The organism is Clostridium sp. MSJ-8 (assembly GCF_018918325.1).
Lineage (GTDB): Bacteria > Bacillota > Clostridia > Clostridiales > Clostridiaceae > Clostridium.
The window spans coordinates 1-57,671 of sequence record NZ_JAHLQH010000047.1; the positions used below are offsets into that span (position 1 = coordinate 1).

The 57,671-nt window shown below is 29.7% G+C and carries 46 protein-coding genes and 1 pseudogene (1 of these 47 running past the window's edge); 45 read left to right on the forward strand and 2 right to left on the reverse strand.

The features are described 5' to 3' along the window. The first annotated feature begins 281 nt into the window (after positions 1–281). The 3 genes from KQI77_RS10395 (at position 282) to rho (ending at position 3,367) form a co-directional block, all read left to right on the forward strand. Positions 282–1,274, forward strand: coding sequence for a tRNA 4-thiouridine(8) synthase ThiI (locus KQI77_RS10395; RefSeq protein WP_216390364.1), 993 nt, complete (start codon positions 282–284; stop codon positions 1,272–1,274). Positions 1,275–1,285: 11 nt separating this feature from the next. Then, positions 1,286–1,702, forward strand: coding sequence for a DUF1934 domain-containing protein (locus KQI77_RS10400; RefSeq protein ID WP_216390365.1), 417 nt, complete (start codon positions 1,286–1,288; stop codon positions 1,700–1,702). A 279-nt stretch (positions 1,703–1,981) separates the two neighbouring features. Continuing rightward, positions 1,982–3,367: a transcription termination factor Rho gene (gene rho / locus KQI77_RS10405; RefSeq protein ID WP_216390366.1), complete on the forward strand. Its 1,386-nt coding sequence runs from the start codon at positions 1,982–1,984 to the stop codon at positions 3,365–3,367. 139 nt (positions 3,368–3,506) lie between these two features. On the opposite strand, the gene rpmE is transcribed toward rho, so the two are convergent. Then, positions 3,507–3,716, reverse strand: a complete 210-nt coding sequence (gene rpmE / locus KQI77_RS10410) for a 50S ribosomal protein L31 (RefSeq protein ID WP_216390367.1) — start codon at positions 3,714–3,716, stop codon at positions 3,507–3,509. 163 nt (positions 3,717–3,879) lie between these two features. Between rpmE and KQI77_RS10415 the strand changes: the two are divergent. The 41 genes and pseudogenes from KQI77_RS10415 to KQI77_RS10615 all read left to right on the forward strand — a co-directional run. Then, positions 3,880–4,146, forward strand: a pseudogene (locus tag KQI77_RS10415) (thymidine kinase); the annotation flags it as partial. 49 nt (positions 4,147–4,195) lie between these two features. Then, the gene (gene prmC / locus KQI77_RS10420) at positions 4,196–5,950 is read left to right on the forward strand and encodes a peptide chain release factor N(5)-glutamine methyltransferase (protein WP_216390368.1); all 1,755 of its coding nucleotides are present in this window, start codon (positions 4,196–4,198) and stop codon (positions 5,948–5,950) included. Positions 5,951–6,011: 61 nt separating this feature from the next. Further along, a complete protein-coding gene (gene prfA, locus KQI77_RS10425; RefSeq protein ID WP_216390369.1) occupies positions 6,012–7,094 on the forward strand; it encodes a peptide chain release factor 1 in 1,083 nt (360 codons plus the stop codon). Between the two features lie 60 nt (positions 7,095–7,154). Beyond that, entirely contained in the window at positions 7,155–7,742 is a 588-nt protein-coding gene (locus tag KQI77_RS10430) for a hypothetical protein (protein WP_216390370.1), read from the forward strand. 18 nt (positions 7,743–7,760) lie between these two features. Then, on the forward strand, positions 7,761–8,804 hold the full coding sequence (locus tag KQI77_RS10435; RefSeq protein WP_216390371.1) for an L-threonylcarbamoyladenylate synthase: 1,044 nt from the start codon (positions 7,761–7,763) through the stop codon (positions 8,802–8,804). A 13-nt stretch (positions 8,805–8,817) separates the two neighbouring features. After that, positions 8,818–9,267 carry a ribose 5-phosphate isomerase B gene (gene rpiB / locus KQI77_RS10440; protein ID WP_216390372.1) on the forward strand — a complete coding sequence of 150 codons (450 nt, stop codon included), beginning with the start codon at positions 8,818–8,820 and terminating at the stop codon, positions 9,265–9,267. A 21-nt stretch (positions 9,268–9,288) separates the two neighbouring features. Beyond that, positions 9,289–9,918, forward strand: a complete 630-nt coding sequence (upp, locus tag KQI77_RS10445) for a uracil phosphoribosyltransferase (protein ID WP_216390373.1) — start codon at positions 9,289–9,291, stop codon at positions 9,916–9,918. Between the two features lie 238 nt (positions 9,919–10,156). Next, positions 10,157–11,338, forward strand: coding sequence for an acetyl-CoA C-acetyltransferase (locus KQI77_RS10450; RefSeq protein WP_216390374.1), 1,182 nt, complete (start codon positions 10,157–10,159; stop codon positions 11,336–11,338). Positions 11,339–11,641: 303 nt separating this feature from the next. Beyond that, entirely contained in the window at positions 11,642–12,811 is a 1,170-nt protein-coding gene (locus tag KQI77_RS10455; RefSeq protein ID WP_216390375.1) for a CapA family protein, read from the forward strand. Positions 12,812–13,224: 413 nt separating this feature from the next. Next, a complete protein-coding gene (locus tag KQI77_RS10460) occupies positions 13,225–13,566 on the forward strand; it encodes a hypothetical protein (protein WP_216390376.1) in 342 nt (113 codons plus the stop codon). A 2-nt stretch (positions 13,567–13,568) separates the two neighbouring features. Next, complete coding sequence (locus KQI77_RS10465; RefSeq protein WP_216390377.1) at positions 13,569–14,252, forward strand: F0F1 ATP synthase subunit A; 684 nt, start codon at positions 13,569–13,571, stop codon at positions 14,250–14,252. A 28-nt stretch (positions 14,253–14,280) separates the two neighbouring features. Beyond that, on the forward strand, positions 14,281–14,499 hold the full coding sequence (gene atpE / locus KQI77_RS10470; protein ID WP_216390378.1) for an ATP synthase F0 subunit C: 219 nt from the start codon (positions 14,281–14,283) through the stop codon (positions 14,497–14,499). A 43-nt stretch (positions 14,500–14,542) separates the two neighbouring features. Further along, positions 14,543–15,022, forward strand: a complete 480-nt coding sequence (locus KQI77_RS10475; RefSeq protein ID WP_216390379.1) for a F0F1 ATP synthase subunit B — start codon at positions 14,543–14,545, stop codon at positions 15,020–15,022. Positions 15,023–15,024: 2 nt separating this feature from the next. After that, on the forward strand, positions 15,025–15,564 hold the full coding sequence (locus KQI77_RS10480) for a F0F1 ATP synthase subunit delta (RefSeq protein ID WP_216390380.1): 540 nt from the start codon (positions 15,025–15,027) through the stop codon (positions 15,562–15,564). Between the two features lie 10 nt (positions 15,565–15,574). Further along, positions 15,575–17,089 (forward strand): F0F1 ATP synthase subunit alpha, encoded by a 1,515-nt coding sequence (gene atpA, locus KQI77_RS10485; protein ID WP_216390381.1) that lies wholly within the window; start codon positions 15,575–15,577, stop codon positions 17,087–17,089. Positions 17,090–17,112: 23 nt separating this feature from the next. After that, positions 17,113–17,964 carry an ATP synthase F1 subunit gamma gene (atpG, locus tag KQI77_RS10490; RefSeq protein ID WP_216390382.1) on the forward strand — a complete coding sequence of 284 codons (852 nt, stop codon included), beginning with the start codon at positions 17,113–17,115 and terminating at the stop codon, positions 17,962–17,964. A 15-nt stretch (positions 17,965–17,979) separates the two neighbouring features. Next, positions 17,980–19,371 (forward strand): F0F1 ATP synthase subunit beta, encoded by a 1,392-nt coding sequence (gene atpD / locus KQI77_RS10495; protein WP_216390383.1) that lies wholly within the window; start codon positions 17,980–17,982, stop codon positions 19,369–19,371. A 12-nt stretch (positions 19,372–19,383) separates the two neighbouring features. Continuing rightward, positions 19,384–19,782 carry an ATP synthase delta/epsilon chain alpha-helix domain-containing protein gene (locus tag KQI77_RS10500; RefSeq protein ID WP_216390384.1) on the forward strand — a complete coding sequence of 133 codons (399 nt, stop codon included), beginning with the start codon at positions 19,384–19,386 and terminating at the stop codon, positions 19,780–19,782. Between the two features lie 103 nt (positions 19,783–19,885). After that, on the forward strand, positions 19,886–20,494 hold the full coding sequence (locus tag KQI77_RS10505) for a hypothetical protein (RefSeq protein ID WP_216390385.1): 609 nt from the start codon (positions 19,886–19,888) through the stop codon (positions 20,492–20,494). A 21-nt stretch (positions 20,495–20,515) separates the two neighbouring features. Then, the gene (gene murA, locus KQI77_RS10510; RefSeq protein ID WP_216390386.1) at positions 20,516–21,772 is read left to right on the forward strand and encodes a UDP-N-acetylglucosamine 1-carboxyvinyltransferase; all 1,257 of its coding nucleotides are present in this window, start codon (positions 20,516–20,518) and stop codon (positions 21,770–21,772) included. A gap of 705 nt (positions 21,773–22,477) precedes the next feature. Then, positions 22,478–26,143, forward strand: a complete 3,666-nt coding sequence (locus KQI77_RS10515; protein ID WP_216390387.1) for an alpha-amylase family glycosyl hydrolase — start codon at positions 22,478–22,480, stop codon at positions 26,141–26,143. Between the two features lie 105 nt (positions 26,144–26,248). Beyond that, positions 26,249–29,755 (forward strand): alpha-amylase family glycosyl hydrolase, encoded by a 3,507-nt coding sequence (locus KQI77_RS10520; protein ID WP_216390388.1) that lies wholly within the window; start codon positions 26,249–26,251, stop codon positions 29,753–29,755. A gap of 96 nt (positions 29,756–29,851) precedes the next feature. Further along, entirely contained in the window at positions 29,852–33,424 is a 3,573-nt protein-coding gene (gene pulA / locus KQI77_RS10525) for a type I pullulanase (RefSeq protein WP_216390389.1), read from the forward strand. A gap of 188 nt (positions 33,425–33,612) precedes the next feature. Next, positions 33,613–35,775: a triple tyrosine motif-containing protein gene (locus KQI77_RS10530; RefSeq protein WP_216390390.1), complete on the forward strand. Its 2,163-nt coding sequence runs from the start codon at positions 33,613–33,615 to the stop codon at positions 35,773–35,775. A gap of 221 nt (positions 35,776–35,996) precedes the next feature. Then, positions 35,997–39,281: a triple tyrosine motif-containing protein gene (locus KQI77_RS10535; RefSeq protein ID WP_216390391.1), complete on the forward strand. Its 3,285-nt coding sequence runs from the start codon at positions 35,997–35,999 to the stop codon at positions 39,279–39,281. 245 nt (positions 39,282–39,526) lie between these two features. Then, positions 39,527–40,129: a zinc dependent phospholipase C family protein gene (locus KQI77_RS10540; RefSeq protein WP_216390392.1), complete on the forward strand. Its 603-nt coding sequence runs from the start codon at positions 39,527–39,529 to the stop codon at positions 40,127–40,129. Between the two features lie 20 nt (positions 40,130–40,149). Further along, positions 40,150–41,304: a cell wall metabolism sensor histidine kinase WalK gene (locus tag KQI77_RS10545; RefSeq protein ID WP_253289433.1), complete on the forward strand. Its 1,155-nt coding sequence runs from the start codon at positions 40,150–40,152 to the stop codon at positions 41,302–41,304. A 15-nt stretch (positions 41,305–41,319) separates the two neighbouring features. After that, positions 41,320–42,030, forward strand: a complete 711-nt coding sequence (locus KQI77_RS10550; RefSeq protein WP_216390393.1) for a response regulator transcription factor — start codon at positions 41,320–41,322, stop codon at positions 42,028–42,030. A 98-nt stretch (positions 42,031–42,128) separates the two neighbouring features. Next, positions 42,129–43,028 carry a DUF368 domain-containing protein gene (locus KQI77_RS10555; RefSeq protein WP_216390394.1) on the forward strand — a complete coding sequence of 300 codons (900 nt, stop codon included), beginning with the start codon at positions 42,129–42,131 and terminating at the stop codon, positions 43,026–43,028. A gap of 14 nt (positions 43,029–43,042) precedes the next feature. Continuing rightward, the gene (locus tag KQI77_RS10560; RefSeq protein ID WP_216390395.1) at positions 43,043–43,594 is read left to right on the forward strand and encodes a phosphatase PAP2 family protein; all 552 of its coding nucleotides are present in this window, start codon (positions 43,043–43,045) and stop codon (positions 43,592–43,594) included. 30 nt (positions 43,595–43,624) lie between these two features. After that, positions 43,625–45,172, forward strand: coding sequence for a 4-alpha-glucanotransferase (malQ, locus tag KQI77_RS10565; protein ID WP_367397304.1), 1,548 nt, complete (start codon positions 43,625–43,627; stop codon positions 45,170–45,172). A gap of 232 nt (positions 45,173–45,404) precedes the next feature. Beyond that, a complete protein-coding gene (gene pyrB, locus KQI77_RS10570; RefSeq protein ID WP_216390397.1) occupies positions 45,405–46,325 on the forward strand; it encodes an aspartate carbamoyltransferase in 921 nt (306 codons plus the stop codon). A 1-nt stretch (position 46,326) separates the two neighbouring features. Further along, entirely contained in the window at positions 46,327–46,764 is a 438-nt protein-coding gene (locus KQI77_RS10575) for an aspartate carbamoyltransferase regulatory subunit (RefSeq protein ID WP_216390398.1), read from the forward strand. A 20-nt stretch (positions 46,765–46,784) separates the two neighbouring features. Continuing rightward, positions 46,785–48,053, forward strand: a complete 1,269-nt coding sequence (locus KQI77_RS10580; RefSeq protein WP_216390399.1) for a dihydroorotase — start codon at positions 46,785–46,787, stop codon at positions 48,051–48,053. Between the two features lie 648 nt (positions 48,054–48,701). Beyond that, positions 48,702–49,751, forward strand: coding sequence for a lipopolysaccharide assembly protein LapB (locus KQI77_RS10585; protein WP_216390400.1), 1,050 nt, complete (start codon positions 48,702–48,704; stop codon positions 49,749–49,751). Positions 49,752–49,753: 2 nt separating this feature from the next. Beyond that, complete coding sequence (locus tag KQI77_RS10590) at positions 49,754–50,290, forward strand: metalloprotease family protein (protein ID WP_216390401.1); 537 nt, start codon at positions 49,754–49,756, stop codon at positions 50,288–50,290. A gap of 241 nt (positions 50,291–50,531) precedes the next feature. Then, a complete protein-coding gene (pyrF, locus tag KQI77_RS10595; protein ID WP_216390402.1) occupies positions 50,532–51,401 on the forward strand; it encodes an orotidine-5'-phosphate decarboxylase in 870 nt (289 codons plus the stop codon). 7 nt (positions 51,402–51,408) lie between these two features. After that, positions 51,409–52,152, forward strand: a complete 744-nt coding sequence (locus tag KQI77_RS10600) for a dihydroorotate dehydrogenase electron transfer subunit (protein ID WP_216390423.1) — start codon at positions 51,409–51,411, stop codon at positions 52,150–52,152. Positions 52,153–52,168: 16 nt separating this feature from the next. After that, positions 52,169–53,065, forward strand: a complete 897-nt coding sequence (locus tag KQI77_RS10605; protein WP_216390403.1) for a dihydroorotate dehydrogenase — start codon at positions 52,169–52,171, stop codon at positions 53,063–53,065. Between the two features lie 70 nt (positions 53,066–53,135). Next, on the forward strand, positions 53,136–53,810 hold the full coding sequence (gene pyrE / locus KQI77_RS10610) for an orotate phosphoribosyltransferase (protein WP_216390404.1): 675 nt from the start codon (positions 53,136–53,138) through the stop codon (positions 53,808–53,810). A gap of 891 nt (positions 53,811–54,701) precedes the next feature. After that, the gene (locus KQI77_RS10615; protein ID WP_216390405.1) at positions 54,702–56,201 is read left to right on the forward strand and encodes a methyl-accepting chemotaxis protein; all 1,500 of its coding nucleotides are present in this window, start codon (positions 54,702–54,704) and stop codon (positions 56,199–56,201) included. A 563-nt stretch (positions 56,202–56,764) separates the two neighbouring features. On the opposite strand, the gene KQI77_RS10620 is transcribed toward KQI77_RS10615, so the two are convergent. Then, positions 56,765–57,370, reverse strand: a complete 606-nt coding sequence (locus KQI77_RS10620) for a 3'-5' exonuclease (RefSeq protein ID WP_216390406.1) — start codon at positions 57,368–57,370, stop codon at positions 56,765–56,767. 120 nt (positions 57,371–57,490) lie between these two features. Here KQI77_RS10620 and KQI77_RS10625 point away from each other — a divergent pair, with 120 nt between their 5' ends. Beyond that, positions 57,491–57,671, forward strand: the 5' end (the start) of a protein-coding gene (locus tag KQI77_RS10625) for an L-lactate dehydrogenase (RefSeq protein ID WP_216390407.1). The gene runs 773 nt beyond the window's last position; only the first 181 of its 954 coding nucleotides appear in the window; it begins with the start codon at positions 57,491–57,493; its stop codon lies beyond the right edge, outside the window.

Consider the following 57,671-nt stretch of genomic DNA (forward strand, 5'->3'; position numbering starts at 1 on the left):
CCTTATATTATACCACGCCACGCAATATCACGCAATATTAAATTTTGAAAATTGACAAAAAAATAAGCCTATATCAAGGCTTGCGGGCATTTTTGTTTTAAGAAAGTGTCAAACTTCCGTGAAGAGGAAACAAAGAAAAAATTAGATGAACAGCTAAGTGATGAGGAAATAGAATATGATTTTAAAATAATTGAAATAATAAAAGAACTATTTTCCTCTTGATAAATGTGAATAAAAATCATAATATATAGATATTATTTATAATATGGAGGAGTTTGATTATGACTAGAGCATTAGCAATGATGTCAGGTGGTTTAGATAGTGTTTTAGCTGCTAAGATAATAAAGGAACAGGGAATAGAAGTAATAGGATTATGTTTTAGATCTTATTTCTTTAATGAAAAGAATGCAGTTAGAATGGCAGAACAGATTGGTGTAAGATTAGAAGTTGTAGATTTCTCAAAAGAACATTTTGAAATGGTTAAAAATCCAAAACATGGTAGAGGAAAGAATATGAATCCATGTGTAGATTGTCATGCTATGATGATGAATTATGCAGGGCATTTATTAGAAAAATTCGATGCTGATTTTATTATTACTGGAGAAGTACTTAACCAAAGACCTATGTCTCAAAATAAGAGTGCATTAAACTTAGTTAAAAAAGAATCAGGATATTCAGATAAGATATTAAGACCTTTATGTGCTCTTAATTTACAACCTACAGAAATGGAACTTAATGGACTTGTAGATAGAAATAAGTTACTTAACATATCTGGTAGAAGTAGAAAAGTTCAAATGGAATTAGCTGAAAAATATAACATAAAAGATTATCCATCACCAGCAGGTGGATGTAGATTAACAGAACCTAATTATTCTGTTAGATTAAAAGAAGCATTAGATGTTAATGAAAATATAGATGAAGAAGAATTACAATTATTAAGATATGGAAGACATTTTAGAACTGATAATGGTACAAGAGTAATAGTATCTAGAACAGGAGAAGAAGGAGAAGCTATTAAAGGCCTTTTAACATCGAATGATACAGTATTTTTACCAAAAAGCCATATAGGTGCAATGGGTATAGTTCATGGAGAATTTAACAAAGATGATATTAAGTTAATATGTGAGATAGTTGCAAGATATAGCAAGGGAAAAGATTCAGATGAAGTAGTTGTTAAATATGGACAAAATGGAACTAACTTTAACAAAACTGAAGCAATTAAACCAGCAAATGATGAAGTGATAAACAAGTATTTAATTCAAGAAAAGAAATAGGGGATTAATTTATGAAAAAAGAGGCAGTTATTACTATTGTAAGTAATGCAAGTATATCAGACGGAGATAAGATTGAAGTAATTTCACCAGGTGAATTTGAAATAAAAAAAGATCTTTATAGAATTAAGTATGAGGAAACAGAATTATCTGGTATGGAAGGAACAACTACTATACTAACAATAAAAAATGATGAAGTGGTACTAGAAAGAATAGGAACTACAGAAACAAAAATGATTTTTACAGAAAAAGATCCAACTGTATCACTATATAATACCCCATATGGTATGTTAGAATTAACAATTGTAACAGAGAAGGTAGATATAAATGTAGATGAAAATGGTGGTAAACTAATTATATGCTATGATATGGCTGTTGCAGGACAAAAAGCATTACCTACTGAATTAGTAATGGATATTAAAGTGAAATAATAAAAATTATATTTGTACTTTAGGAGTATAGAGAATATAGAAATTTATAATAAGCTTCAATATGAGAATTTAAGATTCATATGAAGCTTATTATTATGAAAAAGATTTCGAGCATTTGTTAAATTATTAATTATAGTTATAGATGAATAGAAATAACAGTTGTTTTAGTTATGAAAAATATATATAATAAATATATTCAATTCTAAAAATCAATTCTACAATCTATGTTTTCCCATAACAGGTTGCAAAATTATTATAAAAATTTGGAGGTGCCTTTTGGTGACAAGAGAAGAATATAGTAATATGACTTTAGCTAAATTAAAAGAAATAGCTACAGGATTAGGAATAAAGAATTTGTATAAATACAAAAAAAGTGAATTAATAGATGAAATAATGGCAAATAGTCAAAAGAGTTTTAATAAGGATGGAGTATTATTACAAGAAAAGATAGCACCTAAAGAGAATTCTAGAAGAAATAGAAATCATGACATAAAGACAGAAGAAAAAAAAGCTCAATTGAAGGAAATGATAGATGAAACAGATACTTCAGTAAAAGGAATATTAGAGATATTAGAAAATAATAGTTTTGGATTCTTGAGATGTAAGAATTATCTTACAAGTAGTGAGGATGTATATGTTTCGCCTTCACAGATAAGAAGATTTAATCTTAAAACTGGAGATGAGATAGTAGGAAAAGTAAGAGAAGCTAAGGAAGGAGAAAAATTTAAAGCACTTATATATGTTAGTCAAGTAAATGGAGAATCTCCAGAAAAAGCAAAAGGACGAAAAGCTTTTGAAAGTCTCATCCCAATATACCCAGAAGAAAGAATAAGATTGGAAACAGATAGAAGCAATGACTTATCATCAAGACTTATGGATATAATATGTCCTATAGGAAAAGGTCAAAGAGGAATAATTGTTGCACCTCCTAAAGCGGGGAAAACAACTTTGCTTAAAAAAATTGCTCAAAGTATATCTAAGAATCATCCTGAAATGGTCCTTATTGTATTGTTGATAGATGAACGTCCAGAAGAAGTAACAGATATGCAGAGAAGTATTGAAGGAGAAGTTATATATTCTACATTTGATGAAGAACCTCAAAATCATGCAAAGGTATCTGAAATTGTTTTAGAAAGAGCAAAAAGAATAGTAGAACAAGGCAAGGATGTTGTAATATTATTAGATAGTTTAACAAGATTATCAAGAGCATATAATTTAACAGTTACTCCATCAGGTAGAACATTATCAGGTGGACTTGATCCAAGTGCACTTATTATGCCTAAAAAATTCTTTGGAGCAGCTAGAAATATTGAAAATGGTGGTAGTTTAACTATACTTGCTACTGCACTTGTAGATACAGGTTCTAGAATGGATGATATGATATTTGAAGAATTTAAGGGTACAGGAAATATGGAAGTTCATTTAGATAGAAAACTTCAAGAAAGACGAATATTCCCTGCTATAGATATATATAAATCAGGTACAAGAAAAGAAGATTTACTATTAGAACCTGATGAGAGAGAAGTTGCGTATATGATAAGAAAGAATATGTATAAGGATGGTAACATAGAGGCTATAACTGAAAATTTAATTAATACATTATCAAAAACAAAATCTAATAAAGAATTTATAGGTGTATTCCAAAAGAAACAAACTAATAGATAAGTATAAAAAAATTAAGGTAGCTAAATGTTGTAAACTTACTAAAGTTTAAACAGTACAACATTTTAAACGCTAACTTAATTTTTTTTATATTAAATTGAATAAAAAATGAGAAAGGTTAAAAACCTTTCTCATAAGTTGACTACTTTTGGTTAAGATTGAATCTCTTATTGAACTTATCAACTCTTCCGCCGATATCAACGATTTTTTGCTTACCAGTGAAGAATGGGTGGCATTTAGAGCATATTTCTACTTTAAGTTCATCTTTAACTGAACCAGTTGTAAAAGTATTTCCACATGCACACTTAACTACAGCTTCGTGGTTGTATTCTGGATGTATGCCTTGTCTCATTTATTTCACCTCTTTCGATTTTTGCAAATTGTTGACTTAAACAACTCGTTTAGTATATCACATTATGATATTAAAGTCAATAAAATGGCAATATAAAAAGTACTTTTTGATTATTAGTTATAATGCTATAATCGTAGTATAAAATAAGGAGAAAATAGAGTGAATGAGTAAGTTATATTTTTAGGTATGGAGCTATGAATTCAGGGAAGACAACACATCTTATAGAAGTTGCTTATAATTATGAAGAACGAGGGATGCATGTATTGATTTTAAAACCTAACGTAGACAAAAAAGGTGGAGAATATATAATTTTTAGATTGGGTGTTGAAAGAAAAGCTGATATTATAGTGGATTCTAGTTTTAATATTTATCAAAATATAAAAAAGTATCAAAAAATAACAAAATAAGTTGTATACTTGTAGATGAAGTATAAGGTTATTTAAATCATAAATATAAAAAATAAGGAAAGTAGGGAAAGTATGTCAAGAGGAGATGTAGGCGGTCAGGCTGTTATTGAAGGAGTTATGATGAGAGGCTCTGAAGGTGTTGCAACAGCGGTAAGAAAAGATGATGGAGAAATAGTTGTAAGATTTGAAGACACTGAACCATTTAGCAAAAGATATCCAAAGCTTAATATTCCTTTATTAAGAGGAGTATTTGCTTTTATTGATTCAATGAAGATAGGTATAAATGCTCTTAATTATTCAGCATCACTATTTGAAGATGAAGAAGAAGAACCAACCAAGCTAGAAAAGTGGTTAAATGAAAAGTTTAATGGAAAGACTAATGATATTTTAATTACTATAACAATGCTAATATCATTTGCATTATCAATAGGTATATTTGTAGGTATTCCAACTATAATTGCAAATTTATTTAAACATATAACTGAATCGACAATAATACTTAATTTAATAGAAGCAATTCTTAGAATACTTATACTTATATTATATATGTGGCTTATAGCTTTTATGAAGGATATATATAGGGTCTTTCAATATCATGGAGCTGAACATAAAACTATATTTTGCTATGAGAACGAAGAAGAATTAACAGTTGAGAATGTAAGAAAACAATCTAGATTACATCCTAGATGTGGAACAAATTTTTTGTTTTTAATAATGTTTATAAGTATTATTGTTATGGCATTTACAGGATGGGGAGCATTTTGGCAGAGGTTATTATTAAGAGTAGTATTAATTCCAGTTATATCAGGAATTAGTTATGAAATAATTAAATGGCTTGGAAGAAGTGATAATAAGCTAGCAAAGATAATTGCAGCTCCAGGATTGAAGTTACAATATTTAACTACAAGAGAACCAGATGACAGTCAGATAGAAGTAGCTATAGAATCACTTATGGCAGCAGAAGGAATAGAAAAAAAGATGACTATACAAGAACTTATTAATTTAGGTGTTGAAACATTAGATGGTATAGATACTGCTAGATTAGATAGTCAATTGCTATTGTGTAAGGTAATAAATAAAGATAAATTATATCTATTAACTAACAAAGATGAAAAAATAGATACAGAGTACAAACATGAATATCAAGAATTGCTAGAAAAGAGAAAAAATAAAATGCCTATAAAATATATATTAGGTGAATGTGATTTTATGGGACTTGATTTTAATGTTAAGGAAGGTGTACTTATTCCTAGAAGTGATACAGAAGTTTTAGTAGAAGAAGTTCTTAAGCTTATACCAGATGAATCAGACATGAAGGTGTGTGATTTATGTACTGGAACTGGTGCAATAGGTATATCATTAGCACATTACAGGCATAATATAACAGTAGATCTTATAGATTATTATGACATTCCAGAAGAAGTAGCCAAGTCTAATATTGCGAAGAATAATCTTCAAGATAGAGTAGAATTTATTAAGAGTGACTTGTTAGAAGAAGTGATAAACTTAAACAAGAAATATAATATATTGGTATCTAATCCACCTTATATTAAGAGTGAAGAAATAGATACACTTATGGAAGATGTTAAGGATTATGAACCTAAGGTAGCATTAGATGGTGGTGAAGATGGATTAGATTTTTATAAGAAGATAATTAATCAGAGTAAGAATATATTAATTGAATCAGGATATCTAGCATTTGAGATAGGCTATGATCAAGGTGAAGGAGTAAGTGAACTTATGAAATCTAATGGATATACTGAGGTAAAGGTATATAAGGATTTAGCGTCATTAGATAGAGTTGTTATAGGAAAGCTCATTCCTTGATAAAAGTTAACAGATTATGCTATAATATTTAAATATGAAAATATAGGAGTGATAAATAGACATGTTGTTAGAAAAGTTAGCTTTTACTGAAAATAAATATGACGAACTTTCTGTAAAGATTAGTGATCCAGCTGTTATGGCGAATCAAAATGAATGGAGAAAGTTATGTAAGGAACATGCTGATTTAGAAGTTATAGTTAATGCATATAAAGAATACAAAAAAGTTATACAAGATTTAGAAGATAATAAAGAAATGTTACAAGAAGAATCTGATAGAGATATGAGAGAAATGTTACAGGAAGATATATCTTCTTTAACTAAGAGACAAGAAGAACTAGAAAAGCATATTCAGATTTTATTGTTACCAAAAGATCCTAATGATGATAAGAATGTATTTGTTGAAATAAGAGGTGGTGCTGGTGGAGAAGAAGCAGCATTATTTGCTTACAACTTATTTAGAATGTATACAAGATATGCAGAAAAAAATAGATGGTCTGTAGAAATAATGAGTTTAAATGAAACTGATATTGGAGGTTTCAAAGAAGTTGTATTTATGATAAAAGGTCATGGAGCATATTCTAAGTTAAAATATGAAAGTGGAGTACATAGAGTACAGAGAGTTCCGGATACAGAATCAAGTGGTAGAATTCATACTTCTACAGCAACTGTAGCTGTTTTACCAGAAGTAGATGATGTTGAAATAGAGATAAATGAAAAAGACTTAAAGATAGATGTATTTAGAGCATCAGGAAACGGTGGTCAATGTGTAAATACTACAGATTCAGCAGTTAGAATGACTCACCTTCCAACAGGAATAGTTGTTTCATGTCAAGATGAAAAATCACAACTTAAGAATAAAGAAAAAGCATTAAAGGTATTAAGAGCAAGATTATATGAAAAGGCTGAAGCTGAAAGAAATGCAGGAATAGCAGAAGATAGAAGAAGCCAAGTAGGTACTGGTGACAGAAGTGAAAGAATAAGAACTTATAATTATCCACAAGGAAGAGTAACAGATCATAGAATTGGACTTACTCTATATAAGTTGGAATCATTCTTAGATGGAGATATTGATGAAGTTATAAATGCATTGATAACAGCAGAACAAGCAGAAAAGATGAAACAAATGGGAAATTTAGAAGTATAATCTCTAATAAAGTCCTGCATTGATTATAATGTAGGGCTTTATACAATGTATGGGGGTATTATGAATATTTTTAAAGCACTAAAAAAAGAAGGAAAATTCTTAAAAAGATTCTATATCAGTATGGGAACACTTTTTGTTCTTTTACCTTTATCTGTGTATATGACTAATATGTATACTGCATTTTATGTGATCTTTTTGTTTATAATAGAATTAATGATTGTTCTTGCAGTAATTAGTAAAAGAAATGCAACTAAAATACGATATTCCTGTAATAATAATAGATTGAAAATAACAAGTGGGTTATTTTCAAAGGAAAATTTGATTTTTTGTGATAAAGTAGTGTTAGTACATACAGAAAAGATGGAAGATGATATAGAAATATATATATTTACAACTGTAAATTTTAAAAACAAAAGATTAAAGTTAGTAGGTAAAAGTTTACTTAAGAGAATTCCAAGTGTGGAGGAAGATTATCTGAAGGTTAGGAGAGATAATCCAGGTAGGATTATATATTTTCAACAAGTGAAGAGGGGTGGACTTAAGAAATACATGTTATTAGATACAATATACAAAAATTGTGTTAAGGCTGTCTATACTGATCAGTGTATTGAAAATATAAAGATAGCAAGAGGTCAGACTTTAGTTTAAAAGGATGTGACATTTACATTGAATACAAAGGTTAGAATTATAAAGAATCTACAAGAAGATAATAAATATATTAATGAGGCTGCTAATATTATTAAAAAAGGCGGTATAGTAGCATTTCCAACAGAAACAGTATATGGATTAGGTGCTAATGCATTAAATGAAGAAGCAGTAAAAAAAATTTTTGAAGCAAAAGGGAGACCACAAGACAATCCGCTTATAGTGCATGTGGCAGATAAAGACATTAGTAACATAGTAATGGAAGTAACACCATTAGCACAAAAAGTAATAGATAGATTTTGGCCAGGACCAATAACAATAATACTAAATAAAAAAGATATAATTCCTAATGTAACAAGTGCTGGACTAAAGAGTATAGGAATAAGGATGCCAAGTGATAAAATTGCTAGAGAATTAATAAAAATGTCAGCTGTACCTATTGCAGCTCCATCAGCTAATATAAGTGGTAGACCTAGCCCAACAGATGTTGAAAGGTGCGTGGAAGATTTAGATGGAAGAGTTGATTATATATTAGGAGGACCTAAGAGTATTGTTGGAGTTGAATCAACTATATTAGACTGTACAGTAGAGCCTGCTGTTATTCTAAGGCCAGGTGGAATAACTTTAGAGATGCTTAAGGAAATTGATCCAAGAATTGAAATTGATAAAGCAATATTACAGAAACCAAGTAAAGATTTAAAACCAAAAGCACCAGGAATGAAGTATAGACATTATGCACCAAAGGCACCAGTAAAAATAATAAATGGTGATAATAAAAAAACTATTGAAAAAATTAATGAAATGATACACAATTATATATGCCAAGGAAAAAAGGTAGGTATTCTTGCTAGTAGCAGTAATTTTTCTTTGTATAAAGAAGGGGAAGTAATTGATATAGGAAGTTCATTAGAAGAGATTGCACAGAATTTATTTGAATCGCTTAGAACTTTAGATGATAGAGGTGTAGATATAATATTATCAGAAGCGTTTGAAGAAGTGGGTGTGGGAATAGCTGTAATGAACAGACTGAAGAAGGCTGCTGGATATAATATAATAAATGTATAGGAGGAAATTAATTATGAAAATAGCAATTGGCTGTGATCATGGTGGTTTTCAACTTAAAAATGAAATAATAACATTTTTAAAAGAAAACGGATATGAAGTTAAAGATTTTGGAACATACTCAGAGGAATCATGTGATTATGCAGATTACTCGCTTAAAGTAGCAGAAGCTGTAGCTGCTAAGGAATATACTTATGGAATATTAATCTGTGGTACAGGAATAGGAATAAGTATAGCAGCAAATAAAGTGCCAGGAATAAGAGCTGCTTTATGTTCAGATACATTTAGTGCTCATGCAACTAGAGAACATAATGATGCTAATATATTAGCAATGGGTCAAAGAGTAGTTGGACCAGGACTTGCGTTAGATATAGTAAAGACATTTTTAACTTCAGAATTCCAAGGGGATAGACATATAAGAAGAATTAACAAAATTACTGCAATAGAAGAAAAATACAGTAAGTAGAAGACTCGGAGGAATAAAGTAATGAGTAAAGTAATGGAAATTAATCATCCACTAGTACTACATAAGTTAGCTTATATAAGAAATGAAGCTACAGGTTCAAAAGAATTTAGAGAACTAGTAAGTGAAGTAGCTATGCTTATGGCATATGAAGCAACTAGAAATTTTGAAATGGAAGAAGTAGATGTAAAGACACCAATATGCACTACTAAGTGTAAGATGATTGCTGGTAAGAAGGTAGCAGTAGTTCCTATTCTTAGAGCAGGTTTAGGTATGGTTGAAGGTATAATGAATCTAATACCAGCTGCTAAAATAGGACATATTGGAATGTATAGAGATGAGGAAACATTAAAGCCAGTAGAGTATTTCTGTAAACTTCCAAAAGATATATCTGAAAGAGAAGTTATTGTTGTTGATCCGATGCTTGCAACAGGTGGTTCTGCTATTGATGCAATAGAAGCACTAAAAAAGAGAGGTGCAACTAAGCTGAGAATGATGTGCCTTATAGCATCTCCTGAAGGTATAAAAGCACTTCAAGAAGCTCATGATGATGTAGATATATATGTTGCATCAATAGATGAGAAATTAAACGAAAAAGGTTATATAGTACCAGGTCTTGGAGATGCAGGAGATAGACTTTTTGGAACTAAGTAATGAAAATTACAAGAGTATCTTAAACTAGTATCTTTAGTTTAGGATACTTTTTTCATAAAAGAAAGTATAAAAATTACGTGGTATTAAAATAGTAGACTTTATAAATAAATATTAATTAACAAGACTTTGTTTTTTTTTTAACAAAACTCTCTTGAAATATAGGGTGAAAATGGTATAATTACATTATGTTAAGATATTAACAAGTATATTTGTTTGTGAAATATTAGGAGGTAAGTTAATGAAAGAAGTAGTTATTGCAAGTGCAGTAAGAACTGCTATTGGATCTTTTGGTGGAACACTAAAAGGAGTATCAGCTGTAGATTTAGGTGCTACAGTAATTAAAGAAGCTATAAATAGAGCAGGAATCAAACCAGAAGTTGTTGAAGAAGTTGTTATGGGTAACGTTATTCAAGCAGGTTTAGGACAAAATCCAGCTAGACAAGCTACAATAAAAGCAGGTTTACCTGAAGAAGTTCCAGCTATGACAATAAATAAGGTATGTGGATCAGGATTAAGAACAGTTGCATTAGCAGCTCAAATGATAAAAGCTGGAGATGCTGATGTAGTTATTGCTGGTGGTATGGAAAACATGTCTCAAGCTCCATATGCATTAAAAGATATGAGATGGGGACATAAAATGAACGCTACTCCAACAATTGACTGTATGATAAACGATGCTTTATGGGATGCATTTAACAACTATCACATGGGTGTTACTGCTGAAAATATAGCAAAGCAATGGAATATTACAAGAGAAGATCAAGATAAATTTGCTGCTGCATCTCAACAAAAAGCAGAAAAAGCAATTAAAGAAGGAAGATTTAAGGACGAAATAGTTCCAGTAATGGTTCCTCAAAGAAAGGGAGATCCAATAGTATTTGATACTGATGAAGATCCTAGATTTGGTACAACAGAACAAACTTTAGCTAAATTAAAACCTTGTTTTATAAAAGATGGTACAGTAACAGCTGGTAATGCATCAGGTATCAATGATGGAGCTGCAGCATTTGTTGTTATGAGTGCTGAAAAAGCTAAAGAATTAGGAGTTAAGCCATTAGCTAAAATAGTTTCTTACGGAAGTAAGGGATTAGATCCAGCTATAATGGGATATGGTCCTTTCCATGCTACAAAGAAAGCATTAGAAAGAGCTAACTTAACAGTTGACGATTTAGATTTAATCGAAGCAAACGAAGCTTTTGCTGCTCAAAGTATTGCAGTTGCAAGAGATCTTAAGTTTGATATGAGCAAAGTAAATGTTAATGGTGGAGCTATTGCAATAGGACATCCAGTTGGAGCTTCAGGTGCTAGAATATTAACTACTTTATTATATGAAATGAAGAAGAGAGATGCTAAGACTGGTTTAGCAACTTTATGTATAGGTGGAGGAATGGGAACTGCATTAATCGTTGAGAGAATGTAGTTTATAGATTCTTCTAATTTTAAAAAAGCTCTTGTATTTAATATGCAAGAGCTTTTTCTTTTAATAATGGTAATCAAAATCTAAAGATTCATAATTGCCTTTACGATTTTTTTAGTATTTATAGTCTTTTCCATGAATATGTTGATATATAATAATAGGTTGTTTAAATTTTGTTATGTTTACTAGTTGTTATAAGTGAGTTATAAACATTTTTAGGGAAAAGACTATAAAATTATTAATAAAAAGAAAATATAAAAATACAATATTTAATGTGTATTATAAAGGATAAAGAGAGAACATAATATGGTTAGTAGAAGAAAAAGATTAGAGAGAAAAAAACAAACACAAAAAAGAAAAATTATATTTATAAGTATTATAGGAATAATAATTATATTATTGGTAATACTATATAGGAATATTGATGTTAAAGGTAATAATGCAGATAAAGTTATTACAGAAGATAAGGATAATAATATTGAAATAGAAGAACCTAAAGAAAAACAGAATACAGAATCTGAAGATAATGAAGAAAAAATAGACTTTATAATATCAGCAGCTGGTGATTTTACATTAGGAACAGACACTAAATTTTCTTATAGTGGTAGTTTCACAGAAGCTGTTCAATTATATGGATATGATTATAAGACTTTTATGAAGAATGTATATGATGTATTTAATCAAGATGATTATACTTTTGTTAATCTAGAAACAACTTTTACTGATTCAGATGAGAAGGCATATAAGCAAGGCAATGTATTTTATAACTTTAAGGGTGATAAGTCATATGTGAATATATTAAAGGAAGGATCTATAGAAGGTGTAACAGTAGATAATAATCATATATATGATTATGGAGAACAAGGATTTAATGATACAATACAAGTCCTATCAGAGAACGCTATTGATTACTGTGGAAATGGATACAAGATCATAAGAGAGATTAAGGGAGTTAAGATAGGATTATTAGGATATTCTGCATGGTATGTTACAGATGAACTTAAGAATAAAATATCAAGTGATATACAAGAATTAAGAAATGCAGGTTGTATAATTGTTATTCCATATTTTCATTGGGGGCAAGAGAGCCAGAGTTATCCTGATGCAACTCAAGTTGAAATTGGTAGATATGCAGTTGATTGTGGTGCTGATTTAGTATTAGGATCACACCCTCATGTTATACAAACTATTGAGTATTATAATAATACTATAATTGCTTATTCTCTAGGTAATTTTTGTTTTGGAGGAAATAATAATCCTATGGATAAAGATACATTTATATTGCAGACTCATTTTTCTATTGATGGAAACAATGTTGTTGATAAAACATATAAAATAATACCAACTACTATTTCTTCTGTAAATTATAAAAATGATTATATACCTACTATTGCGACTGCAGAGAGGAAAAGAGAGATATACAGCAAAATATATAGTTTATCTCCTACAATTCAAGGAATAATTGAAGAAAATTAATCAATAAAGTGAAAAATAAATGAAAAAATAATGCATTAAATTAATGACCGTTCGTCATTATTATGTTTGATGGTATTTAATACTATATTTACAACAATGCATTAAAGTTGATATGAAAATAGTTTCTGAAAAATTTTTGTGAAAAAAATAACTAGTGAAAATGTTATCAGAAAAAAATGTTGAAATTTGAAGTTTTCTGAAAATTCTAACTAATGATTTGACTATTACTGTCTTATGTATAAAGATAGAAAAAAAGAGTTATTACGAAGTAGAATAAGAAAATAAAGGCAAATTTAACTTAATAAGAAAAAATCAAAAAAAATAGATAAATTTAATAGAAAATGATGTTTCCATATAATTTTCAAGGAGAATATAATAATTAAAAAGTGAACAAAATAGAAAGGAGATTATGTATGAAGAAAGAATTCAATGGACTAATTTTATTAGACATTGTTAGTTCAATAATAATCTTTCTGGTTTGTTTATTTATAGTATCTTATAAAGTTGCAATATTATATTTAAGTGGTGTGCTAATAGGCTTACTTAATTACATAATAAGTTACATATGTGTTACTAGATTATTAGATAAAAAGTTTAAACTTTGTGTTATTACTTTTTTTAAGATAATAGTAATAGCAATTATAATTATACCTTTTGCAAAAGAAAAAACATTAGTACTTGCATATGTTTTAGGATTATTAACGCATTATCTTAATATGATTATAAATGCAACGAACAAGAAAGGAAGTGCTTGAATTTGGAAGTAGCTTCACCTATTTTATCTTTCAATATAGGATCTTTTGTAGTTAACATTACGAGAGATATAATAGTACAATGGGTTATTATATTGATGCTCTTCATAATAGCTTGTTTGCTTACGAGAAATCTAAAAAGAGTGCCGTCGAAAAGACAGGTGGTTTTAGAGTCTCTATATAAATATGTTGAAGGATTAGTTACTAATAATATTGGAGAAAGCTATACAGAATTTATTCCATATGTAGGAACGATAGTAGTATATTTGATTTGTTTAAACTTTTCAGGATTGGTTGGAGTTGAACCAGCAACATCAAATTTAAGTGTTACCTTTGGTTTAGCATTGACTTCATTTTTAGTTATTAATATAACAGCATTGAGGAAAAATGGAGCTATAGGATACCTAAAAGCATATGGTCAGCCTTATGTGTTAATGTTACCTATTAACATAATGGAAAGAGTGGTATTACCTGTATCACTTGCACTAAGACTTTATGGTAATATGTTTGCAGGGTCATTGCTTATAGGATTAATATACAAGGCATTATGCAAGATAGCTGTTTTTGCAAGTATAGGATTACCTATTGTAGCACATGCTTACTTCGATATATTCGATGGGGCAATACAAATGTTAGTTTTCACAATGTTAACAATAATTAATATGAAGATGACTGTAGAGCATCATTAAAAGTAATAATTTTTAAGGAGGAATTACAATGGATTTATCATTAATAGGAGCAGGTATTGCTGTATTAACAGGTTTAGGAGCAGGTATAGGAATAGGAATTGCAACAGGTAAGGCAACTGAATCTATTGCAAGACAACCAGAAGCTGCAGGTAAAATTCAAAGTGCATTAATTTTAGGAGCTGGTCTTTCAGAAGCAACAGCTATCTATGGTTTAATAGTAGCAATATTATTAATATTTACAGCATAATAAAAAAATATAAATAGAACTCCGAAGGGAGGAATGATTATAAGTGAATATAGATTTTTCAATAGTTATTATGACAATAATTAACTTCTTTATATTAGTTTTAATTTTAAAACACTTCTTTTGGGATAAGATTGGTAAAACAATACAAGAAAGAGAAGAATATATAGAAGATCAATTAGCTGAAGCAGAAGAAAATTCTGAAAAAGCTAGATTATACTTGGTTGAAAATGAAAGAGTTCTTAGTAAATCAAGAAGCGAAGGCAAAAAAATAGTAGAAAAGAAAAAAGAAAAAGCTAACAAAGTCTACGATGAGATAATAGCAGAAGCTAATAAAGAAGCTCAAGCTATTGTTGAAAGAGCAAAAGTTGAAATTGAGAGAGAAAAAGAAAAAGCTGAATACGAAATCAAGAAAGAAGCTATTAATTTGGCTATTGATTTATCAGTAAAAGCACTAGAAGAAAAAACTCAAGATGATACACAAAGAGAGTTAATTAGTGATTTTATTACTAAGGTAGGTAGTTAATTATGTATGAGTATTTAGATAGAAGATATGCAATGGCTCTCTATAAAGTAGCAGAAGAAAAAAATAAAGTAGACGAATATTTAAAAGATCTAAGAGAAATATGTGATCTTATAGATAATAACAAGGACTTTTATGAGGTAATTAAACATCCTCAAATTAGTACTAAGAAAAAGAAACAGACATTTATTAATATATTTAAAGGTAAGATTGATGAAGATTTATTATCGTTTTTACTAATATTAATAGAAAAAGACAGAATACTTTTCCTTAGAGAAAAGTTAAATGAGATGGAAAAGATACATCTCGAAAAAAATAATACCCTAAAAGCAAAAGTAGTAACTGCAGTTCCTATGCTAGAAGATGAGTTACAAGAACTTAAAGATAAGCTTGAAAAAAAATACAACAAGAAGATAATTATTTCAACAAAAGTTGATAAAAGTGTTTTAGGTGGAGTTTATGTTAGAGTTGGTAATGATGTTATAGATGGAACTGTTAAGTCAAAGTTAGATGAACTAAAGGACTTAATGCTTAAGAGAGATTAGAGGTGAATTCATGAATATTAAGCCAGAAGAAATAACTTCAATTATAAAAAAAGAAATTGAAAAATATGAAAAACATATAAAAACAGTAGATTCTGGTACAATAGTCCAAGTCGGAGATGGAATTGCAAGAGTTTATGGACTAGATGATTGTATGGAAGGTGAATTACTAGAATTCCCTAATGGCGTTTATGGAATGGCATTAAACCTTGAACAAGATAATGTAGGATGCGTTTTGTTAGGCTCAGAAGAAGGCATAAAAGAAGGAGACGTAGTTAAGAGAAGTAACAAGATAGTTGAAGTTCCAGTTGGAGAAGCATTAATCGGAAGAGTAGTTAATTCATTAGGTGAAGAAATTGATGGTAAAGGTCCTATAAATACTACAGAAACTAGACCTATAGAAGTACCAGCACCTACAATACTAGAAAGAAGTTCAGTAAATGAACCTTTACAAACTGGTATTAAAGCAATAGATTCTATGATTCCTATTGGTAAAGGCCAAAGAGAGTTAATCATAGGAGATAGACAAACAGGTAAGACAGCAATTGCAATAGATACAATAATCAATCAAAAAGATAAAGATGTAATATGTATTTATGTTGCAATAGGACAAAAGCAATCAACAGTTGCAAATATATATAATACATTAACTGAAATGGGAGCAATGGATTATACATTAATAGTAAGCTCTACAGCATCAGAAAGTGCACCATTACAATACTTAGCACCATATGCAGGTTGTAGTATGGGTGAATACTTCATGAATAAAGGTAAAGATGTATTGATTATATACGATGATTTATCTAAGCATGCAGTAGCTTATAGAACAATGTCACTATTGCTTAGAAGACCACCAGGCAGAGAAGCATATCCTGGAGATGTATTCTATATCCATTCTAGATTACTAGAAAGAGCAGCAAAATTATCTGAAGAAAAGGGTGGCGGTTCATTAACAGCTTTACCTATAATAGAAACATTAGCAGGAGATATTACTGCATATATACCAACAAATGTTATATCTATAACAGATGGACAGATATTCCTTGAATCTGATTTATTCTACTCAGGACAAAGACCAGCAGTTAATGCAGGTATATCAGTATCCAGAGTTGGTGGTAATGCTCAGATAAAAGCAATGAAACAAGTATCTGGTACTTTAAGATTGGAACTTGCTCAGTATAGAGAATTAGCTGCATTTGCTCAATTCGGATCAGACCTAGATAATGATTCAGCTAAGAGACTTGAAAAAGGTAAGAGATTACTTGAGATATTAAAGCAAGATCAATATAATCCAATGCCTGTTGAAGAACAAATCATTATGTTATATTGTGCTGTAAATGACTTCCTATCAGATATAGAGGTCTCAAAAATTAAATTATTCCAAAAAGAATTCTTGGAATATATTGATACACATTACAGAGATTTAAGTAAGAAGATCTTAACTGAAAAAGTATTAACAAATGAAATAAAGAGTACGTTAGAAGAAGCTATTGTAAGTTTCAAGAAAGTATTCATAAATCAAGCTTAGTTAAAATCTTTAGGAGGTAGTTTATGGGAGCAGCAGGTTTAATAGAGATAAAAAGAAGACTAAAATCAGTAGAGAGTACTAGAAAAATTACTAAAGCTATGGGACTTGTTGCAACCTCTAAACTTAGAAAGTGTAGAAGAGAGTTAGCAGCAAGTACAGAATATGCAGATGCCGCAAAGAATAATATGGAATCGCTTGTTTCTATGATGGATGATGATTTAGATGTTAGTTATATCAAAGAGAATAAAAGTCCTAATAAGTTGTATGTTATGATATCATCTGATTCAGGACTTTGTTCTGGATATAACAATAATGTAGCAGATTATTTAGAAAATTTAATATCTGATGAAAAAGAAAATTCTCAGATTATTGTAGTTGGTAATAAAGGTATAAGTTTCGTTGAAAAAATGGGATTATCACCGGTAGCTGAATATGTTGATATTCCAGATATTCCAACTGAAAAAGAAATAAAAGTTATATATAGAAAAGTATTAGAGCTATTTGATAAGGGAGAAATATCAGAAGCGTATGTAGTATATACAGATTTTATTTCACCTATTAAACAAGTGGTGAAAAGTGAAAAGTTATTGCCTATAGATAAAATAGAAGGATCATCAAGTGAACAATTTGTAGAACCTAATCTAGAAGTTGTATTTAAGAAATCTTTAGATATCTATTTAAAAGGTAAACTAAGAAGTTTTATGCTATCATCAAGATGCAGTGAGCAAAGTGCAAGAATGAATGCAATGGATGGAGCAACAAGCAATGCTGATGATATATTATCTAGCTTAAATCTTAAGTATAATAGAATCAGACAATCAATGATAACTCAAGAGATAACTGAAATTATCGGCGGATCAGAAGTACAGAAATAGAAGGAGGTATTTTTAATGCCTGAAAGAGTAGGAAAGGTGGTTCAAGTAATTGGACCAGTTGTAGATATAAAATTTGATTCAGACTCGCTTCCTAATCTATATAATGCAATTGACATAGCTGTTGGAGATGACAAGGTAGTTTGTGAAGTTGAACAGCATATGGGTGATGATATAGTAAGAACAATTGCTATGGAAGCAACTGAAGGATTAAGAAGAGGTATGGAAGCAATAGATACTGGAAAACCAATAGTAGTTCCTGTAGGTGAACAAGTATTAGGTAAAGTATTTAATGTTTTAGGAGAACCTTTAGATGGAACTGAAGGTGTAAATAGAGATTTAGTATATCCTATTCATAGACCAGCACCAAGTTTTAAAGATCAATCAGTTGAACCACAGATGTTTGAGACTGGAATCAAGGTTATAGACTTATTAGCACCTTATCAAAAAGGTGGTAAGATAGGACTATTTGGAGGTGCAGGTGTAGGTAAAACTGTACTTATCCAAGAGTTAATTAATAATATAGCAAGACAACATGGAGGTCTTTCAGTATTCACAGGAGTTGGAGAAAGATCAAGAGAAGGAAATGACTTATACTATGAAATGAAAGAATCAGGAGTTATAGAGAAGACTGCTTTAGTATTTGGACAAATGAATGAACCACCAGGTGCAAGAATGAGAGTTGCACTTACTGGACTTACTATGGCTGAATATTTTAGAGATAAGGGTCAAGATGTGTTATTATTCATAGACAACATATTTAGATTTACACAAGCTGGTTCAGAAGTTTCTGCTTTACTTGGTAGAATACCATCAGCAGTTGGTTATCAACCAACATTAGCAACTGAAATGGGTGCATTACAAGAAAGAATTACTTCAACAACTCAAGGTTCAATAACATCAGTTCAAGCAGTATATGTTCCAGCTGATGACCTTACAGACCCAGCACCATCAACAACATTTACTCACTTAGATGCAACAACAGTTTTATCTAGAAGTATAGTTGAGTTAGGAATATATCCAGCAGTTGATCCACTTGAATCAACTTCAAGAATATTAGATCCTAGAATAGTTGGTGAGGAACACTATCAAGTAGCAACTGATGTAAAGAATATACTTGAAAGATATAAAGAATTACAAGATATTATAGCTATATTAGGTGTAGATGAATTATCAGAAGAAGATAAGGCAATAGTATCAAGAGCAAGAAAAGTTCAAAGATTCTTATCACAACCATTTACAGTAGGTGAACAATTTACAGGAATGAAAGGTAAATATGTATCTATAAAGGATACTATAAAAGGATTCAAAGGTATCTTAAATGGAGATTATGATGACATTCCTGAATCAGCATTCTTATTTGCAGGAACAATAGAAGATGCTGTAGAAAAAGCAAAAACATTAAGTTAGGGGTGGATGAAAATGGCCCAAACCTTTAGAGTGAAGATATTAACATTAGATAAAGTAGTATTTGATGGAGATGTTGAAAAGTTATTTACAAAAAGTGATAGTGGAGAAATAGAAGTTCTACATAATTATGCACCTAGCATAATTAGTACAGTACCATGTTGTACCAAGCTTGTATTAGAAGATGGAACAGTTATTAAGGTGTTCACATCAAATGGTATAATAAATGTACAAAATAATAAATTGAATTTCTGTTGTGAATCATCAGAATTATCACAAGATATAGATATAAATAGAGCAAAAGCATCTAAAGAGAGAGCTGAAAGAAGGCTTTCTAAAGATGGTTATGATGTAGAAAGAGCGGAATTATCTTTATTAAAGGCTAATATACGAATAAGTATAAGTGAACAGTAAATATACTGTTCACTTTTTTTTATTAAAAGAATAATATATTCTATAGTGCAAATGTATAGAATTTGAATTATTGACAATAATCAATAAAGAGGAGTTGTTAATAATGAGAAAGATACAGATTACGCTTGTTATGGGAGTTATAATAACAATGTTATTACAATGTTATTATATAAATAATGATATAGAATATATTTTTAAAATAATAGAACCTTATTCTGAATTTGTAGAGAATTCAATTAAACTTGAATATTATGTGGACTGGTATGTAGATAATTATGTTTTAAAGAGTATAAAGGATAGATACAATATAACTTATGAAACATCATCTTGTTTAGAATTTAATGATGGGACAGTATATGGAAGATGTAATATATATAATATGAATAATATATATAAGGTTTCTATAGAACTTACTAATAAATCAATAGATTATAAGTTCAGTGAGCTTAAGAAGCAAATTGATAAGCTGAAAGTTGATAATGCATATAATAATAAATATTATATTTATCAAAAGGAAAAAATAAAAAATGAAGAGAAAGTACAAGAAATTATAAAGAAAAAAATAATTAATAAGAAAACATTAAAAATCCATAATGGTTATGTTGGAAAAGGTCAATTAATAGATGGAGAAAATGTGCAGTATGCCGTAGTTAATTACAATACAGGTGGGTATATTATTATAGGAACCCCCATGATATATACAACATACTAACAATTCATTGTGGAGGATATTATGGAAAAAATAATTATTAAAGGTGGCAATAAACTAAGTGGTGAAGTTGATATAAGTACAGCTAAGAATTCAGTATTACCAATAATTGCAGCAACAATACTATCACCTAATAATATTATAATAAAGAAATTGCCTTTATTTGAAGATGTAAGAGTGTTTATAAACCTGTTAAGGGAAATAAACTGTTCTATAAATATAACAAAGGATGAAAATCTTGAGATTAACACAGATAATATAAATATATCACAGGTAAATGGAGAATTAATAAGAAAAATGAGAGCATCCTTTTTACTTATGGGACCAATGCTTGCAAGATTTGGATATTGTAAAATATCACTTCCAGGAGGATGTAACATAGGAAGTAGACCTATAGATCTTCACTTGAAAGGATTTGAAATATTAGGTGCTAAAATAACTAGTCAAAATGGATATGTAGAAGCTAGAGCAGATAAGTTAATTGGAAATAGAATATATTTAGATTTTCCATCAGTTGGAGCTACAGAGAATATAATTATGGCATCAGTGTTAGCTGAGGGAACTACTATAATAGAAAATTCAGCACGAGAACCAGAAGTTATAGATTTAATCAACTTTTTAAATAAAATAGGTGCAAACATTATGATTGAATCAGCTGGTAAGATAATAATAGAAGGTGTAACGGAATTAAAAGGATGTGAATATTTACCTATATATGATAGGATTGAAGCAGGTACATTTATGATTGCAGCTGCAATTACAAATAGCAAATTGATTATTAATGGCATAAATGAAGCACATCTTAGTCCACTTATGGGTAAACTAAAAGAAAGTGGAGTTATTATAGATTGTAATAAAAATAAACTTATTATTGATGGAAGAGTATACAGAAAACCAGTTAATGTAAAAACTTTGCCTTATCCAGGTTTTCCTACAGATATGCAGGCACAAATGATGAGCTTATTAGCAGTTACAAAAGGTTCTAGCATAATAACAGAAACTGTGTTTGAAAATAGGTTTATGCATGTTCCTGAACTTGTACGAATGGGTGCTAATATTAATATAGATGGTAGAACAGCATTTATTGAAGGTGTTGATAGATTAACAGGATGCAATGTTAGAGCAACTGATCTGAGGGCAGGGGCAGCAATGATTCTTGCAGGTTTAATTGCTGAAGGAAAAACAGAAGTTACAGATATATATCATATTGATAGAGGATATGTTGATATTGAGAAGAAACTTAAGAAATTGGGTGCAGATATATGTAGAATTGATAGTTAATTTATAGAATATAAATAATAAATACATTTTAGATAAAGGGTATATAAGAATTTTAAAATATAAAAAAATTAAGTTGGCTAAATGTTGTAAGCTTTTTAAAGTTCCAATAGAACAACATTTTTAATGCTAACTTAATTTTTTTTGCTTTATAGGAAATTTTATAAAATTTGAATCTAAGACTTCATAAGTATCCTTGACGATTTTATTATTAGCATTTTTGAATAATTAGAACAGTTAATAAATATATTGAATAAAAAATTAATAAAATTGGTATAAATATTAACTAAAATATTAAAAAATAATGCATATATTTGACAGACTACTAAAACATACAAAACAAAAAGTAATAAATTTTTAATAATTTAAAACAAAAAATAACATTAATATTACAAAATAATAAAAAATACATATAAAAATAATGAATATATAAAATGTTAAAAATGTGAATAAAATGTATACAAAGATATTGAAAAGTTAACAAAATAGAGTTATTATATATATAGTGAAAGATACAAACGAAGGTTAGTGATCTAGCAATAGTAAACGTTAACTACATATGTACTAGTAAACGTTGACTGTTTATGTGGTGTTTACCGTAACTTTATTTTGTATAGTTCATTGAAAAGGTTTAACATAACAATTACTTATTATTATATAAGGGGTATTAAAATATTAGAGTTATGTAATATTCGTAGGGGGGATCACATGAACAGTAAAAAACTAAAAAGAATTGTAGCAATGGCAACAGTAATGGCAACATTTCTAACAAATAGTGTAGTAAGTGCAGCTACTACAACAGCAACAACTACAACTCAAGAAGATGAAACAGCAACATCTACAACTAGCACTAATTCGAATGTATTAAATGTTAATGTAGATGATAACGGAGTAGTGAACTATTCACTTCCAGCATCAAAAACAACTGATAGAGAAAACTTACCTTTCTCATGGGATAACGCATCAGTTTATTTCTTAATAACAGACCGTTTTGTAAATGGAGATAAATCTAATGACCATTCATATGGAAGATCAGTTGGAGAAGCAGATGCTGCTAATTATGAAAACAGAGAAGGAACTTTCCATGGTGGAGATTTAAAAGGTTTAACACAAAAGATCGAAGAAGGCTACTTCGATGATCTTGGAATTAATGCTATTTGGTTTACAGCTCCATATGAACAAATACATGGTGCTTTAGCAGGATCAGGTTTTAAACATTATGCTTATCATGGTTACTATGCATTAGATTTCTCAGAAGTAGATAAGAATATGGGTACTGCTGAAGATCTTGAAAACTTCGTAGATACAGCTCATGAACATGGCATAAGAGTAGTAATGGATGTTGTTATGAATCACGTTGGATATGCAGATCCAGTTACTGCTAATGAATATGGCTTTGGTAAGCTAGCATCTAATTGGCAAGACATTTATTATAATTGGAGTGAAAAGAGCTACAAGTGGTATAACGATTATGCTGGTGAAGCAGCTAATAATGGTTCGACAGGTATGATGGTATACGACGGAGATTGGACTTCTAACTGGTGGGGAACTGATTGGATAAGAGCAGTATCTACTAGATTTAAAGGATATGAAGGATCAGAAAATGGAGATGAAATAACATTGTGTTCATCAGGACTTCCAGACTTAAAGATGGAATCTTCTAAAGAAGTTTCTTTACCACCTATATTAGTTAATAAGTGGAAGAAGGAAGGAACTTATGATGAAAAAGTAGCTGATTTAAATAAGTGGTTTGCTTCAACTGGTAGAAGTAGAACAGTTAGCAACTATGTTGTAAAATGGTTATCAGATTACGTAAGAGATTATGGTATAGATGGTTTCAGATGTGATACAGCTAAACATATTCCATTATCTTCATGGAAAGCATTAGATGAAGAATGTGAGAAAGCATTAAAAGAATGGAGACAAAATAATCCTACTAAAGCTGGTGCACAATGGACTGATGATTTCTGGATGACTGGTGAAGTTTGGAATAATGGTTTAGGAAATAATAAAGAATATTATTCAAATGGATTTAATTCATTAATTAACTTTGGATATCAAGGAGCAGCATTCTCAAGCTACTCAGGCTTAGAAGGAACTTATTCAAGCTATGCTAATACTATTAATTCGGATTCAAACTATAATGTTTTATCATACATTTCATCACATGATAAAGGATTATCAAGAAATACAACAGAAAATATGATTAAAGCTGGTACAGATTTATTATTATTACCAGGTGGAATTCAAATATATTATGGTGATGAAACTAATAGAAAAGCAGTAGGAAGTAATACAGAGCAAAGTTGGAGAAGCCAAATGAATTGGGATTCAATAGATACTACTGAATTAGCTCACTGGCAAAAGGTTGGTACATTCAGAGCTAACCATATATCTGTAGGTGCTGGTACTCATAAACAAATATCTGCATCACCTTATACATTCAGTAGAGTATATGATAAGAATGGCGTATCAGACTCAGTTGTATGTTCATTACCAGGAACAGCAGGAACTTATGATGTTCAAGTTGGAAGTGTATTCTCAGATGGAACAGAAGTAAGAGATGCTTATACAGGTGAAAAAACAACAGTATCTGGTGGAGTTGCAACATTTACTTGTGACAAGAATGGAGTAATATTAGTAGAAGCTACTGGAAAAATAGATGAACACACATTAGGAATTAATCCATCAAGTGATACAACTTATACAACTGATACAACAGAAGTTAAATTAAGTTGTGGATCTAAAGTTGACGGTAAGTATAGTATAAATGGTGGAGCAGCTAAATCATTTGCTGATGGAGATAAGATTACAATTGGTAAAGGATTAAAAGATGGAGCTAAAACTACTATTACAGTAACAGGTACAGATAAAAAATCATGTGGTTGTGGTGCTAAAATAGAAAGTAAGACAATTGTATTAACTAAGAAAGTTATACAATATGATGAAGGAACATTATATGTAAATGGTAATTGTAAATGGAGTGGACCAATGTATGCATATATCTATGATGAAAGTGGTTCAACAGTTAAAGCTCCAGCAATATGGCCAGGAGTTCAAATGACATTCAATAAAGAAGAAAATAGATATGTATTAGAATTACCAGATGAATATAAAACTGCAACAACTCAAGTAATATTTTCTAATGGATCAAACCAATATCCAGCAACTAGACAACCAGGTGAATATTATGTAGTTGGAAAGGCTATGGTATTTGATGGAAGTCAAATTAGTTTAGTTAATCCAACTGAAGATTCAGTTGATATTGTACCTGGAACAGTTACAACATCAAAAGTTTCTCCTCAAGTAAAGGGAACATCAATAACTATTAAAACTACTGAAGCAACTGGAGGATCAGGAAACTTCACTTATGAATTCCAAGTTAATGGAAAAACTATAAAAGATTACTCAACATCATTAAGTGCAACATGGAAACCAACAGTAGCAGGTAATTATACAATAACAGTTAATTGCAAGGATTCAGATGGAAATATAGCTGCTTCAGAAGCTATAGATTATAAGATTACTAATCCATCAACAACTTTTGAAATGACTGAATATGGAATAGATAAGACAGTAGTAAAAGCTGGAGATAAGGTAACAATGTCAGCTAATGCAACAGGAACAGGAACAATAAAATATAGATTTGTAGCTCAAAAAGAAGGAAAGACAACATTTTCTAAAGCATATTCAACTACAAAATCTGTAACATGGACACCAAGTGAAGCAGGAACTTATAAATTAACATTTAAAGCAAAAAACGAAGCAGGAAAAGAAATATATAAAATAGCTTACTGTGAAGTAAAAGAAAACTCAACAAAATTAACAATTGCATCAACAAATATAAGTGAAGAAAATGGTACAGTTGGAGATAATATTAAATTGTCTATGACAGCAAGTGGTGGACAAGGCAAAGTACAATATAGAATCGTAGCACAAAAGGATGGAAAGACAACTTTCACTAAAGCATATTCAAGTACTAATACAGCAACATGGACACCAAGTGAAGCAGGAACTTATAAATTAACATTTAAAGCAAAAGATGAGACAGGAAAAGAAATATATAAAGCAGTTTATTATGAGGTTCATGAAGCAGCAGGGCTTAAGATAAACTCAGTAAAATTATCAAAAAATTCTCCTCAAGCAGCAGGAACAAGCATTAAAATAACTGTAGATGCTCAAAGTAGCAATGTAGTTTACTACAAGATGTGGGCATATAAAGTAGGCGGAGATTGGTCATTAATAAAAGACTTCTCAACTAAAAATACAGCAACATGGAAACCAACAGAAGCAGGCAATTACTTCATATGGGTTGATGCTATGGATAGTACAGGAGAAGTTACAAGTGAAATGGTTACATTCACAGTAAAATAATAATAAAAGGAATAGACATATAGGAAGGCATCAATAATAGATGCCCTCCTACTATTCAATTAATAAAAAATACTCTAAAAATAATTAATATGTAAGGGGGACATTATGGGTAATTTATCTAAAAAACTTGTAAGTATAGTTACTTCAATAGCTATATCTTCAGGGTTATTTTTATCAAGTGCACCAATTTATACACAAGCTGCAACAACAGAAACAGCAGTTACTGCTTCTAATTCTTCATCATCACTTCAAGCAGATAAAATAGAAGATGGTGTAATATTACATGCATGGTGTTGGTCATTTAATGAAATAAAAAATCATGTTAAGGAAATAGCAGATGCAGGATATACATCAATTCAAACATCACCTGCTCAAGCATGTAGAAAGGGAGAAAGTTGGAATGATACTAGCTTAAAGAATACAAAGGATAATCCAACATGGTATTATCATTATCAACCAACATATTATACATTAGGAAACTATCAATTAGGTACTGCAGCAGAATTTAAAGCAATGTGTGAAGCTGCTCATGAATATGGATTAAAGATTATAGTTGATATTGTAGGAAACCATTTGGCAGATATAAAAGGAAGTACTAGTGGATATGTTGACAGTGAACTAGCAAGTCATGTTCATCATGCTGGTACAATTACAAATTGGTCAAATAGATATCAAGTAACTCAAGGTAATGTAATTGGAATGCCAGATTTAGATACAGGTAATTCAGTGGTACAAAATAAAATGATTAATTATCTAAATGAATTAGCAGATGCAGGAGCTGATGGATTTAGATTTGATGCTGCAAAGAGTATAGAATTACCAGAAGAAACTGCTTCAGGAGCAGTAACTAGTACTTATTGGACTAATATAATAAAAGCAATAAAATCAAAGAATCCTAATGCATTTATATATGGAGAAGTATTACAAGGTGATGAACCAGGTACTAACTTCCCAGGCTATGCTAAATATATGAATGTTACAGCAAGTACTTATGGATGGTATGTAAGATCAGCTGTAGGATATGAAGTATGGGAAAATGGAACTTTAGATGGTAATAATAATCATACAGGTAAGGTAACTCCTACTGTTAGTAAAGGATTAGTTGATAAGTATATGGAAGGTCAAGTTGGAGATGGAAGCATTCCTAACAGTAAGTTAGTATCTTTCGTTGAAACTCATGATACTTATGCTAATGAAGGAGCAACAAGATGTTTATCTCAAAACCAAATACAATTAGCATGGGCTATGGTAGCTGGTAGAGAAGGTTCAGTACCTCTATTCTTCAATAGACCAACATCTCAAAGCTTTGGTAATGATTACATTCATCCACAAGGAGAACCATATAAAGATGTAGGACAAAGTGGTTCAGATGACTATAAACAACAAAATGTAGTTGAAATGAATAAATTCCATACATTAATGGAAGAGAGCAATGCTGGAGAATCAGTAGAAGCTATTAACAATAATAATATAATGAAAATATCTAGAGGAAACTTAGGTCTTGTATTAGTTAATGTTTCTACATCTAGCCAATCAGTAAGTACATCAACTAATTTACCAGATGGTACTTATACTAATAAAGCAACTTATGGTGGTACATTCACAGTATCAAACGGAAGAATTACAGGAAACTTACCAGCATCATCATTTGCTGTATTATACAAAGCTGAAGAGCCTATTACAGTTCCAACACCAACAATATCTCAAGAAGGTGGAGATTTTACAGGAGATTCTTTAACAGTTACAGTTGGATTAAAGAATGCTACATCAGGAACTGTTAAGGTAGGTAGCAAGGCAGCAGAAAAATTCACAAGCAGCAAGCAAGTTGTAATAGGTAAAGATTTAGCTGAAGGCGAATCAGTTACTGTTGTTTTAACTGCAACAGATGGAAAAGATACTACTACTAAAAAGTATACATTTACTAAAAAACCAACTCCAGTATTAACTGATGATGTATATTGCCAATTACCATCAGGATGGGGAAGTACATTATACTGCTATGCATATAATAGCACAGGCAATCTTGCTAAATGGCCAGGAAATAAAATGAATAACCTTGGAAATGGATTATATAGTTATGATTTACCAGATGGTTGGGAAGGATATATAATATTTACAGATGGAAATGGTAACCAATATCCAGGATCAGGATTACAAGGCTTAACTTATACAGCTGGAAGTTGTTATAAATATGAAAATGGAAAATGGGAAGAATACAATAAAGCATTAACATTATCTTCATTAAACGCAAGTGCAACAGATGTAGATGTAGCTACAGAAGTAACATTTACAGCTGCAGTATCAGGTGGAACTGCACCTTATACTTATAAATATACAGTTTCAAAAGATGGAGCTTCTGCAGTATCAATGGGAACATCAACAGATGGAACTATAAAATGGACACCATCAAAAGCTGGAACTTATACAATCAAATTAGAAGTTACAGACAAAGCAGGTGCTAAGGTTAGTAAAACAGTAGAAGTAACAGCAAGAGTTAACGAAGAAAAACCTTGTATAGACTCTGTAACAGGAGTAGAATCTAATGGAAATATTACTTATACAGTAAAAGCTTCAGGTGGAAAAATAGGAACAAACTTATTATTCTATAAATTCTACATTATAGATTCAAAGGGAAATGTTACAGTAGGACAAAATTATTCAACTAATAATACATTTACTACTACTTCAACTAATAAGAAAATAAGAGTTGAAGTTGAAAACTCAATGAATGAGAAAGTATCACAAGATTATGAATACACAGGAGAAACTCCTTCAAAATTAGATCTTACAATTGCAACTAACGTATCTTCACCTAGAAAAGTTAATGAAACAATCAAAATAACAGGAAAAGCTACAGGCGTTCAAGGAGATGCATTATATCAATTCATAGTAATTAATGGAAAAGATAGAAAAGTTATTCAAGGTTTTAAAGCTAATAATACTGTTTCATGGACACCTAGTAAAGCAGGTACTTATACAATTTATGGTAAAGTTAAAGATGACAATAATAAGATTGTAACTAAGTCAATGAAATTTACTATAGAAGAAAATAACACTAACTTAGAATTTAAGAACGTTTCAGTTGATAAGAAATCTCCAATAAATGTAAGCGAAGCGGTTACATTTAAAGCTGTAGCACAAGGACAAGGGGCTATTAACTATAGATTTGTAGTACAACAAGGTAGCAAATATGTATTTACTCAAGCATATAGTAGTAAGAATTCAGCAACATGGACTCCAACTACAGCAGGTACATTTAAAATTACAGTAAAAGCTAAAGATTCAACAGGAAAAGAAGTTATTAAAACATTTAATTATACAGTTAATGCAACTAGTGAACTAGAAATAACTTCATATAAAGTTAATCTTGCTTCACCACAACCAGTTGAATCATTATTGATATTAACTATGGCTGCAAAAGGTGGTAATGGAGATTTAACTTATAGATTTGTAGTACAAAAAGGTGGCAAGAATGTATTTGTACAAAATTATACAAGTAATTCAAGAGCAATATGGGTTCCAAGTGAAGCAGGAACTTATAAGATTTATTACAAAGTAAAAGATGCTTCTGGAAAAGTAGTACAAAAATCAATGTCATATGTAATTAAATAGTTATTAGACATTAAGGTTGAGCCCTTTATATAGTGTATAAAGGGCTTAACTGTTAAATAGACATAAATATTACAATATACGTAGGGGGAAAATTAAATGAAGGGAAGAAAGTTTATTGCGTCTGTTGTTACAGCACTTATGATGACTTCTGTATTTACTAATTTACCTATAAATGTACAGCAGGTATCAGCAGCTGCTGATTATTCATATTTAGACGCACAAGCATATAGTGGAACAGATTTAGGATGCACATATACAAAATCAAAAACAACATTTAAGGTATGGGCACCTACAGCAAGTAAAGTTCAATTAAGAAGATACACTACTGGAAGTGATAGTGAAGCAGGTGCAAAAATTATTGCAACAGAAGATATGACTAAAGGAAGCAACGGAGTTTGGTCAATTCAGATAACAGGTGATATAAAGAATCAATATTACGAATATTTAGTTACACAAAATAATGAAGTAAATGAAACAGTAGATATATATGCAAAAGCAGTAGGTGTAAATGGAAATAGAGGAATGGTAGTAGACTTGGATAGCACAGATCCAGCTGGATGGGATAATGATACATTTGTTAAATGTGAAGATCAAACTGATGCTATAGTATGGGAAAGCCATGTGAGAGATTTTTCTATAGATCCAAATTCTGGAATGAAGAATAAAGGAAAATATCTTGCTTATACTGAAAGAGGAACTACTCTTAATAATGCAGGAAAGACTAAGACTGGATTAGACTATCTTGTAGATTTAGGTATAACACATGTTCAATTAACACCAGTATATGATTATGGTTCTGTTGATGAAACAAAATTAGACCAAGACCAATATAACTGGGGTTATGATCCAAAGAATTATAATGTTCCAGAAGGATCTTATTCTACAAATCCTTATGATGGAAATGTAAGAATAAAAGAATTTAAAGAAATGGTTCAATCATTACACAGTGAAAATATTGGGGTTATAATGGATGTTGTATACAACCATACTTATGCTACAGAAGAATCATGGTTTAATAAGACTGTTTATGGATATTATTATAGACATAATAATAAGGGATTTGCTAATGGATCAGGCTGTGGTAATGAAACAGCAAGTGAAAGAGCAATGTATCAAAAATATATGATAGACTCATTAAAATATTGGATGACAGAATATCATATAGATGGTTTTAGATTTGACCTTATGGGAATACATGATGTAGATACTATGAATTTAATTAAGCAAGAATTACAAAAAATTAATCCAGATGTTGTTATATATGGTGAGCCATGGAGTGCAGAAACTGTTGCAACATCAAAACCAACAGCTCTTCAAAGCAATATGGGATTAGTTGATGCAGAAGTTGGTGCATTTAATGATAAGATAAGAGATGCAATAAAAGGAAGTTGCTTCAATGCTAATGCAACAGGCTTTATACAAGGTGCATATGGATATGAAGAAGCTATTAAACAAGGAATTCAAGCTAATACTTCAGTTGCATCAGGTAATAAATGGTCTAAGCAACCATCACAAACAGTAACTTATGTTTCGGCACATGATAACTATACATTGTATGATAAATTAATTAAGTCAGTTAAAGGTGGTAGTGGCTATGATAATTATTATGATGATTTAGCTGCTATGAATAAATTAGCTGGTGGTATAGTTCTTACTTCTCAAGGTGTAGCATTTATGCAAGCTGGTGAAGAATTTGCAAGAACAAAATATGGTGAGGGTAACAGTTATAATTCTGCTACATCAGTTAATCAATTATCATGGAATAGAGTAGAACAATTTTCTAGCATAGTTAATTACTACAAGGGATTAATTGCAATAAGAAAAGCATATTCACCATTTACAGATCCAACTAATACTTCTAATAAGACAATATACTTCTCATGGGGAGCAAGTTGCCCATCAGGAGTTGTAGCATATACAATGCAAAATAAGTTAAATCCAGATAATGAATGGAATTATGTTGCAGTTATTCACAATTCAAATGCTAGTAGTAAACAAGTAACATTACAATCTGCATCAACTCTACCAGGTAAGTGGGTTGTTATTGCAGACGGACAAACTGCTGGTGTTGAAAAATTATCAGAAGTTAATAGTAATACAATAACAGTTCCTGCAAGAAGTACTATGGTGTTAGTAGATTCAACAAGCTTCTATGCTCATCCTGTTAATGAAAAAGGAACTGTAGTAGTTAAATATGTAGATGCCAAAACAGGAAAAGAAATAGCAACTTCTACTACAAAGAAAGGTAATGTAGGTGAAAAATATACTACATCTCCTATAGATATAGAAGATTATGTATTATCAGAAACTCCAAGTAATGCTACAGGTATTTATGTAGAAGGAACTACAACAGTAACATATAAATATACTCCAGATACAACTCCAAAGGGAACTGTAACAGTAAAATATATAGATAAGAGTACTAATAAAGAAATAGCAGATTCAACTGTATTAACTGGTAAACAAGGAAAAGCCTATACTACAACTGCTAAAACTATAAAAGGATATACTTTAGATGAAACTTCATTACCAAGTAATGCGAGTGGAGTATATACATCAGGTAATCAAACAGTAACTTATTATTACAATGAAAAGGTAACTAAGAATTTAACAGTACATTATTATAATGCTAACAATTATGGAACTGTTTATTTATATGCATATGATAAGCCAGGTGATGGTGCAACTGCTTATGTAGGAAAATGGCCAGGAACAAAGATGGCTGATGAAGGTTCAGGATGGTGGTCATATGAAGTTGATGATCATGAAGAAGGATATATAATATTTAACAATGGAGGGACACTTCAAGAACCAGCAGCAAAACAAGATGGTTATATAGCAGAAGGTGAAGTTTGGATAAAAAATGGTGTAGTATATGATCATAATCCAGATGTTAAATATGGAAAAGTAATTGTAAAATATGTAGATAAAGCAACTAATAAAGAAATAGCAAAATCAACAACTATGACAGGAGTTGTTGGAAAACAATATACAACTACAGCAAAGAATATTGATGGATACAAATTATCAGTAAAACCTTTGAATGCTACAGGTTTATATACATCTTCAGATATAACAGTAACATATGTATATGCAAAAGAAGAAATTGCAGAACCACTTAAAATAACATCTACTAAAGCAACATCAAAAGATAATTATGTTGGAACAAAGATAACACTATCAACTACTTCAACTGGTGGGGTAGGTACACTTAAATATAGATTTGTTGTAAAATCAGGAAGCAAATATGTGTTTACTAAAGATTTCTCAACAGCTAAGTCAGTATCATGGACTCCAACTGCAGCTGGAAATTATACATTGTATTATAAAGTTCAGGATGAAGCAGGAACAATAGTATATAAGACTGCAAAAGTTACAATAAAAGAAAAACCAGTAGAACAGTTAGCAATTAATGATTATTCTGCAAATATATCATCTATGGGAACAATAAAAATAGGAAGATTTGTTATAAGTGCTACTGGAGAAGGTAATTTACAATATAGATTTGTTGTACAAAAAAATGGTAAGAATGTATTTGTACAAAAGTATTCAGATAAGAATTATTCATTATGGATACCAGAAGGAGCTGGAACTTATAAGATTTTCTTTAAAGTTAAAGATTCTACAGGCAAAGAAATATATAAGACAAAGACAGTAACTGTTAAATAGCTAATATAAATAAAGAAGAGGATAGTAGTCATTCTCTTCTTTATTATAAAAAATGTTATAAAAAATTTATAAATTTAAATTTTTAGTAATTTTATTAAAAAAAGGTTTACATAAATGTTTGAAAACGTTATAATATTATTGTAATAAAATGTTGTATTTATTTTTTGAAGATAATAGGGGGGATTCATATGAAGAAATCAACTAAAAAGTTGATTAGCCTAGTTACAACAGCAGTTGTAGCGTCAGGATTATTTACGTCAATATCAGGAGATGTAACTGCTAATGCAGATACAGGATTAGAATCAATATTAGATAATGGTTATTATGCTACTAACCCAAATGGTGGTGTAGGTAAGAATAAGACAATAACAATTGATGGAAGTTTTAGTGATTGGTCAGAAGATATGCTTATAGCACAGGGTGTTGCTAACGATGATCCACGTGCATTTAGAGGATGTCATGAAGGACCAGTTTATGATAGTTATGCGTTATATGCTGCATGGGATAACGATAACTTATATTTAATGTGGCAATTTGTAAACGTTACTGATGTAGTCGCTCCAGAACAAGGTTATCCTATATCAGATAATGGTAAGCCATGGAATGGTAATATGCCTATAATGTTAGCACTTGATACAGGTAGTGGAGATTATACTGATGGTACAGCTTCAGATGGTAAGTCAGTATGGGGATTGAATACAAACTTTACTACTAATGTTGATAAAGTTGTATGTTTTTCATCTAAACCAGGTGTAGGTGAACCAGCTATATTCTCAAGTGTTAATGGTAAGCTTGATTATGGTACTTGTTTATCATTCAAGGATGCAGGTGTACAATACAAATATGGAGATGGCTTCTTAGGTTCTACTCTATATGGTATAAACAATAATGGATTTAAAGGATATGTACCATCAGATTTAGCTAATCCTTCAGCTGATTGGGTTAACATGTTAGACAAAGGACACAGTACTAGTCAAGATACAATGTATGAAATGTCTATTCCATTAGATGCTTTAGGTATCTCAAAAGATTACTTAGAGAATAATGGTATAGGTGTTATGCAGATAAGTACATTTGGAGCATCTGGAATGAATTCAGTTCCTATGGATCCAACATTCTTAGATAATGCTACAAAAGCATATAGTGCTGATGATTCTACTTCAGGTGAAAAGGAAGATGTAGATAATGTAACAGTTCCATTAGCTAGAGTAGGTAAGGAAAGTGGAGGAGAAGTAACTAATCCTAAGATATCTTCATTAACTGCAAACAAAACATCTGTTAAAGTTAATGAATCAGTTAAATTTACAACTGCAGCTTCAGGTGGTACAGGATCTCTATCATACAAATATGAGATAGATGGAAATACTGTAAGAGATTTTTCAAGTGCTTCTTCATATACTTGGACACCAACTAAAGAAGGAACTTATGATGTAAAGGTAACAGTAAAGGATTCAAATGGAAAACAAGCTACTAAGAATATGAGTTATGTAGTTGAAAAAGAAGACGAACAAGTAGAATTAACATTAGATAGCTATAAGACAAGCTTAGCTAGTCCACAAGAAATTGGTAAGAGTATCGTATTAAGTGCTTCAGCTACAGGTAATGGAACAATAAATTACAGATTTGTAGCACAAAAAAATGGTAAGACAACATTTGCACAAGCTTTTTCAACTAAGAAAACAGCAACATGGACTCCAACTGAAGCAGGTACTTACACACTTTATTTTAAAGCAAAAGATTCAACAGGCAAAACTGTATCTAAGACAATGAAATATACTATAAAAGAACCACAAGTAACATTAGCTATAAAATCAGCAACAACAGCTGTTAAGAGCCCACAAACAGTAGGTACAGCTATTAAGATGAGTACTGTTGCTGAAGGACAAGGAACATTAAAATACAGATTTGTAGCTCAAAAGAATGGTAAAACAACATTTGTTAAAGATTACTCAACTGCAAGTTCAGTAACATGGACTCCAACTGAAGCAGGTACTTATAAATTAACATTCAAAGTAAAGGATTCTACTGGAAAATCAGTTTACAAAGTAGTTAATTATGTAGTAGAAGAATCACAAGAACTTAAGATTAATTCAATAAAAACTAATTATGCTAGTCCTCAAGCAGCAGGAAAAACAATAAAGATAACTGCTAATGCAAGTGGAGCAAAAAATTTACAATATAGATTCTGGGCATATGATAGATTTGGCAATTGGACAGTTATACAAGATTTCTCATCTAAGAATTATGTAAATTGGAAAGCAGCATCTGAAGGAAATTATATTATATGGGTAGATGTAAAAGATTCAAATGATAATTGTGAAAGTAGTTTCATCTCTTATGTAATTAAATAGAAGATTATAAAAAGAACTGTTGGATTTGTTTTTTAAGATCCAACAGTTCTTTTTATTCTAAAGAAAATTATATAATGTAAATTAGATATTAATATAAAAAGTAAATTATACATAAAAAATATATAAAGTTCAAAAAAAATTCAAAAATATATTGTAAAGGTTATCACAATATTGTATAATAATTCTAGTAATGGTTTACCATATTAAGGGGGATATAAATTATGGTTAAGAAATCTAAAAAATTTATAAGTATTGTTATGACATTAGCTGTAGTGTCGGGATTTACATTTACGTGTATTCCTGCATATGAAACAAAAGCTGCTACATCTGTTTCAGTAAATGAATCTGAAACATATAGTAGTAACATAATGACAGCTATACAAAGTGAAACAACAACATATTTAGGAACTAATTATGGGTTATGTGATAATATTCAAGATGGTACAATTCTTCATTGTTGGTCATGGTCATGTAATACAATAAAAGCTAATATGAAGGATATTGCGGAAGCGGGATATACAGCTGTACAAACTTCTCCTATTAATAATATTAATGAAAGTTGTACAACAATGAAACTTATGGGGAATTCAGATGATGGTTCTGATGGAGCATGGTGGTGGTATTATCAACCCACTAATTGGAAGATAGGAAACTATGTATTAGGTTCTAGGGATGATTTTAAGGCTATGTGTGCAGAAGCAGAGAAGTATGGTATAAAAGTCATAGTGGATGTTGTACCTAACCATACTACTGGTAACGGATCTAAAGTAAGTCAAGAATTAATAAATGTAGCAGGAGGTTGGGATAAGTTATATCATTCTGGATATAATCAACCAATAAATGATTATAATGATAGATATCAATGTACATTACATGGATGCTCTAATGGTGGATTATATGATGTTAACACAGAAAATCCTGATTTCCAGAAGTATTTTGTTGAATATTTAAATGATTGTATTGATTGTGGAGCTGATGGTTTTAGATATGATACAGCAAAACATATAGGATTACCTTCTGATCCAGTTGATTCTAGAACATCTGCAAATGGTTGGCGTAATAACTTTTGGTCAGTAGCAACAGGTAAGGAATCTGTAGGGGGAGTAACATTAAAGGATAAGGATAGAATCTTCAATTATGGTGAGGTATTACAAGATAGAAATTGTAAGGAAACAGAATATGCACAATACGTTAGCTTAACAGCTAGTTCATATGGTGATAAATTGAGAGATAGAATTAGAAACAAGAGTTTTAATTCTGGAGATTTATTAGACTGGAGCCATCCAACTAATAATGGACGTAAATTAGTTACATGGGTTGAGTCACACGATACTTATTGTAATGAAGGTGCATCTGCATGGATGAATGATTGGCAAATCAGAATGTGTTGGGCTGTAATAGCAGCTAGAGAAGATGGAACACCTTTATTCTTCAGTAGACCAGATGGATCTAATGGATGGTCTAATAGATGGGGTAAAAATGTATTAGGAGCAAAAGGTAATGATCAATTCAAAGATCCAGAAGTAGTAGCAGTTAATCAATTTAGAAATGCTATGGTAGGCCAAAATGAAAATATGACAAACTATGGTAGTAATCAAGTATTAGCAATAGAACGTGGTACAGGAAAAAATGCTGGAGTTACAATTATTAACTTAGGCGAAGATAAGAATTTAAATGGTACATCATCTAATTTAGCAGACGGAACATATTACGATAAAGTTTATAACCAAAAATTCGTAGTATCTGGAGGAAAGTTTACAGAAGGAACTGCCAAGGGTGGAAAGATAACAGTATTATACGAAGGAAAAAATATAAGAACAATTCTTAAAGCTAGTAAGGAATCAAGCACATTTACAACAGATTCAATAGATATAACATTAAGTGCTCAGAATTGTACTAATGCAAAATATAAAATAGGCGATAAAGCTGCTGAAGCATTTACAGATGGACAATCGATAATTTTAGGTTCAGAATTAAAAGATGGAGAATCAATTAAGTTAACATTAACAGCAACTGATGCAGAGGGTAATCCTATTACAGAAACATATACTTATAAGAAAAAAGTTGTAGTATATAATGCAGGATATTTATATGCTGATAAAGTAAGTGGTTGGGGTGATATGTATGCATATGTGTATAATGAAAGTTCAGGATCTGCAACTAAAATAGCTGAGTGGCCTGGAGTTAAGATGACATATAATTCAGAAGTAGATAGATATGAATACAAATTACCAGAAGAATATCAAACAGCAAAAACTCAAGTAATATTTACAGATGGAAATAATCAAGTTCCTGCATCTAGAGAACCAGGCAAGTATTTTGAAGCAGGAAAGGCAATGCATTTTGATGGAAAATCAATAGCATTAGTAAATCCTACAGAAAATAAGATTATAAAATTATCAAGTGATGCTATATCATTTGACAAAGTTTCACCACAAGAAGAAGGAACAGCTATAAAGATTACTACTGCAAGTGCAACTGATGCTATAGGAACAGTATCTTATCAATTTGAGATAAATGGAGAAGTTGTTAAATCTTATTCATCTTCAAAAACATTTAATTGGACTCCTAACGAAGCAGGTAACTATACAATAAAAGTAATTGCTAAGGATTCAAAAGGACAGGCATCTGCAACAGCAAGTTATAAAATCACAGAAAAGATAGTGGTTTCAAAGCCAAAATTTACAAGCACAACTATAACATCAGATAATACTAATGTTGGAACTCCAGTTAAAATATCAGCAAATGCTACTGGTGGAGAAGGAACATTAAAATATAGATTTGTAGTACAAAAATCAGGGAAATATGTATTTACTCAAGATTATTCAACTAAGAAGACAGTAACATGGACACCAAAAGAAGCAGGAACTTATAAAGTTTATTACAAAGTAAAGGATGGAAATAATTCTGTTATAATGACAACTAAAACTTATACAGTTAAGTCAAATCCTATAACAATAACTCCATCTACAAGCGTATCTGAAGGTAAGGTTGGTGAAGTAGTAAATTTAAGTGTTGCTATAAATGGAAGCACATCAGGATTACAATATAGATTTGTAGCACAAAAAGATGGAAAAACTACTTTTGCTCAAAATTATTCAACTAAGAAGACAGCAGCATGGACACCAAAGGAAGCAGGAACTTATAAATTATACTTTAAAGTAAAAGATTCAGCAGGAAAAATAACAACAAAAACTATGAGTTTAGTTGTTAAGGATGCTAAGCCAGTATCTTTAACAGATGTTAAGTTTAGTAAAGAAAGTCCACAAGCAGTTGGAACTACAATAAAAATAACTGCAACAGGAAAATCTTCAGCTGATAATGTAGTATACTATAAAGTAAGTGTTCATGAAGGCGTAAATGGATGGAAAACATTAAAGAATTATTCTACTACAAACTATGTTAACTGGAAACCATCAACTAAGGGAACAGCTTATGTAATGGTTGAAGTTATGGATAGTGCAGGGGATTATGATTATCAAATGATTCCATATACAGTTAAATAGAATTTTAATAATTAATATCAAATATTATATGTTTTCATAAATAGCATAATTTCATTAAGGATTTCTAAATATAAAAAAAATTAAGTTAGCTAAATGTTGTAAACTCATTAATGTTCAAACAGTACAACATTTTAAATGCTAACTTAATTTTTTTTATTACTTTTCTTCTTTAGAATTTGTTTAGAATTTATAGTTAATTTTATTTAAGTATCTAATGTACTATAACCATTAAAGGAGTGGTTAGTATGAAAACTATAGATCATAAAATACTTGCAAAGTATGTTATTAAAGAAGCTAATGTTAAATTGCCATATATATATGAAACTGCATTTATAATAGGAAATATTGAACCTGATAAAAATATTTTTACTTATTTACATGGCATTATTAAAGGAAAGAAGTTTAGAGGACATAATTATAATAATATATTGCCTATTATGAGAAAGATTTTTAATATTTTAAAATCTAAAGAAAGGTTTAGTGTTAATGACTATTATAAGTTAGGAAAACTAATGCACTATATAGTAGATTCTTTTACATTTCCACATAATGATATTTTTAAAGGATCATTAAGAGAGCATTGTAAGTATGAACAAGAATTACATGAAGAAATGTTTAATGAGTTAGATTATTATAGCAATTTACATGTTAGTAATAGTATAGAAGAATTTAATGATATAGAAAATTTACATGAAAAATATATAGAAACAGCAGGAAACAAAATGGTAGATTATAGTTTTATATTTACAGCTATACAAGTAATATTACAAACTATTGCAGAAAAGACATATTTGTATACTAATATGGAGTCTTGTTCTTGTACTGAGGTGAGTTATAATAGAAATTAATAAGGGAGGAATATATTGCTATGAGAAAAAATACAGTAAGGCGTAGAATATTTATATCAAATGCAATGGTGGTATTAATAACGTTAGTTTTTATGATATTAATTAATATAGGAATTGTTAATATATATGCAGAATCTATTGAAAATGAATGGAAACAATCTATGGAAAAAATTATGAATAAAAATCAAATGGAAGAGATGTTAGAAGATTGGACTATTCATAGAAATTCTTTTGTTATGCTTATGGTATTAGATGGTGTTCTTTGCATAGGAACATTAATTGTAGTTAGTAATTTATTTACAAGAAATCTTACTAAACACATTTGTGCACCATTAGATAAGTTAGAGGATGGGGCGAATAGAATGAGAAAGAATGATTTGAGTAATAGAATAATATATAAAGGCGATGTTGAATTTGAAAATGTATGTGAAGCATTTAATGATATGCAACAACATATTTTAGAAGAGCAGGAAAAAAACAAAAAATATGAAAAGGCAAGGACAGATATGATTGCAGGAATATCACATGATTTAAAAACACCATTAACTGCAATTAAAGGTACTATAAAAGCAATGATGGATGGAGTAGTAACAACACCTAAACAACAAGAAAAATTCTTAAAGACTGCTTATAGGAGAGCTGGAGAAATGGATATTCTATTAAATCAGTTATTCTATATTTCTAAACTTGAAACTGGTAATATGCCTATGAATTATACTATTATAGAAATAGGATCATTTATTAATAGTTATGTTAAAGGTAAGAAAGAGATTATAGATTCATCAGAAATAGATATAGAAGCAGTTACTAATGATGTTAATGAGAATGTTTATGTGGATCCAGAACAATTACAGAGGATATTTGATAATTTATTAGAAAATAGTAAAAAATATGGGGATAAGAAGCCCCTACATATTAAGTTATCATTACAAAAGAAAGATAATATAATATGTATATCTTTTGCTGATAACGGAAATGGAATAGCAGAAGATAAGTTACCGTATATATTTGATGAATTTTATCGTGGAGATGAATCAAGAAATCAAAAAGATGGAAGCGGTTTGGGATTATACATTGTAAAATGTTTAATAGAAGATATGAAGGGCAATGTGTATGCAAAGAATGAAGAGGGCTTAATTGTATATATGGAGTTACCAATAAAAGATAAAGAATAAGGAGTATATAAGAAAGTGTCAGATAAAAAGAGAGTTTTAATTGTAGAAGATGATGAAGACATTAGTATGATAGAAGAAGCATATTTAGAGTCAGCTGGATTTGATACAGAGATTATTTCTGATGGAAAAGAAGTAATTAATATTTTAGAAAAAGAAAAGTTTGATTTAATATTATTAGATTTAATGTTGCCAGGGAAAAGTGGCTATGAGGTATGTAGAGAAATTAGAGATAAGATAGACATTCCAATTATAATGGTTACTGCTAGAACAGATTCTGTGGATAAAATAAGGGGCCTAGGTTTAGGGGCTGATGATTATATTGCAAAACCATTTGATCCAGCAGAATTAGTAGCTAGGGTAAATGCAAATATGAGACAATATGATAGAATAAAATCTAATTCTTCAGAACAAAAAGAAAAAGAATCAAAAGAAATAGTAGTACAAGATTTAAGAATTATGGTTAATAGTTGGAAAGTGTATAAAGGTGATAAGGAAATAAAACTTCCTAACAGAGAATTTGAAATATTAGAGTTTTTGGCTAGAAATCCCAATGTTGTTTTTTCAAAAGAACAGATATTTGAAAAGATATGGGGATATGATTATACTGGTGATAATGCTACTGTAATGGTTCATATAAATAGAATAAGAGAAAAGATTGAAGATGATAGTAAGAACCCAAAGATTATAGAAACTGTATGGGGAGCAGGGTATAGATTAAATAAATAAAATTTATATATTAATTTATAATTTATTTAGAAATTAACCTCCTAGTGTTTAATGTGAGTTGGTAATATAACCACATAAACAAATAGGAGGTTTTTTATATGTTAAAAGAAGCAATTAATGGATTTTGTATGGCGTTGGCAGATAGTGTACCAGGAGTATCAGGTGGAACAGTAGCATTTATTATGGGGTTTTATGATAAATTTATTGGAGCTATTAACAATTTAGTATTTGGCAATAGAGAGGAAAAAAAATCATCAGTATTTTACCTTATTAAATTAGGTATAGGATGGGTATTAGGCATGATGTTAGCTATTATTGCACTTTCGGCTTTGTTTGAAAATCATATATATGAAGTAAGTTCATTATTTATAGGATTTATTGCAGGAGCTATCCCACTAATTATAAAAGAAGAAAGGGAAGGATTTAAAGAAGTTAGAAAAGGTATCTTATTTGGTGTATTAGGAGTTTTATTAGTAGTTGGAATAACATTTTTAAATGGTTTTAGTAGTGATGCATCAATGGATTTAAGTAATTTTTCCATTGGATTGGGTATTAAGTTATTCTTTATAGGAATGATTGCAATATCAGCTATGTTTTTACCAGGAATATCTGGTTCTACTTTACTTCTTATTTTTGGAGCTTATATACCAGTAATTACAGCTGTAAAAGGTATTATGGCATTTAATTTTAAGTATATTCCAGCAATTATGTTTTTTGGATTTGGTGTGTTATTTGGTGCGATAACTGTAGTAAAAGGAATAAAAATTTGTCTTGAGAAGTTCAGAACTCAAGCTTTATATTCAATACTTGGAATGATGATTGGATCTTTTTATGCAATTATTATGGGACCTACAACATTAAAAATTCCTAAAGCTCCACTTGGAATTGAAAATTTTAGTATTATTGCTTGTGGTGTGGGTATTTTACTAGTAGTCGGAATGCAGATGGTAAAAGATATAAATAATAAAAATGCAATTAAGATAGTAAAAAATAGATAGAAAGAAGTGATAATATGGGGGTTGAATTAAGAATTCTGGATATAATACAAACTATACACAATCCAATATTAGATAATATTTTTGTATTTATAACTAAGCTCGGAGATGTTGGATTTATATGGATAGTACTAGCTGTAATTTTGGCTATAAGACCAACAACTAGAAGATGTGGAATTGTAATGCTAATATCGTTATTATTAGATGTAGTTATATGTAATGGACTTTTGAAGAACATAGTAGCACGTACTCGTCCTTGTGATGTTAATAATTCTATACAATTATTAATACCAAAACCTCATGATTATTCATTTCCATCAGGACACACATCAGCTTCGTTTGTAGCTGTAGCTTCAATTTTTTTATCAGGACCTAAAAAGATGCAAAAACCCGTGTTATTGTTAGCTATATTGATTTCATTTTCTCGCATGTATTTATATGTACATTATCCTACAGATGTTATAGGAGGAGTGATAATAGGTCTTTTTATTGGATATTTAGGTAACATTATATTAAAAAAGTTATTGCTAATTAAAGAAAATAAAATACAAGAACATTTAAGAAAGTAATATTTTTAGTAGTTTTGGCATAATAATATTATTGTTAATAAATATTATGATATAAAAGGAGAAAAAGGGATGAAGAGAGAAAGTGGAATAATAATGCATATAACATCTCTTCCTGGTGATTATGGAATAGGAACACTAGGAAGTGAAGCATATGATTTTGTAGATTTTTTAGTAAGTGCAGGACAAAAGTATTGGCAAATACTTCCTCTAACACAAACAGGATATGGAGATTCACCTTATCAAAGTTGTTGTGCATTTAGTGGTAATCCATATCTTATAGATTTAGACATTTTATGTGATGAAGGATTATTAGATAGAGAAGATTATGAAGAGGTTGACTTTGGAAATGATGAATTAGAAGTTGATTATGAAAAGATATTTAATAATAAGTTACCTATACTTAGAATTGCTTATGAAAATTCAAAGGAATTATATAGTGATGAAATAGAAGAGTTTAAAAAAGCTCAAAGTCATTGGATTAATGATTACGGATTATATATGGCCATTAAAGAAAAACTAGGTAACATAAGTTTGCTTAAATGGGAAGATGGTATTAGAAAAAGAAAAGAGGATGCAATAAATAAATACAAGATTGAATTGGAAGATGAAGTGAATTATTGGGTATTTATACAGTATATATTTTTTAAACAATGGAAGGATTTAAAAGAATATGCTAATTCTCAAGGCATTGAAATAATAGGAGATCTTCCTATATATGTAGCAGAAGATAGTGTTGATTTGTGGACTAATCCAGAATTATTTAAATTAGATGATAATCTTATCCCTGAAAAGGTTGCAGGATGCCCTCCAGATGCTTTTTCAGAAACAGGTCAATTGTGGGGAAATCCTATATATGATTGGGAGAAACAAAAAGAAGATGGATATAAATGGTGGACTCAAAGGTTTAAATCAGCTAGGGAGCTATATGATGTTATAAGAATAGATCACTTTAGAGGATTTGAAGCTTTTTGGCAAGTTCCTTATGGTGATAAAACAGCAGAAAATGGTGAATGGGTGAAAGGACCTAATGTTGAGTTTTTTGAAACTATAGAAAAGAAGTTAGGAAAATTAAATATAATTGCAGAAGATCTTGGATTCATGACAGATGATTTGGAGGAATTTAGAGACAATTCAGGATATCCTGGAATGAGGTTACTTCAGTTTGCATTTGATGTGGATAGTGAATCTGGAAGTGATATGCCATATTTACCACATAATTATATACCTAATTGTGTTGCTTATACAGGGACTCATGACAATGACACTGTTATGGGATGGTTTGATGAATCTGGTTCTGTAGAAGAAATAGAATATTGTATTAATTATTTAAAGCTTACTGAAGATGAGGGATATAACTGGGGATTTATTAGAGGAATATGGAGTAGTGTAGCTAATATAGCAATAGCTCAAATGCAGGATTTCTTAGGATATGGTAGTGAAGCAAGAATGAATATTCCATCTTCATTAGGTTGGTGGAAATGGAGAGTTTCAAAGGATGACTTAACAGAAGAATTAAGTGAACAAATATATGAATTGACTGATATGTATGGAAGACTTAATAGAACTATAGAAGAATGATTAATGTTAGAATTGACAACCTAGATTATTGATGATATCCTTAAATGTAAGAAAACCTTTAAGATGATCCAGAGAGATCAATAAGGAAGAAAATAATTATATGCGATTGTTAACATTGGGATTATTATGCCTTCCTTGATAGTTATTAAGGAAGGCATTTGTTTTACATATTATGAAAGTATATCAATTTTAATATTATAACTTTCTAAGAAAAAAGGAGTGATCAATTCATATGAATAATAAACATTTAATCGATCCTATGGACTTTTCTGTAGAAGAACTAGATGAGATATTTAAACTTGCACAAGATATAATAAAAGATCCTCAAAAGTATTCTAAAATATGTGATGGCAAGATATTGGCTACACTATTTTATGAACCTAGCACAAGAACAAGATTTAGTTTTGAAGCAGCAATGATGAGACTAGGTGGAAAAATATTGGGATTTTCAGAACCTAATTCAAGTTCTGCATCTAAGGGTGAAACAATAGCAGATACTATCAGAATGGTATCTATATATACAGACATAATTGCTATGAGACATCCAAAAGAAGGTTCAGCAAGAGTTGCTAGTATGTTTTCAAGAGTACCTATAATAAATGCTGGTGATGGTGGACATCAACATCCTACTCAAACATTAGCAGATCTTCTAACAATAGAATGTTTGAAGAAAGGATTAAGAGGCCATACTATAGGAATATGTGGAGACTTAAAATTCGGTAGAACAGTTCATTCATTAATAAAGGCAATGAGCAGATATGAAGATACAAGATTTATACTTATATCACCTAAAGAATTAAGAGTACCACAATACATAAAAGAAGAGGTTATAGAAAAGCATAATATAGAATATAGAGAAGTTGAAAGATTAGAAGATGTAATAAATGAAGTAGATATTTTATATATGACTAGAATTCAAAAAGAAAGATTCTTTAATGAAGAAGAATATTTAAGATTAAAGGACAGCTATATTTTAGATGCAGACAAGATGAAGTTAGCAAAGGAAGATATGATAGTTATGCATCCACTTCCAAGAGTTAATGAGATATCTATGGAGGTAGATAGTGACAAGAGAGCTGCTTATTTTAAAGAAGCTGAGTATGCTATGTATGTGAGAATGGCACTTATATGTAAGTTGTTGGGGGTGGCATAATATGTTAGAGATAACAAGTTTAAGAAATGGATTAGTAATAGATCATATAGAAGCAGGAATGGGTGTTAAGATATTTGATTATCTTAATCTAGATAAGACAGATCATAGAGTAGCACTTATAATAAATGCAGAGAGCAAGAATTTAGGTAGAAAAGATATAATAAAAATAGAGCGTGAAAAATGTGAAGAAATAGATTATACAGTATTAGGATTGTTATCACCAAGTATAACTATAAATGAAATTAAGAATGAAGTTATAGTTAGAAAGATAAAACCTCAACTACCAAAGAGGGTTGAAAATATCTTAAAATGTAATAATCCTAATTGTATTACTAGTACAGAAAAATATGTGCCACATTCATTTATATTAGTAGATGCAGAAAAAGGAACTTATAGATGTGAATATTGTGATCACATAACAAAATTATCAGAGGTTTAGAGTATAAGGAGAATAAATATATGATACTTATAAAATCAGGAAGACTAATAGACCCTAAGACTGATAGAGATGAAGTTGTAGACATAATAATAAAAGAAGATAAAATATATAAGATAGGACATTTTGAAGTAAGTTCAGAATATGAAAGAATAATCGATGCTAAAAATAAGATAATTGCTCCAGGACTTATAGATGTACATGTTCATTTTAGAGATCCCGGATTCACATATAAAGAAGATATAGATACAGGAGCTAAATCAGCAGCAGCAGGTGGATTTACAACAGTTGTTTGTATGGCTAATACTAGTCCTATATTAGATAATGTAGAAACACTAGAATATTTTTTAGACAAAGCTAAAGATACAAATATAAATGTTAAAACTGTAGCTGCTATTACTAAGGAATTTAAAGGAAAAGAATTAGTGGATATGAATAAACTTCTCTCTAAAGGTGTAGTTGGATTTAGTGATGATGGCTTACCTATAAGAGATTCAAAGGTAATAATGGAAGCTATGAATAAAGCAAAAGAATTAGATGTACCGCTTAGTTTTCATGAAGAAGATCCAAACCTTATAGGCGTGGCTGGAGTAAATGATGGAAATGTGTCTAAACAATTAGGTTTTATAGGAGCAAGTAATTCAGCTGAAGATGTATTAGTTGCTAGGGATTGTATGTTAGCACTTAAAACAGGAGCTAAGGTAGATATTCAACATATTAGTTCGGGTAATTCAGTAGATATGATTAGATTTATAAAGTCATTAGGAGCAAATGTATATGCAGAAGCAACTCCACATCATTTTTCGTTAACAGAAGAAGCAGTATTAGAACATGGAACACTTGCAAAGATGAATCCGCCTCTTAGAACTGAAGAAGATAAACATAAGATAATAGAAGGATTAAAGGATGGAACTATAGAAATAATAGCAACTGATCATGCTCCTCATAGCATTGATGAGAAAAATAGAGAATTTGCAAAATCTCCAAGTGGAATAATAGGACTAGAAACTTCACTTGCACTAGGAATTACTAACTTAGTTAAGAAAAAACATTTGTCATTAATGAAATTAATAGAGAAAATGACAATAAACCCTGCAAGATTATATAATTTCGATGCAGGATATATAGCTGAAGGATGTAAAGCTGATATAGTTATATTTGATGAAGATGAAGAATGGATAGTCCCTAATAAGTTTGAATCAAAAGCTGTTAATACACCATTTATAGGAGAAAAATTATTAGGAAAAGTTAAGTATACTATATGTAATGGAAAAGTAGTATTCGAATCTTAAAACTAATAGACTTTTGTATATGATTTTCAATAAATTTGTAGTTGGATAACTTATGTTTCACAATAATTAATATCAAAATTATATGGTTAAGTAAATAATATGATATGTATAAAATCCAATGTTATTTGGTATAATTAATATTATGTTTATTATTAGTATCAATATTATATGTTTTCATAAATAGCATAATTTCATTAAGTATTTCTAAATATAAAAAAATTAAGGTAGCTAAATGTTGTAAACTCACTAAAGTTCAAACAGTACAACATTTTAAACGCTACCTTAATTTTTTTATCATTAATAAATCCTACAATTCATTATGAAGATTTATTCAAAGCAATAATATTGATACTAAAAAAGAAAATCATAATATTAGCATCATCAAATAACATTGGATTTTTCATTATAATAATATTACTTTGCTTAAATCAATAATTTGATATTAATTAACTTAAAAGATAAGTAATCAAAAAAATATATTCAATAATTTTTTTAGTAAGAATTACTGAAGACTTAATAAGATACTTGTTAATAATATAGATATATTAAAGATCACCATAAAGCTTTAATCACAAATATTTTGTTGACAGATACAAACTTTATAAGTTAATATATTTAACTGTAAATATATTAAATAGGGGGATAAAAATGGAAGAAAATAATTGGTTGTGTAAAAAGTGTGGATACAATCCAATAGATCGTTCAGAGTCTAAGTATTCTATATTATGTACTAGTTGTAGGGAAGAACATAAAAAGTATCCTATATCGAAAGCTGTTATTATTGGAATTACAATAGTTTTAGCTATAGTATTAGTTTTATCATTTACAATTTTACCTCAATCAATAAAGGAATATAGGGCTCATAATGAAAGTTATGATGAGCTATGGGAGGGAAATTATCAAGTACTTATGGATGTAAAGGATGATTTAAACCTAAATGTAGTAGAAGCAGCAGAAATATATGCATCAGCTATGAACAAGGGACAATATGATTTTGCAATTGAAGTATTTAATAAGTATTTAGCAAATAAAAAAGTGAGTGATCCAACATATAATATTGTTATGTCATATGATGATGATATGAAAACATATTGTGATACTGTTGATAATATTATGAGTATACAAAATTTAGTTTCAGAAGACACTTCGATGGAAGAATATTATGCTTTAGTTAAAAATGAAATAAATAATATGATTGAAAGTAATAATTACAATACTGGTGTATGCTATTATTACTTAGGATTACTTACAGAAGATCAGCAAGAAGCTAAAGGTTATTATGAAAAAGCTGTTGAAAATGATGAAAAGTTCCAAGATAGTAGAGTTGAATTAGCTACTATATATAGAAGAGAAGGAGATATAAGCACTGCAGAAGATATGTATAGTAAAGCTCTTTCTATAGATGATAGTAATGCGGGAGCATTTAGAGGATTAGCTATAATTAAGTTATTATCTAATGATACCGAGGAAGCTGTAAAACTTGCTGAAGAAGCCTATAAATGTAACAGAAGTGCATCTTATGTATATGAAACTTTAATAATTGCATTAGCAAAGAATGGACAAGTTAAAGAGGCAGAAAAATATATAAAAGAATATGAAAGCTTAGGTGGTGTAATAGAAGAAGATACACAAGAGCTTTTAGATGATAAGATGTCATTAGAAGATTATTATATAAATGATAAGGGGGAAGATATGTAATTATGTTTGTTATACCAGGATTTATAATATCATTAGTTACTTTTCCAGGAGTAATAGTACATGAGTTAGCACATCAGATATTTTGTATGCTTATGAAAGTTCCAGTTTATGATGTTAAGTATTTTCAATTAAAAAATCCAGCAGGATATGTTCTTCATGAAAGATCTGAAAGACCCGGGGCTAATATATTAATATCTATAGGACCATTTATAGTTAATACATTGTTAGGTGCTATAATAATGCTTCCTGTATCTATAAGATTAGTACAGTTAAATTATAGAGATCCATTAACTATAATTCTAGCATGGATTGGAATATCGATATTGATAAATTCATTTCCTAGTACTGGGGATGCAAAATCATTGATTACAGATGTTTTGAAGAATAAAGAAGTTTCAATATTATTTAGAGTAATAGTAGCTCCAATTATTTTCCTTATATATATAGGGGCTATAGGATCAGCAATATGGCTTGATTTACTATATGCCATTGCTATTACTGTATTAGAAGGAACCATTGTAGCAAAAATGTTTTTATAAACCAATCATTAAATGATTAGAAATTTAAAATTAAGTAATAGACTTGACTAAAATGCTAGTAAGAAATGTAATTGACAATGTGTAAAAATAGTGTTATTATAATAAAAATTATGCCTTTAATTTGATACGAGATATCAACAAGGAAGAGAAATTATAATAGTATTTATGTAAGTTTTATTAGGATTATTATGCCTTCCTTTAATATATTTAAAGGAAGGCTTTTTTTGTAGGAGGTTTTCTTATGACAATAATGGATAAATTGTATAAAAGAGTTGAAGAAAGAGGAGTAGTGTGTGTTGGGTTAGATACATCACTAGATTATGTGCCTGAATTTATTAAGGAAGGTAAATCAGCAGAAGATGCTATAGTAGAATTTAACAAAGGAATAATAGATGCAACTAAGGATATAGCAGCATGTTTTAAGGTTCAGATTGCATATTATGAAGCATTAGGAATAGCAGGAATGATGGCTTATAAGAGAACTTTAGATTATTTAAGAGAAAATGATTGTATAATTATTGCAGATATAAAAAGAGGAGATATAGCAGCTACAGCAACTCAATATGCAAAAGCACATTTTGAAGGAGACTTTGAAGCAGACTTTATAACATTAAGTCCATATATGGGAATGGATAGTATAGAACCTTATTTACCTTATTTAGAATCAGGCAATAAAGGAGTTTTCACTCTTGTAAGAACTTCTAATAAGGGAGCAGAAGATATAGAATATCTTGATTTAGATAATGGAGAAAAGTTATATACAGCTGTTGGAGATAAATTGATGAAAATGGGAGAAAACCTTATATCTGAATGTGGATATCATCCAATAGGTGGAGTAATAGGATGTACTCATACTGAAGAAGGAGTTGCATTAAGAAAGAGATTTAATAGTATGTTTTTCTTAATACCTGGATATGGTGCACAAGGTGGAAAGGCTGAAGATGTTGCATTATATCTTAATAATGGTAATGGTGGAGTAGTAAATTCATCTAGAGGAATATTGTTAGCATATAGAAAGGCAAATAGACCTGAAAAGGATTATGCAGTATGTGCAAGAGAAGAATCAATAAGAATGCGTGATGAATTAAGAAATGCAGTAAATAATCTATAGGAGGAATATAAAGGTGAATTATAAAAAAGCTAAAGTGCTATATAATGAAAAAGTTATAGATAATATATATAAGATGGTATGTGAAGACGATAATGAAGTTAAAGCTGGACAATTCTATATGTTAAAGTTACAAGGACAAACACTTTTACCAAGACCAATAAGCATATGTGAGAAAGATGATAAGACTATAACATTTTTATATGCAGTAGTAGGAACAGGAACAGAAGAATATTCAGAATTAAAAGCAGGGGATTATATAAATTTAAATGGACCTTTAGGAAATGGATTTGATTTAGAAAAGGATTATGGTAAGGTAGCATTAGTATGTGGGGGTATAGGAACTGCTCCTATGGTGGAACTTGCAAAGAGATTAAGAAATAAAAATAAAGATCAAGTAATAGATGTGTATGCTGGATTTAGGGATAATGTATATTTGACAGAAGAATTAGAAAAATATGCAGATAAAGTTAATATAACTACTAATACAGGAAAACATGGTCATAAAGGATTCGTTACTGAAATATTAAAACCAGAAGAATATGATACAGTATTATGTTGCGGACCAGAAGTTATGATGAAGGCTGTAATAGATATGTGTAAAGAGAAGAATGTAAAAATATATGTATCTATGGAAAAACATATGGCATGTGGAGTAGGAGCATGCTTGGTATGTACATGTAAAACTCAAGATGGATTTAAGAGAACATGTAAAGATGGTCCAGTATTTGACGGATATTATGTAGAATTATAATAGTGAGGTGAGTATAGTGTTACAGGTAAATATAAACGGCGTAGAATTTAAGAATCCAGTTATTGCAGCTTCAGGAACTTTTGGTTTTGGTGCTGAATATAACAATTATTATGATGTAGGTATCTTAGGTGGTATATCTTCAAAAGGATTAACTATAAATAAAAAACAAGGTAATGAAGGAATAAGAGTAGTAGAAACACCTTCAGGTATGATGAATTCTGTAGGATTAAATAATCCAGGAATTGACGCATTTATTGCAGAAGAATTACCTAAAATGAAGAAGTTAAATACAAACATTCTTGCTAATGTAGGTGGAGGATGTTATGAAGATTATGCAGCAGCAATAGAGAAGATAAATAATACTGATGTAGATATAATAGAATTAAATATATCTTGTCCAAACGTAAAGCATGGTGGAATGGCTTATGGAATTAAAGCTGATGTTGCTTATGAATTTGTAAAGGAAATAAAGAAAATAGCTAAAAAACCCCTTATGGTTAAGTTATCACCAAATGCAGAAAACATCGTAGAAATGGCATTAAAATGTGAAGAGGCAGGAGCTGATTCATTAAGTCTTATTAATACTTTAAAAGGAATGGCTATAGATGTGTATAAGAGAAAGCCTGTATTTAATAATGTCTATGCTGGATTATCAGGCCCAGCTGTAAAACCAGTAGCACTTAGAATGGTACATGAAGTTGCACATGCTGTAGAAATTCCAGTAGTTGGTCTAGGTGGTATAGCTAGTGGAAAAGATGCCATAGAATTTATGATGGCTGGAGCAAGTGCTATTCAGATAGGAACTATTAATTTTGCTAATCCTTTAGCAGGAAAAGAAATAATAGAAGAGATGGAACAATTCTGTAAGGAACAAGGAATAAAAGATATAAATGAAATTGTAGGAATAGTTTAGAGTTTTAATTACAATTTGTATAATATGTTACAATAGAAATAAAATAATAAAAAATGGAGGAATTTTAATAATGCAACAATACAAAAAAGATTTTATTGAATTTATGATTGAATCAGGAGTACTTACTTTTGGAGATTTTATAACAAAGAGCGGAAGAAAATCACCATTCTTCGTAAATACAGGAAATTATCAAACAGGAAGTCAATTAAAAAGATTAGGAGAATTCTATGCAGCAGCTATAAAAGAAAACTTCGATGAAGACTTCCAAATAGTATTTGGACCAGCATATAAAGGAATTCCATTAAGCGTAACAGTAACAATGGCATTAGCAGATAAGTACGGAATAGATGTTAGATATTGTTCTAACAGAAAAGAAGTAAAGGATCATGGAGATACAGGAATTCTTTTAGGTAGTAAATTAAAGGATGGAGATAAAGTATTAATAACTGAAGATGTAACTACATCTGGTAAATCTATATATGAAACAATGCCTATCTTAAAAGAACAAGCTAATGTAGATGTTGTTGGTTTAGTTATATCAGTAAATAGAATGGAAAAAGGACAAGGAGAGGAATCTGCCTTAGTTGAATTAGAGAAGAAGTATGGCTTCAAAACTTGCGCTATAGTTACTATGGAAGAAGTTATAGAATATTTGTATAATAAGCCTTTAAATGGAAAAATTATAATTGATGATGCAATGAAGGCTAAAATTGATGAATATTACGCACAATACGGAGCAAAATAATATAATACGTATAAAATCCAATGTTATTTGGTTTGATTAATATTATGTTTATAATTAGTATCAATATTATATGTTTTCATAAATAGCATAATTTCATTAAGGATTTCTAAATATAAAAAAATTAAGGCATTATTGTTAGATAACTTATATTTTACAATAATTAATATCAAAATTATATGTTTAAGTAAATAATATAATATCATTAAGTATTTACTAATATAATAAAAAAGAGTAAAGATCCCTAAATACTATAAACTCGCAAAAGCTCAGACAGTATAGTATTTTTAACGGGATCTTTACTTTTTTATTATAAGAAATACTAAATTTTATTATAGATAATTTACTTAAATCAATAATTTGATATTAATTAACTTAAAAGATAAGTAATCAAAAAAGATTAATTCAATAATTTTTTTTACTAGAAATTCTGAAGCCATAAGATACTTTCAGACAATACAGATACACTAAAAATCACCATAACGATTAGATAATTAAAATAGAAGTGATTTGATGGAACAAAGCCTTTTTGCTAGGGTAGAATTAATAATATTTAGAATATATAAAATACTATGAGAAATTGAAGGTCAGTATGAATAAAATTGAGCAAACTGCTTTGTGAAATCAATATCATTCTATTTTAATATGCTTAGTGGAAGTAACCATTATTGTTAAGGTTAGAATTATAGGTAGATATAGAATAATATAACCATGAAGAATTACAGATTAGTATAAATAATATGGAACAATCGGTTACTGAAACTAATACTATTATATTTTAATGTATTATTTTAATGTAGAAACATGTCGCACGAAATTCATGTGAATTATTTCAAAGTGATATAAAAAATTAAAAAATAAAAACGAAATAATAAACATGGAGGGTGATTGAGTATGAAAAAAGAAATAAGTGATCAACATAGAATAAATAGAATGGTATTAATTATGACAAGTGCAATATTTGTATTTTTATTTCTGGGGATATTAGGATATTTTGCAACAGCAATAAGAGATGGAAGTAAGATGGTTAAAGCTACTATATTAGTTATTGCAATGATAGCAATAATAGTTACTAATATTATTGTCTATAAAAAGTATCCAGAAGATGATAAGTTAAAACATACATCTTTAATTGGTTTTGGTATAGCATATGTACTTCAATTATTTGTAAGTCATAGTGATGCCGGATTTACAGTAGCATTTGCTGTTAGTGTTATATTTATATTGTATAATGATGTGAAGATTTTGAAACATGCAACTATCGGAGCAATTGTTGTAAATGTAATATATGTATTGTACTTATGCTTTTATAAGAAATCAATGCCATCAGGTAATCCTTTAGATGCAGGAACATTAGTGCTACAATTGTTAGTGGTAATATTTCATTTTGAAATATTAAGTTGGGTTACTAAAGTCACTCAGGGATTATACAAAAAGAAAAATTCAGAAATAGTTACAGAAATGAATAAAAGTAAAGAACTTTTAAATGATGTATTAAAGATTTCTTCAGTAGTCAAGGATACTTCTACTGAAGTTAATAAAGTTATAGAAGATTTAAATGATGCAACTAATACAACATCAGATGCATTAGGTGAAATATCAAAAGGAAATGCTGTTAACACTGAAAGCATCTCTAAACAAACAATAATGACAGATAATATACAAGGATTAATTACAGCTACAAAAACTAAATCTGAAGAAATGGTTACCTTTGCAAATGAATCCTTAAAAGCTGTAACATTAGGAAGAGAAGCTGTTAATAATCTTAAAAAGAAGAGTGAAGATATAAAAGAAGAGAATAAGGTAGTAGTAAATTCTATGAAGAAGCTTATTTCTAATGCAGAGGATGTAGAAAAGATAACTAATGAAATATTTGATATATCTAATCAAACTAATTTATTAGCATTAAATGCATCTATAGAAAGTGCAAGAGCAGGAGAAGCTGGTAAGGGATTTGCAGTAGTAGCAGAAGAAATAAGAGTCCTAGCAGATCAAACTAGACAATTAACAGAAAGTATAGGCAATATTGTTGGGGAGTTACAAGAAAATGCCAACTTAACTAGAACGACAATAAAAGGAGTATTAGAAGTAACTGGAGAAGAAGAAGGATTAATAGGAGAAACTGAAGAAAAATTTATAAATATAAGTAATAAAATAAATTTATTACATAACAATGTAAAAGATATAAATAGTGGAATAAGCAATATATTAGAATCAAATAATACTATAGTTGATAGTATTAATCAGATATCAGCAGTAAGTGAGGAGCTAACTGCTAATACTTCAGAGGCTGTTAAATTAGGTAAATCTAATAGAGAAAAAACTGAAAAGACTCAAGAATTAATGAAAGAGTTAGTTAATGCAACTGAAGAACTTAATAAATATATTTTATAGTAGCTAAATTAATAAAGAAAATAGAAAAATAATATTTGATGATAAAAAAATATTTACAATGAGTGAATTGTAGTATAAAATCATTATGTTATAAGATTTTATTATATTTTTTTAGGGGCATAATAATTATAAACAAGAATTTACTATTAATTAGTATATTTGGCTATGATTTTAAATACACTTGGGGAATAAACCGAGTGTATTTTTGTTTTTATGGTAAATTATTCTTGTGTATAAATATTATTACATATGAAGAAAATGATTTTTAGGGAAAGGGCATAAGATAGATTTATTTTGATAAATATTGAAAAATATATAATAAAATTGTATAATATATATGAAATAATAATTATTGCTAAAGAATAGTAATTATTAATTAAGAATTTAAGATTGGAAATTTAAAATTAGGATTGTTAATTAAGAATTGAAAATTGAGAATTCTAAATTGCAAATCATAAAGGTATAAAAAAAGGACCGAATAAAATCAGTCCTAATAAATTATTGCATATCAGTAATAAGAGTTAAGGTTTTATTATAAGTAATTATTTTTATTATATAATGACTTATAACCTAGAAGAGAAGTATCCCGGTGGGATATATCCTTGTTTAATACCTTCAATTATTAACAAATAAGTAGCAGTTGTATCAAAACGAGCATCATGATAGTTTCCACTACCCTGGAATAATTCGTTTGCTTTTTCTGTTATCTGTTCTTTAGAGATGTGCAAGAAATTTACTACTTCTTCTAGCTTTGGATTTTTTATTTCACCATTGGCTTTAGGTATTTTACAGATATTAATATAATAATGCATTGTACAGAAGATATTCTTAGGGGTAAATTCAATTCCCATACCTTCTAGTTCATGCTTAAGGAACTTTATATCAAAATTGACATTATGACCAATTATAAAGTCTGCTTCGATGAAGTCATTTATAAATTCTTCTAGATAATCTTCGAAGTATTGTCCATTAGATAGTTCATAAAGTTTCTGAAGAGAGAAACCGTGAACAGCTTCGGCGTTAGGGTCCATTTCTTCAACAGTAAAGAAAAAGTTTTTTCCAATAGTACGTTGGGGTTTTGATGAAGCATCTATAGTAATATAACTTAATTGGCATATTTGGCCTGGTTTTATGCTAGTTGTTTCAGTATCGAAAACTAATAATTTCATTAATCAATCCTCCTATTCTGAAAATATTATATCATAAAAAATAATTTATATTTATTGAATAGGAATAATAAATTAATGGAAAACTAAAAATATCTATGAAAACACAAGGAGGAAGTTAATATGGTTCGTGAAACAAGTAGAAAAGTATCAATAGTTGGGGCAGGATTTGTTGGATCAACTATAGCATACGCATTAATGAATAGTGGTATAGCAACAGAGATATGCATCTATGATATTAACATGGATAAAGCATTAGGAGAGGTTTTAGATTTAGTTCATGGTAAGTCTTTAGTTAAACCAG

Excerpts from the sequence above, each read along its gene's own strand:
- KQI77_RS10620 (WP_216390406.1), bottom strand. The coding sequence starts at position 57,370 with ATGAAATTATTAGTTTTCGATACTGAAACAACTAGCATAAAACCAGGC.
- atpE (WP_216390378.1), top strand. The coding sequence starts at position 14,281 with ATGGATTTATCATTAATAGGAGCAGGTATTGCTGTATTAACAGGTTTA.
- KQI77_RS10555 (WP_216390394.1), top strand. The coding sequence starts at position 42,129 with ATGTTAAAAGAAGCAATTAATGGATTTTGTATGGCGTTGGCAGATAGT.
- KQI77_RS10500 (WP_216390384.1), top strand. The coding sequence starts at position 19,384 with ATGGCCCAAACCTTTAGAGTGAAGATATTAACATTAGATAAAGTAGTA.
- pyrE (WP_216390404.1), top strand. The coding sequence starts at position 53,136 with ATGCAACAATACAAAAAAGATTTTATTGAATTTATGATTGAATCAGGA.
- KQI77_RS10560 (WP_216390395.1), top strand. The coding sequence starts at position 43,043 with ATGGGGGTTGAATTAAGAATTCTGGATATAATACAAACTATACACAAT.
- KQI77_RS10430 (WP_216390370.1), top strand. The coding sequence starts at position 7,155 with ATGAATATTTTTAAAGCACTAAAAAAAGAAGGAAAATTCTTAAAAAGA.
- pulA (WP_216390389.1), top strand. The coding sequence starts at position 29,852 with ATGAAGGGAAGAAAGTTTATTGCGTCTGTTGTTACAGCACTTATGATG.
- KQI77_RS10530 (WP_216390390.1), top strand. The coding sequence starts at position 33,613 with ATGAAGAAATCAACTAAAAAGTTGATTAGCCTAGTTACAACAGCAGTT.
- atpA (WP_216390381.1), top strand. The coding sequence starts at position 15,575 with ATGAATATTAAGCCAGAAGAAATAACTTCAATTATAAAAAAAGAAATT.
- murA (WP_216390386.1), top strand. The coding sequence starts at position 20,516 with ATGGAAAAAATAATTATTAAAGGTGGCAATAAACTAAGTGGTGAAGTT.
- KQI77_RS10585 (WP_216390400.1), top strand. The coding sequence starts at position 48,702 with ATGGAAGAAAATAATTGGTTGTGTAAAAAGTGTGGATACAATCCAATA.
- atpD (WP_216390383.1), top strand. The coding sequence starts at position 17,980 with ATGCCTGAAAGAGTAGGAAAGGTGGTTCAAGTAATTGGACCAGTTGTA.
- KQI77_RS10575 (WP_216390398.1), top strand. The coding sequence starts at position 46,327 with ATGTTAGAGATAACAAGTTTAAGAAATGGATTAGTAATAGATCATATA.
- KQI77_RS10460 (WP_216390376.1), top strand. The coding sequence starts at position 13,225 with ATGAAGAAAGAATTCAATGGACTAATTTTATTAGACATTGTTAGTTCA.
- KQI77_RS10455 (WP_216390375.1), top strand. The coding sequence starts at position 11,642 with ATGGTTAGTAGAAGAAAAAGATTAGAGAGAAAAAAACAAACACAAAAA.
- KQI77_RS10395 (WP_216390364.1), top strand. The coding sequence starts at position 282 with ATGACTAGAGCATTAGCAATGATGTCAGGTGGTTTAGATAGTGTTTTA.
- prfA (WP_216390369.1), top strand. The coding sequence starts at position 6,012 with ATGTTGTTAGAAAAGTTAGCTTTTACTGAAAATAAATATGACGAACTT.
- KQI77_RS10590 (WP_216390401.1), top strand. The coding sequence starts at position 49,754 with ATGTTTGTTATACCAGGATTTATAATATCATTAGTTACTTTTCCAGGA.
- prmC (WP_216390368.1), top strand. The coding sequence starts at position 4,196 with ATGTCAAGAGGAGATGTAGGCGGTCAGGCTGTTATTGAAGGAGTTATG.
- pyrF (WP_216390402.1), top strand. The coding sequence starts at position 50,532 with ATGACAATAATGGATAAATTGTATAAAAGAGTTGAAGAAAGAGGAGTA.
- atpG (WP_216390382.1), top strand. The coding sequence starts at position 17,113 with ATGGGAGCAGCAGGTTTAATAGAGATAAAAAGAAGACTAAAATCAGTA.
- rpmE (WP_216390367.1), bottom strand. The coding sequence starts at position 3,716 with ATGAGACAAGGCATACATCCAGAATACAACCACGAAGCTGTAGTTAAG.
- KQI77_RS10400 (WP_216390365.1), top strand. The coding sequence starts at position 1,286 with ATGAAAAAAGAGGCAGTTATTACTATTGTAAGTAATGCAAGTATATCA.
- rpiB (WP_216390372.1), top strand. The coding sequence starts at position 8,818 with ATGAAAATAGCAATTGGCTGTGATCATGGTGGTTTTCAACTTAAAAAT.
- pyrB (WP_216390397.1), top strand. The coding sequence starts at position 45,405 with ATGAATAATAAACATTTAATCGATCCTATGGACTTTTCTGTAGAAGAA.
- KQI77_RS10540 (WP_216390392.1), top strand. The coding sequence starts at position 39,527 with ATGAAAACTATAGATCATAAAATACTTGCAAAGTATGTTATTAAAGAA.
- KQI77_RS10480 (WP_216390380.1), top strand. The coding sequence starts at position 15,025 with ATGTATGAGTATTTAGATAGAAGATATGCAATGGCTCTCTATAAAGTA.
- KQI77_RS10615 (WP_216390405.1), top strand. The coding sequence starts at position 54,702 with ATGAAAAAAGAAATAAGTGATCAACATAGAATAAATAGAATGGTATTA.
- KQI77_RS10580 (WP_216390399.1), top strand. The coding sequence starts at position 46,785 with ATGATACTTATAAAATCAGGAAGACTAATAGACCCTAAGACTGATAGA.
- KQI77_RS10505 (WP_216390385.1), top strand. The coding sequence starts at position 19,886 with ATGAGAAAGATACAGATTACGCTTGTTATGGGAGTTATAATAACAATG.
- upp (WP_216390373.1), top strand. The coding sequence starts at position 9,289 with ATGAGTAAAGTAATGGAAATTAATCATCCACTAGTACTACATAAGTTA.
- KQI77_RS10450 (WP_216390374.1), top strand. The coding sequence starts at position 10,157 with ATGAAAGAAGTAGTTATTGCAAGTGCAGTAAGAACTGCTATTGGATCT.
- KQI77_RS10520 (WP_216390388.1), top strand. The coding sequence starts at position 26,249 with ATGGGTAATTTATCTAAAAAACTTGTAAGTATAGTTACTTCAATAGCT.
- KQI77_RS10515 (WP_216390387.1), top strand. The coding sequence starts at position 22,478 with ATGAACAGTAAAAAACTAAAAAGAATTGTAGCAATGGCAACAGTAATG.
- KQI77_RS10545 (WP_253289433.1), top strand. The coding sequence starts at position 40,150 with ATGAGAAAAAATACAGTAAGGCGTAGAATATTTATATCAAATGCAATG.
- KQI77_RS10535 (WP_216390391.1), top strand. The coding sequence starts at position 35,997 with ATGGTTAAGAAATCTAAAAAATTTATAAGTATTGTTATGACATTAGCT.